Annotated in this window: 58 protein-coding genes, 1 tRNA gene and 1 riboswitch (2 of these 60 cut by a window edge); of the genes, 31 read left to right on the plus strand and 28 right to left on the minus strand. The window is 62.3% G+C overall.

Annotation, left to right across the window (positions count from 1 at the left end; translation table 11 throughout):
- From F1002_RS05560 to F1002_RS05600, 9 genes are all read left to right on the plus strand, one after another.
- Window positions 1-252 carry the 3' portion of a hypothetical protein gene (locus tag F1002_RS05560; RefSeq protein ID WP_150428035.1) on the plus strand. It extends 177 nt beyond the left edge of the window, so the window shows 252 of its 429 coding nt (coding positions 178-429); the start codon falls outside the window, past its left edge; it ends in the stop codon at window positions 250-252.
- Between the two features lie 22 nt (window positions 253-274).
- Window positions 275-1,390 carry an alkene reductase gene (locus F1002_RS05565; protein WP_150428036.1) on the plus strand — a complete coding sequence of 372 codons (1,116 nt, stop codon included), beginning with the start codon at window positions 275-277 and terminating at the stop codon, window positions 1,388-1,390.
- 15 nt (window positions 1,391-1,405) lie between these two features.
- Window positions 1,406-1,693 (plus strand): putative quinol monooxygenase, encoded by a 288-nt coding sequence (locus F1002_RS05570; RefSeq protein WP_150428037.1) that lies wholly within the window; start codon window positions 1,406-1,408, stop codon window positions 1,691-1,693.
- Window positions 1,694-1,714: 21 nt separating this feature from the next.
- Window positions 1,715-2,734, plus strand: coding sequence for a zinc-binding alcohol dehydrogenase family protein (locus tag F1002_RS05575; RefSeq protein WP_150428038.1), 1,020 nt, complete (start codon window positions 1,715-1,717; stop codon window positions 2,732-2,734).
- 41 nt (window positions 2,735-2,775) lie between these two features.
- Window positions 2,776-3,429: an oxygen-insensitive NAD(P)H nitroreductase gene (nfsB, locus tag F1002_RS05580; RefSeq protein ID WP_150428039.1), complete on the plus strand. Its 654-nt coding sequence runs from the start codon at window positions 2,776-2,778 to the stop codon at window positions 3,427-3,429.
- Window positions 3,430-3,488: 59 nt separating this feature from the next.
- Window positions 3,489-4,046 carry a YbhB/YbcL family Raf kinase inhibitor-like protein gene (locus tag F1002_RS05585; protein WP_150428040.1) on the plus strand — a complete coding sequence of 186 codons (558 nt, stop codon included), beginning with the start codon at window positions 3,489-3,491 and terminating at the stop codon, window positions 4,044-4,046.
- Window positions 4,047-4,064: 18 nt separating this feature from the next.
- The gene (locus F1002_RS05590) at window positions 4,065-4,544 is read left to right on the plus strand and encodes a cytochrome c (RefSeq protein ID WP_150428041.1); all 480 of its coding nucleotides are present in this window, start codon (window positions 4,065-4,067) and stop codon (window positions 4,542-4,544) included.
- Between the two features lie 15 nt (window positions 4,545-4,559).
- A complete protein-coding gene (locus F1002_RS05595) occupies window positions 4,560-5,249 on the plus strand; it encodes a cytochrome b/b6 domain-containing protein (protein ID WP_150428042.1) in 690 nt (229 codons plus the stop codon).
- 74 nt (window positions 5,250-5,323) lie between these two features.
- Window positions 5,324-6,307, plus strand: a complete 984-nt coding sequence (locus tag F1002_RS05600) for an MDR family oxidoreductase (RefSeq protein WP_150428043.1) — start codon at window positions 5,324-5,326, stop codon at window positions 6,305-6,307.
- A gap of 42 nt (window positions 6,308-6,349) precedes the next feature.
- On the opposite strand, the gene F1002_RS05605 is transcribed toward F1002_RS05600, so the two are convergent.
- Window positions 6,350-7,273: a LysR family transcriptional regulator gene (locus F1002_RS05605; protein ID WP_223879480.1), complete on the minus strand. Its 924-nt coding sequence runs from the start codon at window positions 7,271-7,273 to the stop codon at window positions 6,350-6,352.
- A gap of 91 nt (window positions 7,274-7,364) precedes the next feature.
- Here F1002_RS05605 and F1002_RS05610 point away from each other — a divergent pair, with 91 nt between their 5' ends.
- The 3 genes from F1002_RS05610 (at window position 7,365) to F1002_RS05620 (ending at window position 9,640) form a co-directional block, all read left to right on the plus strand.
- A complete protein-coding gene (locus F1002_RS05610; RefSeq protein WP_150428044.1) occupies window positions 7,365-8,462 on the plus strand; it encodes an L-dopachrome tautomerase-related protein in 1,098 nt (365 codons plus the stop codon).
- Between the two features lie 16 nt (window positions 8,463-8,478).
- On the plus strand, window positions 8,479-8,574 hold the full coding sequence (locus tag F1002_RS05615; RefSeq protein ID WP_223879481.1) for a VOC family protein: 96 nt from the start codon (window positions 8,479-8,481) through the stop codon (window positions 8,572-8,574).
- Between the two features lie 190 nt (window positions 8,575-8,764).
- Window positions 8,765-9,640 carry a hypothetical protein gene (locus F1002_RS05620; protein WP_150428045.1) on the plus strand — a complete coding sequence of 292 codons (876 nt, stop codon included), beginning with the start codon at window positions 8,765-8,767 and terminating at the stop codon, window positions 9,638-9,640.
- Between the two features lie 28 nt (window positions 9,641-9,668).
- Here the strand turns inward: F1002_RS05620 and F1002_RS05625 are convergent, their stop codons facing one another.
- Window positions 9,669-10,151 (minus strand): Lrp/AsnC family transcriptional regulator, encoded by a 483-nt coding sequence (locus F1002_RS05625; RefSeq protein ID WP_150428046.1) that lies wholly within the window; start codon window positions 10,149-10,151, stop codon window positions 9,669-9,671.
- A 215-nt stretch (window positions 10,152-10,366) separates the two neighbouring features.
- Between F1002_RS05625 and F1002_RS05630 the strand changes: the two genes are divergently transcribed.
- From F1002_RS05630 to F1002_RS05655, 6 genes are all read left to right on the plus strand, one after another.
- Complete coding sequence (locus F1002_RS05630) at window positions 10,367-10,822, plus strand: hypothetical protein (RefSeq protein ID WP_150428047.1); 456 nt, start codon at window positions 10,367-10,369, stop codon at window positions 10,820-10,822.
- A gap of 188 nt (window positions 10,823-11,010) precedes the next feature.
- Complete coding sequence (gene aceE, locus F1002_RS05635) at window positions 11,011-13,710, plus strand: pyruvate dehydrogenase (acetyl-transferring), homodimeric type (protein ID WP_150428048.1); 2,700 nt, start codon at window positions 11,011-11,013, stop codon at window positions 13,708-13,710.
- Between the two features lie 3 nt (window positions 13,711-13,713).
- Window positions 13,714-15,024: a dihydrolipoyllysine-residue acetyltransferase gene (gene aceF / locus F1002_RS05640; protein WP_150428049.1), complete on the plus strand. Its 1,311-nt coding sequence runs from the start codon at window positions 13,714-13,716 to the stop codon at window positions 15,022-15,024.
- A 10-nt stretch (window positions 15,025-15,034) separates the two neighbouring features.
- Window positions 15,035-16,801, plus strand: a complete 1,767-nt coding sequence (gene lpdA / locus F1002_RS05645) for a dihydrolipoyl dehydrogenase (protein WP_150428050.1) — start codon at window positions 15,035-15,037, stop codon at window positions 16,799-16,801.
- A gap of 253 nt (window positions 16,802-17,054) precedes the next feature.
- Entirely contained in the window at window positions 17,055-18,011 is a 957-nt protein-coding gene (locus tag F1002_RS05650; RefSeq protein ID WP_150428051.1) for a D-2-hydroxyacid dehydrogenase, read from the plus strand.
- A gap of 166 nt (window positions 18,012-18,177) precedes the next feature.
- On the plus strand, window positions 18,178-18,666 hold the full coding sequence (locus F1002_RS05655) for a thioesterase family protein (RefSeq protein WP_150428052.1): 489 nt from the start codon (window positions 18,178-18,180) through the stop codon (window positions 18,664-18,666).
- An 87-nt stretch (window positions 18,667-18,753) separates the two neighbouring features.
- On the opposite strand, the gene ppk2 is transcribed toward F1002_RS05655, so the two are convergent.
- The 13 genes from ppk2 to F1002_RS05720 form a co-directional block, all read right to left on the minus strand.
- Window positions 18,754-19,872, minus strand: coding sequence for a polyphosphate kinase 2 (ppk2, locus tag F1002_RS05660; protein WP_150428053.1), 1,119 nt, complete (start codon window positions 19,870-19,872; stop codon window positions 18,754-18,756).
- 57 nt (window positions 19,873-19,929) lie between these two features.
- Window positions 19,930-20,385, minus strand: a complete 456-nt coding sequence (locus F1002_RS05665) for a histidine phosphatase family protein (RefSeq protein WP_150428054.1) — start codon at window positions 20,383-20,385, stop codon at window positions 19,930-19,932.
- A 141-nt stretch (window positions 20,386-20,526) separates the two neighbouring features.
- Window positions 20,527-20,602, minus strand: a tRNA-Phe gene (locus tag F1002_RS05670).
- 81 nt (window positions 20,603-20,683) lie between these two features.
- A complete protein-coding gene (locus F1002_RS05675) occupies window positions 20,684-22,219 on the minus strand; it encodes a sensor histidine kinase N-terminal domain-containing protein (protein ID WP_223879482.1) in 1,536 nt (511 codons plus the stop codon).
- On the minus strand, window positions 22,167-22,838 hold the full coding sequence (locus F1002_RS05680; RefSeq protein WP_150428055.1) for a response regulator transcription factor: 672 nt from the start codon (window positions 22,836-22,838) through the stop codon (window positions 22,167-22,169). The genes F1002_RS05675 and F1002_RS05680 overlap by 53 nt, the downstream gene beginning before the upstream one ends.
- A gap of 321 nt (window positions 22,839-23,159) precedes the next feature.
- Window positions 23,160-24,836, minus strand: coding sequence for a cation acetate symporter (locus F1002_RS05685; protein WP_150428056.1), 1,677 nt, complete (start codon window positions 24,834-24,836; stop codon window positions 23,160-23,162).
- A 1-nt stretch (window position 24,837) separates the two neighbouring features.
- Window positions 24,838-25,143, minus strand: a complete 306-nt coding sequence (locus tag F1002_RS05690) for a DUF485 domain-containing protein (RefSeq protein ID WP_150428057.1) — start codon at window positions 25,141-25,143, stop codon at window positions 24,838-24,840.
- A gap of 214 nt (window positions 25,144-25,357) precedes the next feature.
- Window positions 25,358-27,010: a chaperonin GroEL gene (gene groL, locus F1002_RS05695; RefSeq protein ID WP_150428058.1), complete on the minus strand. Its 1,653-nt coding sequence runs from the start codon at window positions 27,008-27,010 to the stop codon at window positions 25,358-25,360.
- Window positions 27,011-27,054: 44 nt separating this feature from the next.
- Window positions 27,055-27,345 carry a co-chaperone GroES gene (gene groES / locus F1002_RS05700; protein WP_150428059.1) on the minus strand — a complete coding sequence of 97 codons (291 nt, stop codon included), beginning with the start codon at window positions 27,343-27,345 and terminating at the stop codon, window positions 27,055-27,057.
- Between the two features lie 273 nt (window positions 27,346-27,618).
- Window positions 27,619-27,927: a c-type cytochrome gene (locus tag F1002_RS05705; protein WP_150428060.1), complete on the minus strand. Its 309-nt coding sequence runs from the start codon at window positions 27,925-27,927 to the stop codon at window positions 27,619-27,621.
- Window positions 27,928-28,080: 153 nt separating this feature from the next.
- The gene (locus tag F1002_RS05710) at window positions 28,081-29,562 is read right to left on the minus strand and encodes a cyclic nucleotide-binding domain-containing protein (protein WP_223879483.1); all 1,482 of its coding nucleotides are present in this window, start codon (window positions 29,560-29,562) and stop codon (window positions 28,081-28,083) included.
- 98 nt (window positions 29,563-29,660) lie between these two features.
- On the minus strand, window positions 29,661-31,391 hold the full coding sequence (locus F1002_RS05715; RefSeq protein ID WP_150428062.1) for a nitrite reductase: 1,731 nt from the start codon (window positions 31,389-31,391) through the stop codon (window positions 29,661-29,663).
- A gap of 161 nt (window positions 31,392-31,552) precedes the next feature.
- Entirely contained in the window at window positions 31,553-33,757 is a 2,205-nt protein-coding gene (locus tag F1002_RS05720; protein WP_150428063.1) for a diguanylate cyclase domain-containing protein, read from the minus strand.
- Between the two features lie 104 nt (window positions 33,758-33,861).
- Here F1002_RS05720 and dacB point away from each other — a divergent pair, with 104 nt between their 5' ends.
- From dacB to F1002_RS05735, 3 genes are read left to right on the plus strand one after another with little or no spacing between them, the layout of a single operon-like run.
- The gene (dacB, locus tag F1002_RS05725; RefSeq protein ID WP_150428064.1) at window positions 33,862-35,298 is read left to right on the plus strand and encodes a D-alanyl-D-alanine carboxypeptidase/D-alanyl-D-alanine-endopeptidase; all 1,437 of its coding nucleotides are present in this window, start codon (window positions 33,862-33,864) and stop codon (window positions 35,296-35,298) included.
- On the plus strand, window positions 35,291-36,013 hold the full coding sequence (locus F1002_RS05730; RefSeq protein ID WP_150428065.1) for a hypothetical protein: 723 nt from the start codon (window positions 35,291-35,293) through the stop codon (window positions 36,011-36,013). Before dacB ends, F1002_RS05730 begins: the two co-directional genes overlap by 8 nt.
- Window positions 36,010-36,618, plus strand: coding sequence for a YitT family protein (locus tag F1002_RS05735; protein ID WP_150428066.1), 609 nt, complete (start codon window positions 36,010-36,012; stop codon window positions 36,616-36,618). The genes F1002_RS05730 and F1002_RS05735 overlap by 4 nt, the downstream gene beginning before the upstream one ends.
- A gap of 48 nt (window positions 36,619-36,666) precedes the next feature.
- Here F1002_RS05735 and F1002_RS05740 read toward each other — a convergent pair whose 3' ends face one another.
- The 7 genes from F1002_RS05740 to F1002_RS05770 form a co-directional block, all read right to left on the minus strand.
- The gene (locus F1002_RS05740; protein WP_150428067.1) at window positions 36,667-37,071 is read right to left on the minus strand and encodes a hypothetical protein; all 405 of its coding nucleotides are present in this window, start codon (window positions 37,069-37,071) and stop codon (window positions 36,667-36,669) included.
- Window positions 37,068-37,571 (minus strand): N-acetyltransferase, encoded by a 504-nt coding sequence (locus F1002_RS05745; protein ID WP_150428068.1) that lies wholly within the window; start codon window positions 37,569-37,571, stop codon window positions 37,068-37,070. The genes F1002_RS05740 and F1002_RS05745 overlap by 4 nt, the downstream gene beginning before the upstream one ends.
- Window positions 37,572-37,630: 59 nt before the next feature.
- Window positions 37,631-39,001 (minus strand): peptide-modifying radical SAM enzyme CbpB, encoded by a 1,371-nt coding sequence (cbpB, locus tag F1002_RS05750; RefSeq protein ID WP_150428069.1) that lies wholly within the window; start codon window positions 38,999-39,001, stop codon window positions 37,631-37,633.
- Window positions 38,998-39,165, minus strand: coding sequence for a modified peptide precursor CbpA (gene cbpA, locus F1002_RS05755; protein ID WP_150428070.1), 168 nt, complete (start codon window positions 39,163-39,165; stop codon window positions 38,998-39,000). The genes cbpB and cbpA overlap by 4 nt, the downstream gene beginning before the upstream one ends.
- A 107-nt stretch (window positions 39,166-39,272) precedes the next feature.
- Window positions 39,273-39,408, minus strand: a riboswitch (cobalamin riboswitch).
- 62 nt (window positions 39,409-39,470) lie between these two features.
- Window positions 39,471-40,946, minus strand: a complete 1,476-nt coding sequence (gene ubiD / locus F1002_RS05760; protein ID WP_150428071.1) for a 4-hydroxy-3-polyprenylbenzoate decarboxylase — start codon at window positions 40,944-40,946, stop codon at window positions 39,471-39,473.
- Window positions 40,943-41,833: a 4-hydroxybenzoate octaprenyltransferase gene (gene ubiA / locus F1002_RS05765; protein ID WP_150428072.1), complete on the minus strand. Its 891-nt coding sequence runs from the start codon at window positions 41,831-41,833 to the stop codon at window positions 40,943-40,945. The genes ubiD and ubiA overlap by 4 nt, the downstream gene beginning before the upstream one ends.
- Before the next feature lie 37 nt (window positions 41,834-41,870).
- Entirely contained in the window at window positions 41,871-42,614 is a 744-nt protein-coding gene (locus tag F1002_RS05770; protein ID WP_223879484.1) for a hypothetical protein, read from the minus strand.
- Between the two features lie 161 nt (window positions 42,615-42,775).
- Here F1002_RS05770 and F1002_RS05775 point away from each other — a divergent pair, with 161 nt between their 5' ends.
- From F1002_RS05775 to F1002_RS05790, 4 genes are all read left to right on the plus strand, one after another.
- Window positions 42,776-43,330, plus strand: a complete 555-nt coding sequence (locus tag F1002_RS05775) for a glutathione peroxidase (protein WP_150428074.1) — start codon at window positions 42,776-42,778, stop codon at window positions 43,328-43,330.
- Window positions 43,330-44,376, plus strand: coding sequence for a class I SAM-dependent methyltransferase (locus tag F1002_RS05780; protein WP_150428075.1), 1,047 nt, complete (start codon window positions 43,330-43,332; stop codon window positions 44,374-44,376). Before F1002_RS05775 ends, F1002_RS05780 begins: the two co-directional genes overlap by 1 nt.
- 148 nt (window positions 44,377-44,524) lie before the next feature.
- Window positions 44,525-44,866: a hypothetical protein gene (locus F1002_RS05785; protein ID WP_150428076.1), complete on the plus strand. Its 342-nt coding sequence runs from the start codon at window positions 44,525-44,527 to the stop codon at window positions 44,864-44,866.
- 383 nt (window positions 44,867-45,249) lie between these two features.
- Window positions 45,250-45,945 carry a class I SAM-dependent methyltransferase gene (locus tag F1002_RS05790; protein ID WP_150428077.1) on the plus strand — a complete coding sequence of 232 codons (696 nt, stop codon included), beginning with the start codon at window positions 45,250-45,252 and terminating at the stop codon, window positions 45,943-45,945.
- A 173-nt stretch (window positions 45,946-46,118) separates the two neighbouring features.
- Here F1002_RS05790 and F1002_RS05795 read toward each other — a convergent pair whose 3' ends face one another.
- Window positions 46,119-46,574: a PTS sugar transporter subunit IIA gene (locus tag F1002_RS05795; protein WP_150428078.1), complete on the minus strand. Its 456-nt coding sequence runs from the start codon at window positions 46,572-46,574 to the stop codon at window positions 46,119-46,121.
- Between the two features lie 184 nt (window positions 46,575-46,758).
- On the opposite strand from F1002_RS05795, the gene F1002_RS05800 reads away from it, so the two are divergent.
- From F1002_RS05800 to F1002_RS05810, 3 genes are all read left to right on the plus strand, one after another.
- Complete coding sequence (locus F1002_RS05800; protein WP_191090318.1) at window positions 46,759-47,028, plus strand: hypothetical protein; 270 nt, start codon at window positions 46,759-46,761, stop codon at window positions 47,026-47,028.
- Between the two features lie 189 nt (window positions 47,029-47,217).
- On the plus strand, window positions 47,218-47,853 hold the full coding sequence (locus tag F1002_RS05805; protein ID WP_150428080.1) for a GNAT family N-acetyltransferase: 636 nt from the start codon (window positions 47,218-47,220) through the stop codon (window positions 47,851-47,853).
- Window positions 47,850-49,280, plus strand: coding sequence for a glutamine synthetase family protein (locus F1002_RS05810; RefSeq protein WP_223879485.1), 1,431 nt, complete (start codon window positions 47,850-47,852; stop codon window positions 49,278-49,280). The genes F1002_RS05805 and F1002_RS05810 overlap by 4 nt, the downstream gene beginning before the upstream one ends.
- A 239-nt stretch (window positions 49,281-49,519) precedes the next feature.
- On the opposite strand, the gene F1002_RS05815 is transcribed toward F1002_RS05810, so the two are convergent.
- The 3 genes from F1002_RS05815 to F1002_RS05825 all read right to left on the minus strand — a co-directional run bounded on the left by F1002_RS05815 (window position 49,520) and on the right by F1002_RS05825 (window position 51,811).
- Window positions 49,520-49,711, minus strand: a complete 192-nt coding sequence (locus F1002_RS05815; RefSeq protein ID WP_150428081.1) for a hypothetical protein — start codon at window positions 49,709-49,711, stop codon at window positions 49,520-49,522.
- Window positions 49,712-50,167: 456 nt separating this feature from the next.
- Window positions 50,168-50,809 carry an SDR family oxidoreductase gene (locus F1002_RS05820; RefSeq protein ID WP_150428082.1) on the minus strand — a complete coding sequence of 214 codons (642 nt, stop codon included), beginning with the start codon at window positions 50,807-50,809 and terminating at the stop codon, window positions 50,168-50,170.
- 84 nt (window positions 50,810-50,893) lie between these two features.
- On the minus strand, window positions 50,894-51,811 hold the full coding sequence (locus tag F1002_RS05825) for an alpha/beta hydrolase (RefSeq protein ID WP_150428083.1): 918 nt from the start codon (window positions 51,809-51,811) through the stop codon (window positions 50,894-50,896).
- 159 nt (window positions 51,812-51,970) lie between these two features.
- Here F1002_RS05825 and F1002_RS05830 point away from each other — a divergent pair, with 159 nt between their 5' ends.
- A complete protein-coding gene (locus F1002_RS05830; protein ID WP_150428084.1) occupies window positions 51,971-52,912 on the plus strand; it encodes a LysR family transcriptional regulator in 942 nt (313 codons plus the stop codon).
- A 140-nt stretch (window positions 52,913-53,052) separates the two neighbouring features.
- On the plus strand, window positions 53,053-53,340 hold the full coding sequence (locus tag F1002_RS05835) for a hypothetical protein (protein WP_150428085.1): 288 nt from the start codon (window positions 53,053-53,055) through the stop codon (window positions 53,338-53,340).
- 435 nt (window positions 53,341-53,775) lie between these two features.
- Here the strand turns inward: F1002_RS05835 and F1002_RS21480 are convergent, their stop codons facing one another.
- Entirely contained in the window at window positions 53,776-53,946 is a 171-nt protein-coding gene (locus F1002_RS21480; RefSeq protein WP_370452117.1) for a helix-turn-helix domain-containing protein, read from the minus strand.
- 200 nt (window positions 53,947-54,146) lie between these two features.
- Here F1002_RS21480 and rpoH point away from each other — a divergent pair, with 200 nt between their 5' ends.
- Complete coding sequence (rpoH, locus tag F1002_RS05845; protein ID WP_150428086.1) at window positions 54,147-55,007, plus strand: RNA polymerase sigma factor RpoH; 861 nt, start codon at window positions 54,147-54,149, stop codon at window positions 55,005-55,007.
- A gap of 57 nt (window positions 55,008-55,064) precedes the next feature.
- On the opposite strand, the gene F1002_RS05850 is transcribed toward rpoH, so the two are convergent.
- On the minus strand, window positions 55,065-55,377 hold the 3' portion of the coding sequence (locus tag F1002_RS05850; protein ID WP_150428087.1) for a nitrate reductase cytochrome c-type subunit. 179 nt of this gene lie beyond the right edge of the window; 313 of the gene's 492 nt are visible here — the last part of the coding sequence; the start codon falls outside the window, past its right edge — the gene reads right to left on this strand; it ends in the stop codon at window positions 55,065-55,067.

Below are 55,377 nucleotides of genomic sequence, written 5' to 3' on the forward strand. Positions count from 1 at the left end.
CTGCATGTCATCGACGCACCGGCCACGCTCTCGCCTGAAACAACGGCCACCGCCATCAGCCATATCGCCTTCCGCAGCGATGCCTCGCTCAATTCCCTGCTGCCACGCCTGAACGCGACAGGAAAGCCCTATCGCGTCATGCGCATACCGGAACAACAGACCGTCCAGATTTTTGTTCAGATGAACAAGGAGTTGCTCATCGAACTGGATGTTCCGGCAAGCGCCGACGACCCTTCCCCAGCCGACTACTGATCACCTCAGGAGGTGCCCGACCATGAACGACAAGCAGATACCCTCTCCTCTCTTCTTCCCCGAGCAGCTGGGTAGTTTCATGCTGCCCAACCGCGTCGCTCTGGCCCCGATGACCCGTTGCCGGACCACCCAGCCGGGCGACGTGCCCAATGCCTTGATGGCCGAGTATTACGCCCAGCGGGCCGGCGCCGGCCTGATGATCAGCGAGGCCACGCAGATTTCCCGTCAGGGACAGGGCTACAGCTTCACGCCGGGCATCTACTCGGCCGAGCAGGTCGCTGGCTGGCGGCTGGTCACCGATGCCGTGCATGCGGCGGGCGGCCGCATCTTCCTGCAGCTCTGGCATGTCGGCCGCATGTCGCACGCCAGCTTCCACGACGGCCGCGCCCCGGTCGCGCCCTCCGCGCTGTTACCCGATGCCCAGGTCTGGGTCGTGGGTGAGGACGGGATCGGTCGCATGGTCGACTGCCCCTTGCCGCGCGCCCTCGGCATCGATGAAATTGCCGCGATCGTCGGCGACTTCCGGCGCGCTGCCGCCAACGCCATGGTGGCCGGTTTCGACGGGGTCGAAATCCACGGTGCCAACGGCTACCTGATCGACCAGTTCCTGCGCAGCACCTCCAACCAGCGGACCGATGACTACGGCGGCAGCATCTCCAACCGCGTGCGCTTCGCCGACGAAGTCATCTCTGCCGTTGCCGACGAAATCGGCCCGCAGCGCGTCGGCATCCGCCTGTCGCCCTACATTACCGCTCGCGGCATGGCCTGCCCGGAAATCATCTCGACCATCCTCAAGGTGGCGCGCCTGGCCGAGGCCAAGCGCATCGCCTATATCCACCTCTCGGAAGCCGACTGGGACGACGCTCCGCAGATACCGTCGCACTTCCGGCATGAACTGCGCCGCCAATTCGGCGGGGCAATCATCGTCGCCGGGCGCTACGACCAGTCCCGCGCCGAGGAAATCATCGATATCGGCCTGGCCGACATGGTCGCCTTCGGCCGTCCCTTCATCGCCAACCCCGACCTGCCGGCCCGCATGGCCAACGGCTGGCCGCTTGCCGACTTCGATCCCACCACGCTGTTCGGCGGAGACGGGCGCGGCTATGTGGACTACCCGGCCCATGCCGTGAGCCGGTAACAAAGGAAAACCGACATGTCCTTAAGCATTATCGCCACCATCGTCGCCCAGGCCGAGCACCGCGAAACGGTCCTCCAGGCATTGACCGCCATGCTCGCCCCCACCCGTGCCGAAGCCGGCTGCCGACAGTACGACCTGCATGTTGACCAGAGCGACCCGAACCGCCTGGTCATGATCGAACGCTGGAGCGACGACGCCGCACTCGACGCCCATATCGCCACATCGCACATGGCGCAGCTCAAGGCGGTCATTGCCGATAAAACCGCCGGCATCGACATCCAGCGCCTCACCCATGTCGCCTGACATCCAGACCAAGGAATTCCCATGAAAGCCGTTGCCTACCAAAACACGCTGCCCATCGACAATCCGGCCGCCCTGCAGGATATCGAACTGCCCGACCCCGTCGCGACCGGGCGTGACCTGCTGGTCGAAGTCAAAGCGATCTCCGTCAATCCGGTCGACACCAAGATTCGCGCCGGGCGCCAGCCCGCTGCGGGCCAGTGGGGCGTGCTGGGCTGGGATGCCGCCGGTGTCGTCCGCGCCGTCGGCCCCGATGTCACGCTGTTCAAGCCGGGCGACCGCGTCTGGTACGCCGGCGATATCACCCGCCCGGGCAGCAATGCGGAGCTGCAGCTGGTCGATGAACGCATCGTCGGCCGCATGCCGGCCCGGTTGGGTTTTGCCGAAGCCGCAGCCCTGCCGCTGACCGCCATCACCGCCTGGGAACTGCTCTTCGACCGACTCGGCGTCGCCCCAGGCAAGCGCCCGAGCGAGGACTCGCTGCTCATCGTCGGCGCAGCCGGCGGCGTCGGCTCCATCCTCACCCAACTGGCCAGCCGCCTGACTTCGCTGACGGTCATCGGCACCGCCTCCCGCCCCGAGACCCAGGCCTGGGTGCGCGAACTCGGCGCCCACCACGTCATCGACCACAACCAGCCCTTCGCCGCCGAACTGGCGCGTATCGGCCGGAAGAACGTCACCCTGGTGGCCAGCCTCAACAACACGCAAGGGCATTTCGGGCAGATCGTCGACGTCATGGCCCCGCAAGGCCGTTTTGCCTTGATCGACGATCCGTCCGTCCCGCTCGACATCATGAAGCTCAAGGGCAAGAGCATCTCGCTGCACTGGGAGCTGATGTTCACCCGTTCGCTGTTCCAGACCGCCGACATGATCGCCCAGCACCGCCTGCTCAACGAGGTTGCCGCCCTGGTCGACGAAGGGGTCATCCGGACCACCCTCGGCGAGCATTTCGGCGCCATCAACGCAGCCAATCTGAAGCAGGCCCATGCGCATATTGAAAGCGGCAAGGCGCGCGGCAAGATCGTTCTCGAAAACTTCAGCTGACCACATCCGTACCACCCCAATTACCTCAGGGAGACATCTGCATGAACATCGTCCATCACGCCCAGACCCGCTACACCACCAAGTCCTTCGACGCCAGCCGCAAGATTCCGGCCGAGACCTTCGAGGAAATCCGCCAGCTGTTGCGCTTCGCGCCGTCATCGGTGAACTCGCAACCCTGGCACTTCGTCGTCGCCAGCAGCGACGAGGCCAAGGCGCGCATCGCCAAGGCCACCCAGCCCGGTTACGCCTACAACGAAGCCAAGATCAAGAACGCTTCGCACGTCATCGTCTTCTGCGCCCGCGCCGCCTTCGACGACGCCCACCTGGCAAGCCTGCTCGAACAGGAAGACAAGGACGGCCGCTTCGCCTCGCCGGAAGCCAAGGCCGGCCAGAACACCGCGCGCAGCTTCTACGTGAACCTGCACCGCTTCGACACCAAGGACGCCCAGCACTGGATGGAGAAGCAGGTCTACCTTGCCCTGGGCACCGCCCTGCTCGGCGCTTCGACGCTCGGCATCGACGCCTGCCCGATGGAAGGTTTCGACGCCCGCATCCTCGATGAGGAACTGGGGCTGCGCGCCAAGGGCTACACCGGCATCGTCATTCTCTCGCTCGGCTACCGCAGCCCGGAAGACTTCAACGCCAAGCTGCCGAAGTCCCGCCTGCCGGAAACCGCCGTCTTCACCAATCTGTAATCCGGAGGGGGCGACCGCCCCTTTCACCAAGCCTCCCCATCGTTTTTCAAGGAACCGCCATGAAGTCATTCTCCATGCGGGCGACCCCGATCGCCCTGCTGTTTGCCCTTGCCGCTGCCCCGGCCCTCGCTGCCGACTTCTCGCTGACCGTCTCCGGCATCAAGAACGGCCAGGCCGCCGCTGCCGAAAACTACTGGAACAACTTCGGCTGCTCGGGCGGCAACGTCATGCCCAAGCTTGAATGGAAGAACGCCCCGGCCGGCACCAAGAGTTTCGCGCTCACGTTCTACGACAAGGATGCGCCGACCGGTAGCGGCTTCTGGCACTGGGTTGCCTACAACATCCCGGCCGACACGCAGGGCCTGCCCGGCGGCGCCAACGGCGGCAGCCTGCCCGCCGGTGCCGTCGAAGGCAACACCGACCTCGGCAAACCGGGCTTCTTCGGCCCTTGCCCGCCGGTCGGCCGCAAGCATCACTACATATGGACCGTGCATGCATTGAAGACCGATGCCCTGGCGGTCGACAAGAACGCCAGCCCCGCCCTGGTCGGTTTCTACCTCTGGCAGAACCGTCTCGGGGAAGCCTCGGTGACCGTCACCGCCGGCCCACGCAAATAACCGCGAAAGGAAAACACCATGACCCGCAACACCACCCGCGCCCTGACGACGGCCGTACTGCTCCTGCTCTCCGGCAGCGTCCTCGCCCAGCAACTGCCGCAGCTCAAGCCCGACGAAGTGATCCGCTACCGCAAGGCGGGCTATGCCTTCATGAACTGGAACATGACCAAGCTCAAGGCCATGCTCGACGGCAGCGTCCCCTTCAACAAGGATCAGGCGCTGGCCGCCGCCGCCTCGATCAACAGCACCGTCAATTCCGGCATGGGCGCGCTCTACACCCCGGGATCGGACAAGGATTCAGGCAATGAAAAAACGCGCCTGAAATCGGAATTTTTCACCCAGCCCGACAAGGTCAAGGAAGTGGCCGGCGCCTACCGGATTGCCGGCACGAAGCTGGCCGCGGCCGCCGCCACTGGCGATCCGTCCCAGATCAAGCCCGCATTCGACGAAATGGGCAAGGCCTGCAAGGGCTGCCACGAAGCGTTCCGCAAGGACTGAGCCAGGAGGCCCGCCATGACCGCCAGCCGCATTCGCCTGTGGGACCTTCCCCTTCGCCTCTTTCACTGGAGCCTTGTCGCGACGGTGCTGGGCGCCATAAGCACCGGACTGATCGGCGGTGGCTGGATGGTCTGGCACGGGCGGCAGGGACTGGCGGTGGTTGGGCTGCTCGCATTCCGGCTGGTTTGGGGATTTGTCGGCTCCACCCACGCCCGCTTCGCCGCCTTTTTCCCGACACCGGGCAAGATCGCCGCCTACCTGCGCGGCCAATGGCAAGGCGTCGGCCACAACCCGCTGGGCGCGCTTTCCGTCTTCGCCCTGCTGGGCTTGCTGAGCGTCCAGGTCGCCAGCGGCCTGCTCGCCAACGACGACATCGCCTTCAACGGCCCGCTTTATCCGCTGATCGACAAGGCGCTGAGCGATGCCGCCACCGGCTGGCATCGCCTGGTCGTCAATGCCCTCTACCTGCTGCTCGCGCTGCATGTCGCGGCCATTGCGTTCCATGCCCGCATCAAGCGCCAGAATCTCGTCCGGCCCATGATCACCGGTTGGCACGAAGGCCCGGCCGAACAGGAGAGCCGGGGCGGCGGCCTCCCGCTCTTCGTTTGCGCGCTGATCGTTGCGCTCGCCGTGACCTACGCAGCCAGCGGCATGTGGATACCCGCTCCCGCCCCCCTGGCGCCGGCACCGACCATGGACTGGTAGGCCGGCCAGCGTCACCGGCCGGCAAACACTCTTCGCCCCATCACCCGGGCAGCCCAATTGGAAAGGATTTCCGCATGTTCAAAGGCATTTTGATCGAGAAGGACGAGGCCGGCTATCGCGCCGCCATCAAGAGCATCGACGAAGCAGACCTGCCGGATGGCGAGGTCACCGTCCGTGTCAGCCATTCGACGCTCAACTACAAGGACGGGCTGGCGATCACCGGCAAAGGCCCCGTGGTGCGGCGTTTCCCGATGGTGCCGGGCATCGATCTCGTGGGCACCGTGGAATCGAGCGTACATCCGGAATTCGCGGTCGGCGACCCGGTCCTCCTGAATGGTTGGGGCGTTGGCGAAGGCCATTGGGGCGGGCTTGCCCAGAAGGCCCGTCTCAAGGGCGACTGGCTTGTCCCGCTGCCCAAGCAGTTTTCGCCGCAGCAGGCGATGGCAATCGGCACCGCCGGCTATACGGCCATGCTCTGCATACTCGCGCTCGAGCGGCATGGCATCACCCCGGCGCACGGTGAAATTCTCGTTTCCGGCGCGGCAGGCGGGGTCGGCAGCGTGGCGACAGCTGTCCTTGCCAAGCTGGGTTATACCGTGGTCGCCGTCAGCGGCCGCAGCGAAGAGCACGATTACATCAAGCGCCTGGGCGCCAGCGAAGTGCTGCAGCGCTCGGAATTTTCCGCACCGGGCAAACCGCTGGCCAAGGAACGCTGGGCGGGCGCGGTCGATGTCGTCGGCAGCCATACGCTGGCCAACATCTGCGCCGGCACGCGCTATCGCGGCGTGGTGACGGCCTGCGGCCTGGCCGGCGGCATGGATTTCCCCGCCACCGTCGCGCCATTCATCCTGCGCGGCGTCACCCTGGCCGGCATTGACAGCGTGATGTGCCCGCGTGCCGACCGCCTCGAAGCCTGGCGCCGCCTCGGCACCGACCTCGATATCGCCAAGCTGGACATGATCAGTTCGGAAATATCTCTGGAAGAGGCGATTCGAGCCGCCACGAAACTGATCAACGGCGAGATTCGCGGCCGCATCATTGTCGACGTCAATCGCTGAAGCGGAACGGACGCCCCCGGTTTCCGGCCCGGCCGGCTAGCGTCAAACGCCGGCCAGCCGGGCGCTGCAGCACGCTGCGAGATAGTCCGCCAGGCGTCGAATCGGCGGCGTGATCCGACCTCGGCTCACCGCCAGCAAGTTCAACGGGGTCGCCTCGCCGGACCACTCGGGCAACAGTTGCCGCAGCCGGCCGCTGATCAGGTCGTCCGCAACGTCGAGCCGGCTCTTGTAGGCGATCCCCTGTCCGGCCAAAGCCCATTGACGCACCGCGGCGCCATCGTCGGCGATACGGTCGCCGCTGACTTCAATCGCATGCTCGCCTTTTGGCCCGAATCGCCAGCGGCTGTAGGGCAGATCGCCGCGCACGAAGCGCAAGCAGTTATGTTGCCGCAAATCGCCCAGGCTCTCCGGCACGCCGTAGCGTGCCAGGTAACTCGGCGCGGCACACAGGATCCGGGTGTTTTCCGGCGCCACCGGCAAGGCCACCATCCCGGAATCTTCCGGCATGCCATAGCGCAAGGCGAAATCGACCGGTTGCTCGAACATGTCCGCCGGGCGGTCGGTCACGCGCAAATCGAGCAGAAAATCGCCCTCCTTGACCGGATAACCTGCCAGAAAATCCTCGATCCAGGCAATCAGGCAGCTACGCGCCAGGTCGCTTGGCATGCTCAAGCGGATCGGGCCGCTCAAGCCATTCGCCGACTCGTCGCCGATTGCGGCCTCGCCCGCGGCAATCGCGCGAACGACTTCGCGGGCATGCGGCAGCAAGCGTTCGCCGGCCTCGGAAAGACGCACGCGCCTTGTCGACCGCTCGAACAGACGCTGCCCTATCCCCGTCTCCAGGCGCTTGATGACGGCGCTCGCCACCACCGGAGACATCCCCAGCCGACGCGCGGCCACCGAAAAGCTCCCGGCTTCGGCCGCAGCAACGAATACCTGCAGATCGTCGAGGCGATTTATTTTCATCAATTCAATTAAAGTAATTTAAAAAAACCGATATTTATCTTCAATTTCACTTAAGTCAATATCCATCCCTCTTACTACCCAGGAATCCATCATGTCCCGCCTTCTGATCAACCGCCTCCCCGGCGCCCTGCTCTCGATGTTCATTTCCCTGGCCACGATGCCTGTCCTGGCGGCAACACCCGCCGTTGGCACGCTCGAAACGGTGGCCGAATTGCCCATTCGTCCCGGTAACGTCACCGCCACCCGCGACGGGCGCGTCTTTGCGACCGTACACCCGCTGGACAAGCCGTCCGGCGTGCAGCTGATGGAAGTCACCGCCCCCGACCGCTACCGTCCGTGGCCGGATAGCCGCTACCAGAGCGATGCCGCCAACCGCTCCGACGAGCGGATCGACACGCCGCTGGGTATCGCCCAGGACAACAAGGGACGCCTGTGGATCATCGACATGGGCCTCAACCTCGGCAAGACCCGCCTTTGGGCCTTCGACATCGCCAGCGGCCGCCTCGAACACAAGATCGCGCTGCCTGCCGATATCGCGCCGAAGGGTGCCTTTGTCCAGGATCTCGCGGTGGACGCCGAACGCGGCTGGGTCTACCTCGCCGACATCGCGCCACCGGCCCTGATCGCCCTCGAAATCGCCAGCGGCAAGGCGCATCGCTTCGCCGGCCATGCGGCCCTGCAGGCCGACCCCAAGGCGATCATGCAGGTGGACGGCACGCCCACGCAGTTCGGCGGCAAGCCGGCCAGCGTCGGGGTCAACCCGATCACCCTCTCCAAGGACGGTCAAACGCTCTACTTCGGCGCCATGAACGGGCTGACGTGGTATGCCGTACCGACGCGCCACCTGCGGGGCGGCGACGACCGCGCAACCGCCTCCGCCATCCGGGTCGTCGGTAAAAAGCCGGTTTCGGACGGGGTGGCCACCGACGATGCCGGCAATCATTTCTTCACCAACCTCAACGACAACGGTATCGACATCCTCGACCGTCAGGGCCAGCTGCGCCCGCTGGTCCGCGATGCCCGCCTGTCGTGGCCGGACAATGCGCAATTCGGCCCGGGCTCCTGGCTCTACATGTCGGTCAACCAGCTGCACCGGACCAGCGCCTTCACCGGCGGCGAAGACACCGGCAAGCCGCCCTACCGCGTCATGCGCGTGTGGACCGGCACCATCGGCAACCAGCGCCAATAATCATCCGGAGAAGGCCATGAAATACCTGCACACCATGGTGCGCGTCACCGACCTGGCGCATTCCCTGGCCTTCTACCGCGATGCCCTCGGGCGGCAGGAAAGCGCAGATTGAACCGACTCACAGCGCTTCTGGGCAAGAAATATCCTATTTCCCAGAACCGCTTGATTGTTGATCAACGATCGTTGGTTCGCTGCCAGCACCGAGCGCTACGTCAGGGCCGTTCGGCCTCTCGGCAAAACACCTCAAGAATCCCGACGGCATGTCGTTATCGACAGCAGGCGCCATGCGAAAGGGAAAGCCCATGAAACTCCAACCACTGCCGTCGGCAGTCTCCTTTCGGGACGACCGGAAGCGGTCCCTTTCCGGAGAGACGGAAAGTGTCACGGCGCGCATTGCCGATTCCCCGTCCGAGCGGGAAGCCAAACGGCTGGCCGACATGCAGGCCGCGCTCAAGCGCCTGCGCGAACTGCCTTCCGCCAGGGAATCGGCGGCAGCCCAACGCCTGAACAAGGCGCAGCAGCTATTGCAGCAAATTCGCGCGCTCAAGCAGGCTATCGCCCTCGCCACGCCGGAGCATGCCGCGGCGCTGGCCGCGCAACTGCGTCAACTGGCCGGGCAGTTGGCCAGCCTGGGCAAGGGAGGCAACAGCGGACTGTCGCTGCCGAACGCGGGGTCCTCTTCAGGAGGGGACAGCCCGCCTGCCGATGCGGCGACAGTCGGCACAGCGGAAAGCGCAAGTGTCGAAACAGCCATAACCGAAACATCGGCGGTCGTTGAGGCAAACACCCCGGCGGCAGGGGCGGCGAATGTCGCCGGACAAACGAACCCGGCCGCCGTTGACGAAGCGCCCCCGGCATTGGCGAAGGCCAACGACAGTCCACGCGCGGCAACAACCGCCCGGCCGGATGACAACGCCCGGGAAGACGGCCGGTCCTCCGACGAGAGCACGATCGAGGAGGCCCTGCGCAGTGTGCTCAAGGAAGCCTGGGCGGAATTGAAAAGCGCAGTCGCATTGCTCAAGGCAAAAATGCAGCGGCTGCCCCCCGCCGACCATGTCCGCGTCGAAGCGCATCTACGCGCCATCGACACGCTCGCCAGCCAGGCCGGCATTGGCACGACCTACGCCCTGTCCTTCAGCGAACCGTCCGCCCCCCGCTTCATCGACGTAAAAGCCTGAGCCCGGAGGCGGGCGCCGCGAACCGGGTTCACCCGATCGGCAGGCTCGTCTTGTATTTGACTTGCTTGAGGGTGACGCTGGAACGGATGTTGGCCACGTGAGGAATGCGCGCCAGGCGGTCGACGATGAAACTCTGCAATGCCTTGAGATCGGCGATCACGACCCGCAGCAGGTAATCCGAATCCCCGGTCATCAGGTAGCACTCCATGACCTCCGGACAGTTGGCGATGGCCTCTTCGAACAGATGCAGGGCCTGCCCCATCTGCTTTTCCAGACTGACCTGAATGAACACCGAAACCATCAGGCCGACCGCCTCGGGATCCAACAGGGTGACATATTCCCGAATGACACCGGCCGCCTCGAGGTCGCGCACGCGACGCAAACAGGGGGCGGGCGACAAATGGCAACGCTCGGCGAGCGCCACATTGGTGATCCGGGCATCCGCCTGCAAATGCTCCAGCAACCGGATATCCGTCTGATCCAGCCCCGCGCGAATTCGTTCATTGCTCATAAATGTCACTTTGCGAATATTTATTGCTCAACGATATCGAAAAAACAAATAACTCGCAACAACCGAACGTCCCCTGCGGAGTAACGTTTCCATACCGGCAAAGCCGCCGACAGACGCACCCAAGGAAACCTATAACCCGATTGAGGATGACAAAATGAAAAAACCAACCCGGTTTATCCCGCTGCTCGCATTCGCCGTGCTGTGCGAAGCCGCGATTGCCAACAATCACACCCACGTCCATACGCCACCTGTCGCGCATCTATCCCTTCATTGAGTTGCCCGACCTGATGGAGGACTACCCGTCCCGTCTCACCGGCGCCTCCCTGGTCTACCTCAATGTCGTTGCGCGCCTTGGCGTACTGGGCGCACCGCTCGATGTCGCCAGCCTGCCGTCTCCCCTCGATACGCTGGCCGACATGACCGTTCGCCTGGTCGACGCGAACGGCAAGGAACTCGACACCGCGAAAGGAACGGCCATCCTCGGCCATCCGATCGATGCGGTGTTGTGGCTGGTCGAGGATCTCCAGCGCGCCGGCATAACGCTGAAAAAAGGCGACCTGCTCAGCCTGGGCTCTTTTTCCAAACCGCTGGCACCCAAAGCGGGGGACAGCGCCAAGGTCATTTACGAAGGCCTTCCGGGCACGCCGTCGGTCAGCGTTCGCTTCCGATAAGCCGTTTTCCCTGCTGCAACATCCCACCCGCCCTCGTGGCGGGCTTTTTTTGAAAACAAAATTGCCTCAATGGAAAACAAACATTCCATTTATTGCCAAACAACGCCAACCAACAGAACAAATGGCAACTTTTGAACGCCATGCATTGGCTATAGTTTCGTTACACCGACCTTCAAAAGGAACGCAACATGGATCAGAACAACACGAATATCGGCGGCCCCGCTGCGGGCGACGGAGAACCGGAAGAGACCCTGGACTGGCAGGCCAGCCTGCAGGAAGTGATCGAACGCACCGGGGTACCGCGCGCCGAGTTTTTGGTGGGCCGGCTTATCGAGTCGGGTCGCCGGGCGGGTGGCCGATTCCACACCCGCCACACCACGCCCTACCGGAACACCATTCCGGTGGAAGCGCAGCCGCCCTACCCGGGCGATCTTGATCTGGAAGCCCGCATCACCGCCATCCACCGCTGGAATGCGCTGGCCATGGTGATGCGGGCCAACCAGGACAATCCCGAACTGGGCGGCCACATCGCCACCTATGCCTCGATTGCCGATCTCTTCGAGGTCGGTTTCAACCACTTCTTCCGCGCCCCAACCGACGAGCATCCGGGCGACCTGGTGTACTTCCAGGCCCATGCCGCGCCCGGCATCTACGCCCGCGCCTTCCTCGAAGGCCGTCTGAGCCAAGAGAATATGAGCCACTTCCGCCGCGAAGTCTCCGGCGGCATCGGCAAGGGGCTTTCCTCCTACCCGCACCCGACGCTGATGCCCGGCTTCTGGCAATTCCCGACCGGCTCAATGGGCCTCGGCCTGCTCTCCGCCATTTACCAGGCGCGCTTCCAGCGTTACCTGCAACATCGCGAAATCATGCCGGCCAACGACCGCAAGGTGTGGGCCTTCGTCGGCGATGGCGAGATGGATGAGCCGGAATCGCTGGCCGGCATTTCGCTGGCCGCCCGCGAGCAGCTCGACAACATGGTGCTCGTGGTGAACTGCAACCTGCAGCGTCTCGACGGCCCGGTGCGCGGCAACGGCAACATCGTGCAGGAACTGGAAACCCTGTTCGCCGGGGCTGGCTGGAATGTCGTCAAGTGCATGTGGGGCAGCAACTGGGACGTGCTCTTCGCCCGCGACCGTGAGGGCTGGATTCTCAAGCGCATGGCCGAGGCCGTGGACGGCGAATTTCAGAAGCTGTCGGCCACCGACGGCCACTACAACCGCCAGCACTTCTTCTCGCGCTACCCGGAACTGGCGACGCTGGTCGGCAACATGTCGGACAAGGAAATCGACGCCCTGATCCGCGGCGGTCACGACCCGATCAAGATCTACGCCGCCTACGCCGCGGCGATGAACCATCGCGGCCAGCCGACGGTGATCCTGGCGCAGACGACCAAGGGTTACGGCATGGGCGCTTCCGGCCAGGGCGCCAACACCTCGCACCAGACCAAAAAGTTGGCGCACGACGACCTGCGCCACTTCCGCGAGCGTTTCGGCCTGCCGCTCTCCGACGACGATCTCGACAACGCCCGCCTCTACCACCCCGGCGAGAACAGCCCGGAAGTGCGTTACCTGCAACAGCGCCGCAGCGCCCTCGGCGGCTACCTGCCACAGCGCCGGCAGCAGGCAACGCCGCTCGCCCCGGCGACGCCCGATCTGTACACCGCCTTCCACGCCGATTCCGGCGAGCGGACGATTTCGACAACCATGAGCTTCGTTCGCCTGCTCACCAAGCTGATGCGCGACAGCACGCTCGGCGCCCGCGTCGTGCCCATCGTCGCCGATGAAGCGCGCACCTTCGGCATGCAGGACATGTTCCGCCAGTTCGGCATCTACTCGCCCTGGGGCCAGCGTTACACGCCGCAGGATTCCGACCAGCTGGCCTTCTACCGCGAAGACATCAAGGGCCAGATTCTGGAGGAAGGCATTTCCGAAGCCGGCTCGATGGGTTCGTGGATTGCCGCCGGCACCGCCTGGTCGCACAGCAACCAGCCGATGCTGCCGTGCTACATCTTCTACTCGATGTTCGGCTTTCAGCGCATCGCCGACCTGGTGTGGAACGCCGCCGACAGTCAGGCGCGCGGCTTCCTGCTCGGCGCGACGGCCGGCCGCACGACGCTCTCCGGCGAAGGCTTGCAGCACGAAGACGGACAGAGCCAGATTTATGCCGCGACCATTCCGACCTGCCGCGCCTACGACCCGGCCTTCTCCTACGAAATGGCGGTGATCGCCGAGGATGGCGTGCGCCGGATGATGAGCGACAACGAGCACTGTTTCTATTACGTCACGCTCTACAACGAGAACTACGTCCATCCCTCGATGCCGGCCGGCGCCGAAGAAGGCATCCGCCGCGGCATTTACCTGCTGCGCCCCGCGCCGCAGGGCGACAAGCCGCGTGTCCAGCTGATCGGCAGCGGCAGCGCGCTGCGCCTGGTGCTGGCCGCCGCCGACCTGCTCGAACGCCGCTTCGACCTCGCCGTCGACGTGTGGAGCGCGACCAGCTTCGGCGAATTGCGCAAGGATGGCATCGCCTGCGACCGCTGGAACCTGCTGCACCCGGCCGAAACGCCGCGCACGCCCTACGTGACCGAGCAGCTGGCCAGCCGCGAGGGGCCGGTGATCGGCGTCAGCGATTTCATGCGCGCCTACCCGGACCTCATCCGCAACTGGGTGCCGCAGCGCTACACCGTGCTGGGCACCGACGGCTTCGGGCGTTCCGACACCCGCGTCGCGCTGCGCGATTTCTTCGAGATCGACGAACGCTACATTGCGCTCGCCGCGCTGAAGAGCCTGGCCGACGAGGGAACCCTGCCGCGCAGCCTGGTGGTCGAGGCGATGGCGCAATTCGGGATCGATGCCGACAAGCCGACGCCGCTCGGCCACGGGGAGTAAGCCATGACCCAGATAATTGAACTGCGCGTGCCGGACATCGGCGACTACAAGGACGTGCCGGTGATCGAGGTGCTCGTCGCCGTCGGCGACACGATTGCCGCCGAAACGGCGCTGGTGACGCTGGAGTCGGACAAGGCGACGATGGATGTGCCGTCGTCCGCCGCCGGCCGCATCACCGAAATCCTCGTCAAAACCGGCGACCGGGTCGGCGAAGGCAGCCTGATCGCCCGCCTGGAAGTCGCCGGAGCCGCCACCGAAACCGAGCCGCAAACGCCTGCGGTCGACCGGGAAAGCGAAGCCAAAGCTGAAACGCCGACCAGTCCGAGCGCCCCGCCCCCCGCGCCAAGCGCCGCGCCGGCGAATGGCTCTGCACCCGCTCCGAACCTGGCCCCGAGCGGGCCGGCCAACGGCCCTTGCGGCCCGTCGGTCCGCCGCCTGGCCCGCCAGCTCGGCGTCAATCTGGCGCAAGTGGTCGGCAGCGGCGCCAAGGGACGCATCCGGCAGGAGGACGTCATTGCCTACGTCAAGCGGACGATGCAAGCCGCCTCGACCGAAACGCGCCCGGCCGCCGCCGGTGGCGGGCTTGATCTGCTGCCCTGGCCGAAGATCGATTTCGAAAAGTTCGGCCCCATCGAGCGCCGCCCGAGATCGCGCATCCAGAAAATTTCGGCCACCAACCTGCACCGCAACTGGGTGATGATGCCGCACGTCACCAATTTCGACGAAGCCGACATCACCGACCTCGAAGCCTTCCGGCAAAAAATCAATGGCGAACTCGGCAAGGACGCCGCCAAGGTGACGATGCTCGCCTTCCTGATCAAGGCGGCAGTGCATACGCTGCAAACTTGGCCGACCTTCAACTGCTCGCTCGAAGGCGACGAGATCGTCGAAAAGCGTTACTGGCATATCGGCTTCGCCGCCGACACGCCGAACGGCCTGGTCGTGCCGGTGATCCGCGATGCCGACCGGAAGAGCGTGCTGCAAATCGCCGCCGAAAGTTCGGAACTGGCCCGCCTTGCCCGCGAAGGCAAGCTCAAGCCGGAACAGATGCAGGGCGGCTGCTTTACCGTGTCGAGTCTGGGCGGTATCGGCGGCACCGGCTTCACGCCGATCATCAACGCACCGGAAGTCGCCATCCTCGGCGTCACCCGCTCGACCATGAAGCCGGTGTGGGACGGCCAGCAATTCGTGCCACGCCTGACCCTGCCGCTCTGCCTGTCGTGGGACCACCGCGCGGTGGACGGCGCCGCCGCGGCGCGCTTTCTTGTGCATTTGAGCAAGCTGCTGGCGGATTTCCGCCGCGTCATGTTGTAAGGACCGCGCGATGAGCCAGATTTTCGAAGTGAAGGTCCCCGACATCGGCGATTTCTCCGACGTTCCGGTGATCGACCTGTTCGTCAAGGTCGGCGACAGCGTCAAGGTCGACGACGCCATCTGCACCCTGGAATCCGACAAGGCCACGATGGATGTCCCCTCGCCGGTCGAAGGCACGGTCAAGGAAGTGCTGGTCCAGCTCGGCTCCAAGGTCAGCGAAGGTGTCCTGCTGATCAAGGTCGAAGCTGGCGCAGGGGCTGCTGCGGCGGCACCTGCTCCGGCCGCAGCGCCGGCGGCTGCCCCGGTAGCCGCCCCGGCCGCTTCCAGTCACGGCGGCTCGGCCGACATGGAATGCGACATGCTCGTCCTCGGGGCCGGCCCCGGCGGCTATTCCGCCGCCTTCCGCGCCGCCGACCTCGGCCTGAAGACGGTCATCGTCGAGCGCTACGCCACCCTGGGCGGTGTCTGCCTGAACGTCGGTTGCATCCCGTCCAAGGCCCTGCTGCACGTTGCTGCAGTGATGGAAGAGGCCCAGCACGCGGCCGACCTCGGCGTCACCTTCGCCGCCCCGACGGTCGATATCGACAAGCTGCGCGCCCACAAGGACAAGGTCGTCGGCAAGCTGACCGGCGGCCTGGCCGGCATGGCCAAGGGCCGCAAGGTCGACATCGTGCGCGGCTATGGTGCCTTCCTCGATCCGAACCACATCGAGGTCGAAGTCACCGACGGCACGTCGCAAGACAAGACCGGTGCCAAGAAGGTCATCAAGTTCAAGCAGTGCATCATCGCCGCCGGTTCGGCGGCCGTGCATCTGCCCTTCATCCCGCGCGACCCGCGCATCGTCGATTCGACTGGCGCGCTGGAACTGCGCTTCGTGCCGAAGAAGATGCTGGTCATCGGCGGCGGCATCATCGGCCTGGAAATGGCCACTGTCTATTCCACCCTCGGCGCCCGCGTCGATGTCGTGGAGATGATGGACGGCCTGATGCAGGGTCCGGATCGCGATGCCGTCAAGGTCTGGGAGAAGCAGAATGCCAGCCGTTTCGACAAGATCATGCTGAAGACCAAGACGGTCGCTGTCGATGCCAGGGAAGATGGCCTGTACGTCACTTTTGAAGGCGAAGGCGTGTCGCCGGAACCGGTCAAGTACGACATGATCCTGCAAGCCGCCGGCCGGGCGCCGAATGGCAAGAAGATCGCCGCCGAGAAGGCCGGCGTCGTCGTCACCGACCGCGGTTTCATCCCGGTCGATGCGCAGATGCGGACCAACGTGCCGCATATCTTCGCCATTGGCGATGTCGTCGGTCAGCCGATGTTGGCCCACAAGGCGGTGCATGAGGCGCACGTCGCGGCGGAAGTCGCGGCCGGCCACAAGGCGGCTTTCGATGCGCAGGTGATTCCGGGCGTGGCCTATACCCATCCGGAAGTGGCATGGGTCGGCTATACCGAGGAGCAGGCGAAGAAGGAAGGGCGCAAGGTCGAGACGGCCAAGTTCCCGTGGGCGGCTTCCGGCCGCGCCATCGCCAACGGTGCCGACTACGGCTTCACCAAGCTGATCTTCGATGCCGAGACGCATCGCGTCATCGGCGGCGCCATCGTCGGCCCGTCGGCCGGCGACATGATCGGCGAGGTTTGCCTGGCCATCGAGATGGGCTGCGATGCCGTCGATATCGGCAAGACCATTCACCCACACCCAACTCTGGGCGAAACCGTCGGCATGGCTGCCGAAGTCGCCCACGGTTCTTGCACGGATGTCCCGCCCCCGCGCAAGAAGTAAGGATCTCAGAGCCTCTGCGTTACGCTAAGCAATTAGCGTTCGGTTTGGGCGACGGCTAACGCCGTCGCCCCCTTTTTGCCATCGAACGACCTGCCCACCGGGCCCGGACATGCCAATTCCCCCGCCTTCGACTTCTGCGGGAAAAGCCAAAACCCTGCTCTTTCACCCCGTTTCAAGCAGGCGCTCCCAGGCGCCTTGTCCGCGCTGTCATCACCACCCCGTACACGGCGCATAACGCCCGGAAAGCCACCTCATGCACCACATCGTTTATCTCGAGCGCAGCACGATCATCGCCGACATGCGCCGGCCGAACTTCCCCCACCGCTGGTCGGAACACGCCATGAGCAATCCAGAGGACATGCTCGACCGCCTGGGCGATTGCACGATCGCAATCGTCAACAAGTTGCCACTGACGCGCACGGTGATCTCCGCCCTGCCCAGGCTGCAGATGGTCGCCGTACCCGCCACGGGCACCAACCACATCGACCTGGAGGCCTGCCGCGAGCGCGGCATCGTCGTCTCCAATGTGCGCGATTACGCCGGCAGCGCCATTGCCGAACATGTGTTCATGATGATGTTCGCCCTGTCGCGCAACTTGCTCGCCTATCGCCAGACGCTCTCCGAAGGGGGATGGCAGCGCTCCGACCAGTTCTGCCTGTTCGCTCATCCGATCAGCGACCTGGACGGCGCGACGCTCGGCATCGTCGGCCAGGGAAGCCTCGGACGCAGCGTCGCCAAGCTGGCCACGGCCTTCGGCATGCGCGTGCTGTTCGCCGAACGCAAGGGAGCCAGCACCGTTCGTCCTGGCTACACGGCGTTTGACAGCGTGCTGCGCGAAGCCGATGTCGTCACGCTGCACTGCCCACTGAACGACGAAACGCGCGGCCTGATCGGCGAAGCGGAACTCCGTGCCATGCGCCGCTCGGCCCTGCTGATCAACACCGCGCGCGGCGGCCTGGTCGACGAGACGGCCCTGATCCGGGCGCTGGACGAACAGTGGATCGCCGGTGCCGGCTTCGATGTCGTCACCGTCGAGCCGCCGCCGACGGGCCACCCCATGCTCGCCCCCGCTCTCCTCGGCCGACCGGATTTCCTGCTGACACCGCATATCGCCTTTGCCAGCCGCGGTTCGATGCAACGTCTGGCCGATCAACTGATCGACAACATCGAAGCCTTCTTTGCCGGAGAGCCGCGCAACCGGGTTGCCTGACCTGCCGGGTGGGCGGCGACCAATCAGTCGTCGCCTTTTTTCGTTCCGGATCGGACGGCATAAAGCTCCTGACGACGTGTTTGAACGGCGAAATCGCCCCGTTCCCATACTGGTCCGTATGGCCTAGAATCACGCAACCCGTCACCAGAAGCAAACGCCAAACACCATGCCCCAGACCGTGCCACCCCGCCGCTCCGCCAAGGAACAAATCCGCCTCGAAGCCATGCTACGCGACGTGTTCGAACACAAGCTGCGCTTCAACGAAGTGCTCGGGCTGAAGGTCGAATCTTTTGCCCCGGAGGCGGCCCGCCTGAGCTTCGCCATGCGTCCTGAACTGATCGGCCACTACCTGCATGGCCGCCTGCACGGCGGGGTGATCGCCGCCGCGCTCGACACGGTGGGCGGTTTTGCGGTCACCGTCGGTATCGCGGAAAAATTCTGCAACGAGAACGCGGAGCAGGTCGGCCACCGCTTCGGACGTATCGGCACCATCGACCTGCGCACTGATTTCCTGCACCAAGGCATCGGCAAGACATTCACGGCAACCGGCCGGGTTACCCGACTGGGCGGCCGCATCGCCTCGGTCCAGATGTCGCTGGAAAACGAGGGTGGCTTGCTGATCGCAACCGGCAGCGGCGCCTACGTCGTCAGCTGAGTACGACGACAGGGCAGCGGGCCGGCCCGGCAAAAAAAACGCGCTCGAACCGGGGCGCGTTTCCTGAAGCGGGATCTGCCGAAGCGCTCAGAGAATCGGCACCCCCTGATGCTCGCCGCGCTCGTAGACCACGTTGGCGCGACCGACGATGAGCGGATCGAGATTGCCGATACGCTGGGTGTCCTTGTTGGCGTACGGCAGCTTGTGCAGGATGTAGCGCATGGCATTGAGGCGCGCCCGCTTCTTGCAGTTAGACTTGATCACCGTCCACGGCGCATCGGCGGTATCGGTGTGGAAGAACATCGCTTCCTTGGCCTTGGTGTAATCGTCCCACTTGTCCAGCGACGCCATGTCGATCGGCGACAGCTTCCATTGCTTGAGCGGGTGCACCTTGCGCTCGCGGAAACGGCGGCGCTGCTCCTCCCGGCTGACCGAGAACCAGAACTTGATCACATGCGTCCCGTTGCGCACCAGCATGCGCTCGAACTCCGGAGCCTGACGGACAAATTCGGCGTATTCGTGGTCGGTGCAGAAGCCCATAACCCGCTCGACACCGGCACGGTTGTACCAGGAACGGTCGAACAGCACGATTTCGCCATTGGTCGGCAGGTGCTGAACGTAACGCTGGAAATACCACTGCCCGCGTTCGATCTCGCTCGGCTTTTCCAGTGCGACGACGCGTGCGCCGCGGGGATTGAGGTGCTCCATGAAGCGCTTGATGGTTCCTCCCTTGCCCGCCGCATCGCGCCCTTCGAACAGGATGACAACCTTGGCGCCGGTTTCTTTGACCCATGCCTGCAGCTTCAGCAGCTCGACCTGCAGCCGATATTTCTGCTGCTCGTAGTTGCGACGCTGCATCAGGTTCTTGTAGGGATAGCCGCCCTCGCGCCAATCCGCCATCAGTTCGTCATCGGGGTTGGGCGCTGCCTCACCTGCCGCCATCCGCTGCTGCTTGAGAACGCCCTTCAGCAGCGCGACCGACTCCTCGACCGGCATGCCGGCGACGACATCGCGCAAGGCGCCCAGTTTCGATCCCTGAGCGGCGTCGACCGAGGCATGCACGGTAAAGCCTTCAATTGCCTTGGGGGTCAGTACCGGCGGCACATCGCCGGCGGCCACGCTGCGCCGCCGACCTCTTGGCGCTGCCGCGGCAGGCGGCTTGACGGGCTGAGGCTGCGGGGAATTCGCTCTTTTTCTGGTAACCATGCTCTCTCCATCGTCGTACGCGAAAAGAGCTATTTCACGCCTAAGCGAGGAGCTTGTCTAGTCCAGTAATTCCGCCGGAATCACGGCACGCAGGACAGTCTGCGTCTCATTGCGGCGCACGCGGTTGCTCAACCACCACAACGCACCTTTCTTGATGCTCCACTCCGACTCCTGGCCCGCCAGTAGCAGCGACGCCATCCGCCCCAACGACGGCTGGTGCCCGACGATCAGCACGCTGCCCTTGGCATGCGGCCATCCGGATGCCGCAATCAATTCCGAAACGCAGGCTTCGGGTCCGATCTTGCGGATGGTTTCGAAAGGCAGATTCAAGGCTTCGGCTGTCTGCCTGGTACGCACGGCGGGACTGACGATGATCCGCATATCCTTCGGTTGATGCTGGCGAATCCACGCTCCCATCGCCTGCGCCTGCTTTTCGCCACGCTCGGTCAGGCGACGCTTCAGATCATCCTCGCCCTCTTCCGCCTCGGCGTGGCGCCACAGCAACAAATCCATGTTCGCACCCTTTCGAAAGCCGACATGATGAGCGCGCAATATTACCGTAGCGTTGCATGAGTCACGTCCCGGCATGGTGCCGAAGCCGTCGCCCAAAAGCAAAAAGCCCGGTCTTGGGAACCGGGCTTTTTGCTTGAATCTTGGTGGCCTGGGGCGGAATCGAACCACCGACACGCGGATTTTCAATCCGCTGCTCTACCAACTGAGCTACCAGGCCAAGAGAGGGCGCATTATAGCGGGGAGACAGCGCTTCCGCAACACTTCTGCGTATTTTTCAGCATTTGCCCGGCAGCGGCGCTCAGGTGCCGATGGGCGGCGACTGGCGATAAAGTTCGGAAAAATCGTCCGGCAACGGCGGCGGCGCTGCCGGCGGGTGCCAGACGGCGAACGGAACGCGCGCAATGGCGCCCTTTCCGGTCGGATTCGGGCGCAGACTGGCCTTGGTGTCGTGCTGCATGGCGATTTCCTGGACGATAGCCAGACCGAGGCCGCTCCCTTCCGTTCCGGCATCGTCAACCCGGTAGAAACGCTCGAACACCATTTCCGCCTGTTCTTCGCTGATGCCGATACCGTCATCCTCGACCTCAAGCAGCACCATGGTCTGATTGGCGACGATACGGCAGGTGACATGGCCTCCGGCCTGGGTATAACGCAGCGCGTTGTCGATGAGGTTCTTGGCCAGTTCGCGCAGCATGAAGGGATTGCCCATGATCATGGCAGGCCCGGGTGACTCATATCCCAGGTCGATATTCTTGTCGATGGCGATCATCACCCAATCGGCCACCACATCACGGATCAAGGCGGAGAGATCTAGGACTTCGTGCTTGCGCTGCGCCAGTTCCCCGCCTTCCGTTCTCGCCAGCGTCAATAGCTGATTGACCAGCCTGCCGGCACGATCCACGCCGGTGGCGATCTGGCGCAGGGCGTGGCGCAACGCTTCCGGATCGGTCTCGCGTATGGCGAACTGGGCCTGCGTCTTCAGGCCGGTCAACGGGGTGCGCATCTGGTGCGCGGCATCGGCGACGAAACGCTGCTGGGCTTCGACGTTGCGCTGCATGCGGGCCAGCATTTCGTTGAACGCCTCGACCAGGGGCTCCAGCTCTTCCGGCACGCGGCGCGTGGCGATCGGGGAGAGATCGTCCGGCTCGCGGGCGTCGATCGTCTTGCGCAAGCGGGTGAGCGGCCGCAAGCCACGGGAAAGGCCGAACCAGACCAGCATCACGGCCAGCGGAATGATGATGAACTGCGGCAGGATGACACTGGCGACGATCTTGTTGGCCAACTGGCTGCGCTTTTCGGTTGTCTCGCCAACCTCGACCACGACCCACTGCGAGCCCGGCATGCCTGGTTCGCTCAGATAGGTATAAGCCAGGCGCAGATCCTGCCCCTTGTAATCTGCGTCGCGCAGGAATATTTCCCCGTGTGCGGCATCGCCGGAAGGCAGGGGCAGGATGGAGGGCAAATCCTTGTCGCCCGCCAGCAGCTTGCCGTCCATGGTGCTGACCCGGAAATAAACGCTATCGGTCTCGTCCGCTCGCAGTAGCGCACGCGCCGAGGCCGGCAAGGACAATTGTGCCTTGCCGCCGACCAGCTTGACCTGGCGCGCAATTGCCGAAACATGCTCGCGCAAGGCTTGGTCGTACGGATAGTTAGCGACGTTGTTGGCGAAATAATGCGTAAACGCGATGCTCAACGGCCAGACAAAAAGCAGGGGGGCGAGCATCCAGTCGAGAATCTCGCCAAACAGCGAGCGCTCGGTTTCCGACGTGGACGACGAAGGGCTATTCGCCTTGCGGTCGCTCAAGGCAATAACCCAGACCACGAACGGTTGCAATCTTCACGCCGCCGGGTTCGATCTTCTTGCGTAAGCGATGAACGTAGACCTCGATCGCGTTATGGCTGACTTCCTCGCCCCAGCCGCAAAGATGGTCGACCAGCTGGTCCTTGCTGACCAGACGCCCCATCCGGCTGAGCAGGACTTCCAGCAGGCCGACCTCGCGTGCCGAAAGATCGAGCGCCTGGCCCTGGATCTGCGCCACCCGCCCGACCTGATCGTAGGTCAGCGCACCGCACTGGATGGTTGGCGAGGTGCCGGCGGAACGCCGGGTCAGCGCCCTGACCCGCGCCTCCAGTTCCGCCAGTTCAAAGGGCTTGACCATGTAGTCATCGGCCCCGAGGTCGAGTCCCTTGACGCGGTCGCCTGTCCCGTCGAGTGCCGTCAGGATCAACACCGGCACCTGGGAGGTTCGCGACCTCAGGCGCTTGAGGACCTCCAGCCCGGAGAGTTTGGGCAGGCCCAGATCAAGAATCAACAAGTCATAGGACACCGTCACCAAAGCGGTATCGGCATCGACCCCGTTGGCCGCCCAATCGACGGCATAGCCGCCCTGGCGCAGGGAACGAGACAGGCCGTCTGCAATAATCGTGTCATCTTCAGCGATAAGAATGCGCATTGTCGATAGCCGCCCTTGCCGGCGTAAGATTTCTGTAAGGCAGCCCGCCTATCCTGAGCGGGCTGTTCTCCTTTTATGGTCTTCGGAGTATGCGGTTTCGCCGCTGCTCAGGGGGTCGCCCGATCCTGCACTGGGCAACCCCCTACCGTTTTTTTCCCCTGCAAACCCCTACAGTCTAACAAAGAAACTGCCCTCCGATTTCGGCAGCGTACCGGCACGTCCGCAATCTGGCGACCTGCCTATCGGCATCGCCTTGCCGCGCAAACCGTAGACGAAAAAAAGCCCGGGAAACCCCGGGCTTTTGGTTTGTTGCAATCCCGCTTAGTGAGCCGACGCGGCGGCAGCACCCAGACCGGTTTCCGAACGCAGCTGCTGCGACGGATACAGGGCACGTTCCTTCTTGGCCTGTTCGGAGTTGTCCAGGATGGACACCAGCCAGATCGTGAAGAAGGCAGCGGTCATCGAGAAGATGGCGGCGGAGTTGTACGGGAACCAGGCAGAACCCTTCGGGTTGTGCAGCACGGCTTCCCAGACGGAGGCGGAACCGATGGTCAGCACGGCAGCCAGGATCAGGCCGACGAAACCACCGACCACGGCACCACGGGTGGTGCAGTTCTTCCACAACACGGACATGAAGAGAACCGGGAAGTTGGAAGAGCAGGCGATGGTGAAGGCCAGCATGACCATGTAGGCAACGTTTTCCTTCTCGAACATGATGCCGAGAACGATGGCGAGGGCGCCCAGAGCCAGGGTGGCGATCTTGGAGACGCGCAGTTCCTGTTCGGACGAGCAGCCCTTGTTGAACACGGAAGCGTACAGGTCGTGCGACACGGCGGAAGCGCCGGACAGGGTCAGACCGGCAACCACAGCCAGGATGGTAGCGAAGGCCACGGCAGAGATGAAGCCGAGGAACAGGTCACCGCCGACAGCCTTGGACAGATGCACGGCAGCCATGTTACCGCCGCCCTTCAGACCCTTGGCCAGTTCGCCGCCGACGTAGAAGTCGCCCGGATTCTGGATCAGGTTGGTGATGGCGCCGAAACCGATGATGAAGGTCAGGATGTAGAAGTAGCCGATCCAGGTGGTTGCCCAGGCAACCGACTTGCGGGCTTCCTTGGCGTTCGGCACGGTGAAGAAGCGCATCAGGATGTGCGGCAGGCCGGCGGTACCGAACATCAGGGCCATACCGACGGAGATGGCGGAGATCGGATCCTTGATCAGGGCGCCCGGTGCCATGATGGCATCCTTCTTGGAGTGGACCTCAACAGCCTTGGCGAACAGCGCTTCCGGCGAGAAGCCAAACTGCAGCAGAACGGCCACGGCCATGAAGGTAGCACCACCCAGCAGCATGACAGCCTTGATGATCTGCACCCAGGTCGTCGCGGTCATGCCGCCGAACAGCACGTAGGCCAGCATGATGCAGCCGACGAGGATTTCGGCGTAGAGGTATTCGAGACCGAAGAGGATCTTGATCAGCTGACCGGCACCGACCATCTGCGCAATCATGTAGAAGGCAACGATGACCAGGGAAGCGGAAGCGGCGAAGACGCGAACCGGGGTCTGCGAGAAGCGATAGGAGGCCACGTCGGCGAAGGTGAACTTGCCGAGGTTACGCAGGCGCTCGGCCATCAGGAAGGTGATGACCGGCCAGCCGACCAGCCAGCCGATCGAGAAGATCAGGCCGTCGAAGCCGTTGGCGAACACGAGACCGGAAATACCGAGGAAGGACGCGGCGGACATGTAGTCGCCGGCGATCGCCAGACCGTTCTGGAAGCCGGTGATGCCACCGCCACCGGTGTAGAAGTCGGCAGCCGACTTGGTGCGGGCGGCAGCGAGCTTGGTGATGTACAAGGTGAAGCCGACGAACAGGCCGAACATGACGATGGCCGTCCAGTTGGTCGCCTGCTTCTGGGCCTGGCCGAGATCGGCGCCGGCGGCGTAGGCACCACCGGCGAGCGCCAGGGCGGCTACAGCGGAGAGAATGTGCTTGATGGACATATTACTTCTGCGCCTCCTTGATGATGGCTTCGTTGGTCGCGTCGAACTCGGTGTTGGCGCGGCGGACGTAGACCCAGGTCAGGACGATGGTGAAAACGATGACGCCGACGCCCAGCGGAACACCGAGGGTGGTCACGCCAGCACCGGTCTTCTGGGCCAGCAGTTCCTTGTCGAAAGCGACCAGCAGGATGAAGCCATAGTAGGCGGCTGCGCTGATGATGGCCATGATGATCGAGTATCGATTGCGCATGGCAATGAACTCGTGAAACTTCGGATTCTTGGTAATCCGATCAAGTACGTCTTGCATTGATTTGCTCCTCAGATTTTGTTTATAGAGGCATTGCTGCGGAGCGTAATTTAGGCGTGGCGTCTTACAATTAACTTACAGGGCGTAACGCGTTTCCCGAAAGTTAATCCACGACCGAAAAGCCTTGAAGCATCTCGAGATTTGATCGACGCCAAAAGAAAAAGCCCCGCACTGGGCGGGGCTTTCGGCGTGAGCGGAAAGGCTCAGCGAGGCATTACATGCCCATGCCGCCCATACCACCCATACCACCCATGCCGCCCATGTCGGGCATGCCGCCGGCCGGCTTGTCTTCAGCCAGTTCGGCAACCATGCACTCGGTGGTCAGCATCAGGCCGGCCACGGAAGCAGCGTTTTGCAGCGCGGTGCGGGTGACCTTGGTCGGGTCCAGAACGCCCATCTCGACCATATCGCCGTACTCGCCGGTAGCGGCGTTGTAGCCGTAGTTGCCCTTGCCGCGAACGACCTTGTCGACCACGACGGACGGCTCGTCGCCGGCATTGCCGACGATTTCGCGCAGCGGGGCTTCGATGGCCTTCAGGATCAGCTTGATGCCGGCATCCTGATCGTGGTTGTCGCCCTTCAGCTTGGCGATGTTGGCGCGGGCACGCAGCAGGGCGACGCCGCCGCCGGCCACGATGCCTTCTTCAACGGCAGCGCGGGTAGCGTGCAGGGCGTCTTCGACGCGGGCCTTCTTTTCCTTCATTTCGACTTCGGTAGCAGCGCCAACCTTGATGACGGCAACGCCGCCAGCCAGCTTGGCAACACGCTCCTGCAGCTTTTCACGGTCGTAATCGGAGGTGGCTTCCTCGATCTGGATACGGATCTGCTTGACGCGGGCTTCGATGGACACGGCTTCGCCGGCACCGTCGATCAGGGTGGTGTTTTCCTTGCCGATTTCGACGCGCTTGGCTTGACCCAGATCCTTCAGAGTAGCCTTTTCCAGCGACAGGCCGGTCTCTTCGGAGATCACGGTACCGCCGGTCAGGATGGCGATGTCTTCCAGCATGGCCTTGCGACGGTCGCCGAAGCCCGGAGCCTTGACGGCGACGGTCTTCAGGATGCCACGGATGTTGTTGACGACCAGGGTAGCCAGGGCTTCGCCATCGACGTCTTCAGCGATGATCAGCAGCGGACGGCCGGCCTTGGCGACTTGTTCCAGCACCGGCAGCAGGTCGCGGATGTTCGAGATCTTCTTGTCGAAGAGCAGAACGAACGGGTTGTCGAGCAGGGCGATCTGCTTGTCCGGGTTGTTGATGAAGTACGGCGACAGGTAGCCGCGGTCGAACTGCATGCCTTCGACGACGTCCAGTTCGTTGTTCAGGGACTTGCCGTCTTCAACGGTGATGACGCCTTCCTTGCCGACCTTTTCCATCGCGTTGGCGATGATGTCGCCGATGTCGGCGTCGGAGTTGGCGGAGATGGAACCGACCTGGGCGATTTCCTTGGTCGTGGTGCACGGCTTGGAAATGCTCTTCAGTTCGGCGATGGTGGCGGCGACAGCCTTGTCGATGCCGCGCTTCAGATCCATCGGGTTCATGCCGGCGGCAACGTACTTCATGCCTTCGCGGACGATGGCCTGGGCCAGCACGGTGGCGGTGGTGGTGCCGTCGCCAGCGATGTCGGAGGTCTTGGAAGCGACTTCCTTGACCATCTGGGCGCCCATGTTGGCGAATTTGTCCTTCAGTTCGATTTCCTTGGCGACGGAAACGCCGTCCTTGGTGACGGTCGGGCCGCCGAAGGAGCGCTCGAGCACAACGTTGCGGCCCTTGGGACCGAGGGTGACCTTGACGGCATCGGCCAGGATGTTGATGCCTTCAACCATGCGGGCGCGGGCGGAATCGCCGAATTTGACTTCTTTAGCTGCCATTTATTAACTCCTGAATTGATCTGTTCGGAAAGTCTTCCGGCCGCTTAGGCCTGGATGACGCCCATGATGTCTTCTTCACGCATGACCAGGACTTCCTGACCATCGACCTTGACGGCCTGACCGGCGTACTTGCCGAACAGAACGCGATCGCCGACCTTGACGTCGAGGGCGACGTGCTTGCCGTTCTCGTCGCGCTTGCCCGGACCGACGGCCAGGATTTCGCCCTGATCCGGCTTCTCGCCAGCGGAATCCGGCAGAACGATGCCGGAAGCGGTGGTGCGTTCGGCTTCAACGCGCTTGACGATCACACGGTCGTGCAAAGGACGGATATTCATAAAACAGACTCCTCAAAATGAGTTGCAACAAACTTGAAATTGGCCGGACGCGGTTAACACGGTCACGGGACCGGGCGGGCATTTATTAGCACTCGTCACCGGTGAGTGCTAATAATAGGGACGAGGCGGACGGATTTCAAGAGCACCTCCCGAAATAATCTGCGAACGACCATCACCGGACACCGCCCCCACCCCGGCCACCTTGCTCGCCGCCGACACACCGACAAAAAAAGACCGGCAGAGCGCCGGTCTGTGCAGCGAAGCCTGTTTCGCTTACTTCTGGGCGAGAATCCAGGTCGTCAACTTCTTCGCTTCTTCAGGCGTCACATTGTTCGGCGGCATCGGGATTTCGCCCCAGGCGCCCTTGCCGCCGGCCTTGACCTTGGTTGCCAGCTTGTCGAGGGCGCCGGCATCGCCCTTGTACTTGGCGGCGACATCCTTGAATGCCGGACCGACCAGCTTTTTGTCCACCGCATGGCAGGACAGGCAGTTCTTGGCCTTGGCCAGCGCCTCGTCGGCCATAACCTGCCCAGACAGGGCCAGGCTGGCGGCCATCATTGTTGCGACGTAGATTGCTTTCATCGTGAAACCCTCATGGAAATTAACGCGAGGGCGTACTCTCCCGACTGGAGATTTTCCTGCCTTGATGAACATCAAACCGCAGCGGAAAGACGCCCTGTCGGGCCCTGCCGGGATGCGGACAATTGACGACCGTCAAGTCGGGCCACCCTGACGTTATTTGGCCAGACGCTCGAACAGCTTGACGGTGGTATCGACACAGCGCAGCAGGCGCTCCCCCTCGGTCAGCACCAGGCGGGCATGCCTGAGCTTTCCCGCATGCGACAGATCGGGGCAGAGGGCGCGAACGAATCGCTGCCACTGGCTGGCCACGACGTCGAGCTGGGCCGCGAGTTCGGCCTGACTGCCGGCGGCGCGGAGCAACTCCTGCAGATTGCTTTCGAATTCCCGGCAGGTATGTCGCGACAAGTCGCCAATACGGTCGTTCAGGCTCCCCCAGTCGTGGAACAGGAAGAGCTTGCAGATCTGCTGCGACAACATGCGATTGCGCCCGGCCGTGTTGACGTAATGTGCCTCGGGAATCCCCGCCAGTTCGGCCGCACAGACAGTCAGGCCGTTTGCCGCTTCGAGAAGCTCTTCGCTGAGCGCAAAGATGTGCTCGGCATCCGTGATCTCCTCGCTCTCCATGGCCTCGCAGTACGAGGGCCACAGGCGCTTGATCGCCGCCAGCCAGGAATCGGGCTCGCCCCCCAGGCCCAGGTCATCGAGCTTGTCCAGGTTGCGGATGAATTCCTTCTCGTAGAGGCGAAGCTTGGTTCGGGCACGGCCGGGCGCCACTCCGGCGACGGCGCTCCCCCAGGCCACGGCCATGCGTTGCGAGAGAAGGCGCAAACGACCGCACATATTGACCAGAACGCCGGACGAAATCGCCTTGCCGAGAGGCCGCCCGCCTCCTTTGCGCTTGCGGCTGAAACTGAGTCGTTGCCGGGCATCGCCACTGACTGTATCGAGCAGCGCCGCATTCTGGATATGCACGCAGCGCCCCTCAACCACGATGACGCCGTTATCGCTCAGTTCGCGGAGATTGCGGGAAAGCGATTCCGGCGTCATGCCGATGCGAGCGGCGATCACTTTCTTGCTCGCTTTCAGAATCACGGTTGTCTCACCCGCCAAGCCGGCGCGTTCGCCAGCCTGATCCAGCAGGTAATCGAGCAGGCGCTGGGCACCCGTGAAGCCATGGTGAAACCCGGCCGCATCGAATTCGGTGGCGCACTGGCGCCGGGCCATTGCCGCAATGATGCGGCCAGCCAAAGCAGGGTTATGGAAAACCTCCTCGCGCAGCTGGCGGGCATCGACGGCGAGCAACAGCGTCTGGGTGATGGCGACACAACCGGCCGCGTAATGGGTGTTGCCGAACACCTCGCCCAACCCGAGCGCTTGCTCGTTCTGCACGATTTCAATGACCCGGCTGGCACCGCCGGGCACATCGACCACGCGCTTGACGCTCCCGCTGAACAAAATATAGGCCTCGCGGATCGGCTGCCCGGCCTGATAAAGGGTTTGATTGGCCGACAGTTCGACGATGCGGCTGGCGGCGGCAAGCCCGGTGAGCAGCGCAGGCGGCAAGCCCCCCAGCAACAGGCTGGCCGAGAGCAATTCGCGCTGGGCGCGATACGGATCGTTAAACCGGGCATTCAAAGTGGGGGTCCCTGCATGTAGTTGCCAGAACGACATGCTATGAAAAAAGAAGGAGGGGGATAACTCCCCTCTCGGTGGAATCACCCCCTCCTTTCGTCTTAGTAGACGTCGTGCTGCGTGTTGAACACGTTGAACTTGCCGGTCGGCGTGACCAGCCTCTTGTCGCGGATGACGGCCTTCAGCTTGCGCGTCTTGTCGTCGACGACGACGATGGCCGACTCCTGGTCCTTGCCGTTCCACACCGAGAACCAGACTTCATCGCCGGCCTTGTTGTATTCCGGCTGCACGACACGCTTCGGACCTTCCTTGATGCCGGACCATTCGCCGATCGGGATCAGCTCGTAGCCCTTGTCCAGATTGTTGACGTCATAGACGGCGACGGACTGGCTGATATTGGCTTCCGGATTCAGCGTGGTGTCGACCCACAGGTTCTTCGACTTCGGATGGGTCTTCAGGAACAGCGAGCCGCCGCCCAGGCCCTTCAGCGTGCGCACGACCTTCCAGGCATTGTCCGGATGCTTCTTCGGATCGGTGCCGATCAGCGAGATGGTTTCGTCACCGAGGTGGCCGGTGGCCCACACCGGCCCGAACTGCGGATCGACGAAGTTGGCGCCGCGGCCCGGGTGCGGGGTCTTGCCGACCTCGACCAGTTTCTCCAGCTTGCCTTCCTTGGTGTCGATGACCGCGATCTTGTTGGAGGCATTGGCGGCATCCATGAAGTAGCGGTGCGACGACTCGAATCCGCCGTCATGCAGGAAAGGGGCGGCCTCGATCATCTTGATCCGGAGATTCTTCAGGTCGCGATAATCGACCGAATAGACCATGCCGGTTTCCTTGACGTTGAGGAAGAACTCGGGGTTGTAGTGCGAAGCGACGATGGCGGCGACGCGCGGTTCCGGGTGGTATTCCTGGCTATCGACGGTCATGCCGCGGGTCGGCACGATCTTGCGCGGCTTCAGCGTGTCGCCGTCCATGATCACGGCCTGGGGCGGCCAGTAGGTGCCGGCGATGGCGTACTTGTCCTCGTAGCCCTTGGCCTTGGAGCTTTCGACCGAGCGGGCTTCCATGCCGACCTTGATTTCGGCGACGGTATCCGGCTTCTCCATCCACAGGTCGATCAGGTTGATCTTGGCATCGCGGCCGATCACGAACAGGTAGCGGCCGGAAGCCGACATGCGCGAGATATGCACCGCATAGCCGGTGTTCAGGATGCTGACGATCTTCTTGGTGTCGCCGTCGATCAGCGCGATCTCGCCGGCATCGCGCAAGGTGACCGAGAACAGGTTCTCGAGGTTGAGGTTGTTCATCTTCTTGGTCGGGCGCTTGTCGACCGGAACGATGACCTTCCACGAAGCCTCCATGTCCTTCAGGCCGTACTCGGGCGGGGCCGGCGGGGTCTGCTGGACATAGCGGGCCATCAGATCGACCTCGGCATCGTTCAGCACGCCGGAAGTACCCCAGTTCGGCATGCCGCCGGCCGAGCCGTACTTGATGAAGACCTTCAGGTAATCCATACCCTTGTCGAGGGTGATGTCCGGTGTCAGCGGCTTGCCGGTGGCACCCTTGCGCAGCACGCCGTGGCAACCGGCACAGCGTTCGAAATAGATACGCTTGGCCTTCTCGAACTCGGCCTCGGTCATCTTCGGAGCCTTCGGGTTGATATCCTGGTGCATCGGCACAGCGGCCAGCGGCGAACCGCCCCCGGCCTGGTAATCGCGCATGGTGCCGCTACCGTGTTCGGCAGGTGTTTCGGCAAATGCGAGTTGGGTCAGCAGTGCCAGAACCGGCAAGCTGACCAGCGTTCTTACTCCCGTTTTTCTTGAAATCATCGCTCCCTCTTTCTCCACAAAAATGAACAAGGAAGCGCAATGTCTCAAGCACTCTTTTTGCCGCTTTGATGAAAATCAACCCGGCCTAAAAGGCCGAAACCATGCGGCTTTCAGGGATTATCGAACTTGACAAGCGTCAAGCACGCCGCGCCACGGCGACTTTATTCCAGCGGCGGAGGGTTCGCCGTAGCGGAGGATTCAGCCAGCCGATAGCCATTACGACCGGCATCCTTGGCTGCATAGAGGGCGGCATCGGCGCTGGCCCGGATGCTCTCCAGGTCGCTCCCGTGTTCCGGATAAATCGCCGCACCGACACTGGCCGACACCCGGGCGTCTCCGCCGGAGACGCTGAATGGTTCAAGCAGGACGGCAACGATCCGTCGCGCGACCTCCTCTACCTCATCCCGTCCACGCAGTTGCGGCAGGATGACGGCAAATTCGTCGCCCCCCAGGCGAGCCACGGTGTCCGAATCGCGAACGACTTGCCTCATTCGACGCGCGGCTTCAATCAGGAGTTCGTCTCCGGCAGCGTGCCCCATGTTGTCGTTGACCGCCTTGAAGTGGTCAAGGTCGATATAGAGCAAGGCGAACTCGTTGCCGTAGCGTCGCGCTTGCATCAGTGCCATCTGCAAGCGGTCATAGAACACGGTACGGTTGGGCAGATCGGTCAATGGATCGCTCTGCGCCCGGTGACGAAGCAGTTCCTCGACTTCCTTGCGCTGCGTGATGTCGATGAACGTCGCCACATGGCGCCCGCCGCTTTCGACACCTTCCTCGGAGATGGCGGAAATGGACAGCCAGACGACGTAAACCGTGCCGTCCGGGCGGCGATTCCAGACCTCCCCCTCCCAGCGGCCTTTGCTGCCGAGTTGTTGCCACAATGCCTGGAAGAAATCGGGATCATGACGGCCCGAACCCAGGCAGCGCGGGTCCTTGCCCAGCACCTCGCCGGGGCGGTAGCCGGTAATCGCGGTAAAGGCGGGATTGACCTGCATGATGTGATTTTCCGCGTCGGTCACCACGATCCCTTCGGAAGCGCTTTCCATCACCGCCGCCGATATCTGGAGCGCCCTTTCATCGGCCAGACGCTCGGTCACATCCTTGATGCCGAGGACCCACTGCCCTTCCTGGGTCGCCCTGTCGATACGGGCGACATGAACATCGCCAACCCGCAGACGGCTGCCGTCCGGTCGCGCAAAACGTACCCGCAACGTGACCGGGACAGCCCCTCCTTGCAGACGCCGCGCCAGATTGTCCTCGACCATCGAACGCTCCGACGCCACGACAAAGCTCAGCAAAGGCTCGCCAAGAATCCTGGACAACTCCATGCCGAGCAGCACCGCCGTCTGCTCATTGGCATAGGCAATTTTGAAATCCGGTGCCTCGATGATCACAATGGCGTCCTGGCTGCTCTCCAGCACCGAGCGATAGCGCGCCTCGCTCTCCGAAATGAGCACTTCCTTGTGCTTGCGTTCGGCAACCTCTCCCAGCAATTGCGAATTGAGCGCCGACAGATCCGCCGTGCGCGCCTCGATCAGTCGCTCCTGGCCGGCAGAAACTTCCTGCAAGCGCATGAAGTTCTGGCGTGAAACCCAAATGGCGAAATGGATCATCAAGGCAAGGCACAAGGCGCCGGTGCCGAAAAACGCCGTGGCGCGGAAACGCTGCGCTTCGCGAATGGCCATTATTTTTCCAGCCGGCATGGTGACACTGATCCCGCCGCGAATGTCACCAAGCTTGTACCCTTGCTCGGCATGACAACCCAGGCAGGCCTGCTTGATCAGCAACGGCGCCATGTAGCGGTGCTGCGGGCCGCGCTCTGCGAAAACCAGGTCGAGAATTTCCGTCCGGCCCTGTTCGAAACCCTGCAATGCCTCTCTTTCCCAGTCATCGGCCACGTTGGCCGGGCGAATCGGCTTGAGGCTGGTGAGATGGAAGCGCACGCCGTCCGCCTGCTCGGCGATCTCGGCGATCTGCCGGGTCATGAAGGCCGGGTTGATCATGGTCAATCGCGTGCCATCGAGCGTTTGCAGGTCGCGCCGGGGATGCGTCAGGTACGGGTTGGGCTGTGTCGTTTCGGTGACCGGCACGTATACGCCTCCATGCCGGGCATTCCAGTCCCGGGTCAGTTCAACCAGACGAAACAGGACGGCACCGCGCTCGCGAGCGAGTGTATTCATCTGTTCGTCGATCCCCCTGAATTCGATGAACAGCAGGCTGCCGGCCAACAGGGCGACCAGAGCATAGGCCGTAGCGACCCAACCCCGATAGCCGAGATGAACCCGCGAACCGAATCGAGCCTCGTCAAGAGGCGCCTGGAAATGACCCATGAAGGAGGGCTGCACCCCGAAACAAATTAGCAACATTTACAATATCATCAAATTCAGGAACGCAACAGTCCTATTCCCGGCAGCCCGCGCGGGCTATCCGATGGTACGCTTGCCCTCCCGTCGCCTCCCCGTTTCCTTCGATGTTTGCCAAGCTCTACCTTGCGTTCGCACTGATCGGTCTTGCACTCCCCGCCGGCGCCAGCGGCCTGCCGCCCGGCGTGCTGAAATCGCTGAAAGCGGCCCAGATTCCTGCCGCACACGTTGCCGTCGTGGTCCAGCCAGTCGATGGCCCGACGCCCCTGGTCGCCCACAACGCCAGCCAGCCCATGAATCCGGCCTCGGTCATGAAGCTGCTCACCACCTATGCGGCGCTCGATCTGCTGGGCCCGGCCTATACTTGGAAGACCACGGTCTGGACGGAGTTCGCCCCGCAGGACGGCGTGCTCGACGGCAATGTCTACATCCGCGGCAGCGGCGACCCGCGCTTCGCCATCGAACATCTGTGGAGCCTGTTGCGCCAGATGCGCGTGCGCGGCATTCAGCAGATCGCCGGCGACGTCGTGCTCGACCGCAGCGCCTTCAACGTACCGTCCATCGACCCCGGCGCCTTCGACGACAAGCCGATGCGCCCGTACAACGTCGGCCCCGATGGCCTGCTGCTCAACTTCCGGGCCCTGCGCTTCACGCTCCTGCCCGACAACGGCAAACCGCGCGTGCTGATGGAAACGCCCAGCGAAGGACTGCGCGTCGACAACCAGTTGCGCGCCGGCAACGGCGAATGCGGCAGCAACTGGAAAGACCTGATCAGCGTGCGCCTGATTCCCGAAAACAACGGAAACCGCCTGGAATTCACCGGCAGCTACGCCGCGCTGTGCGGGGAAAAATCGCTCAACCTCTCGCCGCTGCCGGCTGACGCCCAGGCCGGCGGCCTGATCCGCGCCCTGTGGAAGGAACTGGGCGGCAGCATCCACGGGCAGGTGCGGGCCGGTACGGTGCCGATCGGCGCAAAACTCCTCACCCAGCATGAATCGGCACCGCTGGCCGATGCCGTGCGCGACATCAACAAGTACAGCAACAACGTCATGGCCCGCCAGGTTTTCCTGAGCCTGAGCAACGATGGCCCGGCCACCGCCGAACGTTCGAAACAGCGGATCGCCGACTGGCTGGCCGGACGCAACCTGCGCTTTGGCGAACTGGTTCTCGACAACGGCTCGGGGCTATCGCGCATCGAGCGCATCAGTGCCGACAGCATGAATCGCCTGCTGCTGGATGCCTGGAAAAACCCCGTCATGCCCGAATTCATCGCCAGCATGCCGATCGTCGGCATCGACGGCACCATGAAGAAGCGGCTGAAGGACGCGACGGCAACCGGCCGGGCGCACATCAAGACCGGCACCCTGGACGGCGTCAAGACGGCTGCCGGCTATGCCCTGGACGCCCAGGGACGACGTTATGCGGTGATTTTTTTCATCAACCACCCCAAGGCCCAGGCAGGCGCTGCGGCAATCGACGCGCTGATCGACTGGGTGGCCCAGCGGCGCCTCGGCGAAAAGGCGCCACTGCTGGAAAATGAGTAAGGAAGCGGCCTTCCCGGGCGGCTTCCTCGACGAGGCGGGACTCAACCGGCAACACGTATTCGATCTCGACAGCCTCCCTGCGGCGGTGCTCGCCGCACTCGACGTCCAGGCCGGCGAACGGCAGCTGATCCTGATCGGCCATGGCGGCCGGCGACTGTGGGAACGCCTCCAGGCAAACGGCATGGCCGGCAGCGACCCGATCGACGACTACAGCACCCGGACTATCCGGCAATGGTTTGCCCGCGAACTGCCGGACCACCGCTTTCGCATCCCGTTTCCCGGCGCGCGCCCGATCGGCCTGCAGGCGCTGGGCGCGCTGGCCGGCTGGCATCAGCCCTCGCCGCTGATGATCGGGGTCGATGCCGAGTGGGGCAGTTGGTATGCCTACCGCGCCGTCGTCATCGCCGATACCGATTTTGCCCCGTCACCCCGCCACGTCGGATACAGCCCGTGCGCGACCTGCCGTCCCGCCCCCTGCATCAGCACCTGCCCGGCCCACGCGCTGGCGGGCGGACAATTCGATCTTGCCGCCTGCAGCCACCACCGCCTGATTCCGGATTCACCCTGTGCCATGGGCTGCCTCGCCCGGCAGGCCTGCCCGGCGGGCAGCGAACACCGCTATGACGACGCCCAGATCCGGCACAGCTATGGGCGCTCGCTGGCCGTCATCCGGCAGTACTACGCTACCGAACCCCGGACTCCCGAACGGCAATGACCCACACCAAACGGCTCAACCACAATTTCTTCGAAGATGCACAAGCCATTCTGGTTGCACCATTGATCTTCGCCTTCGCCGTCATGCTTTTTCGCGAGGCCGGCCTGCTGACCGGCGGCACGGTCGGCATCGCATTTCTGGCCCACTACCTGAGCGGCTGGTCTATCGGCTCGCTGCTCATCGCCATCAACCTGCCTTTCTACGGTCTTGCCCTGCGCGCCATGGGCAAGGCTTTCACGATCAAGACCTTTCTCGCGGTCGGTCTGTTGGCGCTCTATACCGAGCTGTTACCCGGCCTGATTCAGGTGCAGGGCCTCAACCGCCTGTTCGCGGCCGTCATGGGCGGTTTTCTGGCCGGCATCAGCCTGCTCATGCTGATCCGCCACAAGGCCAGCCTGGGCGGCCTCGGCATTCTGGTGATCCATCTGCAGAACACCCGCGGCTGGCGCGCCGGCAAGCTGCAAATGGCCGCCGACTGCATCATCCTGCTTGCCGCCATCTTCATTCGCGACCCGCTCAGCGTCGGGCTGTCGATTGTCGGCGCGCTGGCCCTGAATCTGGTCATTGCCGTCAATCACAAGGCCGGCCGCTACATGGGCACCTGAGCCCCCGGCGGTGCGCCGTCGCGCATCGCCAGGCCGGCGAAACCCCGGTCAAGCGACCGGCCTGACGCCCGTCAGCGCCAGCCAGCCGCGCAGGACGCGGTATCCGACCCACAGGCCGAGCAGGACGATCAGGATCCAGGCGATGGGTATGCCGATGATGGTGACGATCAGCAAGCCATACACCGCCAACCAGAGCAGGGTGAACCAGAAAGTACGGATCTGCCAGACAAAATGGCTTTCCAGCCAGCTTCCGGCCACATCGCCACGCTTCAGGTAATTGAGGAAGACGGCGACCAACGACGGCAGACCGAAGACAAAACCGCCGGCCACGGTGGCCGACGAGGTGACGCCGATGACCACGGCCACGGCATGCAAGCCGTAGATGACGTGCGTCAGTTGCACCAGCGACGGGCGAACGCCTTGCAGGTCGGGCGACGGGACAGGTTCGTTCATGCCGTTTCCTCCGGAAGATATTTCTGCATGAGCAGCGCATGGCCGGCTGCCGGATCGAGTACATAGGGCGCGAAACCGGCCTGCCGATAGGAAGCCATCGCCCGCGTGTTGCTGGAAAGGACTTCCAGCGTCAGTTTGCAACAGCCGAGTTCCCGGGCGCGTACTTCGGCCCAGGCCAGCAGCGCCTGGCCGATGCCGCAGCCGCGATGGGCGGCCAGCACGATCAGGTCGTGAACATTGAGCAGGGGCTTGGCCGCGAAGGTGGAAAAACCGGCGAAACAGTCGATCAGGCCAACCGCCTGGCCGTCGAGCCAGGCCAGCGCGCCATGATAGCCCGGCACCTCTTTCAAGGTGCCGACCAGATGAACCTTGGCATAGTCCGACAAGCCATCGCCGCCACCCATCGGATCACGGGCGTAGTGCTCAAGCAGATCCAGAAAGGCCCCGGCTTGAAGCGGATCGTTCAGATCGACGGCGGTGACGACAAGACGGGATTGCATGCGGGCGATACCTGTGAGCGGCGGGAAGGCACCATATTAAAGCGCCCTCCCGGCACAACTCAACCCATCGCAAAAACGCTTTCTGTTCCCTCGTCCCAGCCGTCCCACAGGTAGTCGTCCGCCTTGCCGTCGGCGATCAGGCGCAGGGCGTAGTTGACCTGCTCCTTGTAAAAATCGCAGAAGGCGCCTACCCGCTCCATGCCGCCGTTCATCTCGAAAGCCTCGGCCGGGCACGGCGAGCCGCAGAAGTGGCGGATCGCGCAATCGCCGCAGGGGCTGAACTTGTCCACGTCGCGCGTCGTCACCGTCCGGAAGGCCGGCGAAGCGAGTGCCGCCTCGACACCATCGAGCAGCAGGTTGCCGCCGTTGAAGCGCGGCAGCCCGATGAATTCGCTGCACGGGTAGAGGCTGCCGTCGGCAGCCAGCGCGAAGAAGGCGCGGCCGCCGCCGCAGGGCGAGATATCGCACATCAGCCGGCGCGCCGTCGGGGCGAGAATACCGATCAGGACATTGGCGAAATTGGCCACCATCAGCTTGCGGCCGGTTTCCCGGTAAAGCGCGTGGGTCCTATCGAGAGCGGCAAGGAAGGCCGTTGCCATGTCGCCGTCGGCCGGCTTGACGCCGCGCGCCCCGGGCAAGGTGCAGCGCACGGTGTTGAGCATGCAGGTCGGCACCTCGTGCGCGTGGAACAGGTCGACCATGTTCGTCAGGTAAGGCAGGTTCTCCGTCGTGCACGTCGTGATGACGCTCCACGAGCCGTAGCCGCGCAGCTTCTCCATGGCCCTCAGCACCTTGTCGTGCACGCTCCTGCCGCCCCAGGTCCGCCGGGTGGCGTCGGTGATGCCCGCCACCGGGCCGTCGAGCGACAAGCCGATGCTGACGTTTCGCGAGGTCAGGAAATCGAGCGCCGCGTCGTCGAGCAGCGTGCCGTTGGTCTGCACGCCAAACACGAACTCGTCGCCAAAGTCCTCGATTGCCGCGAAAACGGCGGCCTGGTTCATCAGCGGCTCGGCACCGTGGAAGATGGCGCGCGGTTTGCGTCCTTCGGGCATCACCGAGCGGAAGTAATCGCGCAGCTTGCCCAGCGAAGTCAGCAACGTACCGGCCGGCATGTGCTTGCCACCGCTGCGCTGGGTATCGGGCAGGTAGCAGTAGGTACAGTCGAGATTGCAGCGTTCGGTCGGGTTCAAATAGACGCCGGAAGGCTTCAGGCCGAAGCGCAGGGTGTGCAGCTCCTGGCGCAACCCGTCGGCCTTGTCGCGATAAGCGTCAAGCGTCGCCGGGTCAAGCCCTTCGCCAAGCTTGCGCTTGTCGACCAGCGCCCAGAAGGCGGCATCCGGGTCGGTCAGCGCTGCATAGGTGTCGTGGCCGATGTCCACCGGCAGGAAATGCGGGGCGTGCTGCGCCCCCAGGGGCAGCGCCGCGGTCATTTGGCCGCTTTCCGGTCCATCAGCACATAGTGCGAGAGGCCGATACCGTCCGGGTTGCAGCGCTTGCGGATGGCGATGGTCGGGGCGGCGGTTTGTACGGGCCGGGCTGCGCCGCCTGGGGCGCCAACGGCGCTGGATGCGACTTGAGAAACGATCTGGGACATTGTCCACTCCTCGGGAAGACAAAAACAAAAAGGGCCCCGGCTGAGTGCACGCTGCTTGCATGCCATCAGCCGGAGCCCTTGCCTTGGCTCCAGTCAGGAATCGAATCGTCTTCTGGCTTCCGGATCAGCCGAAGCGCTGCGCCTTCCCCGCGAGGTGAGCCTCGCAAGTGGCCGGTCTGGCGACCGTGCAGTGTTCGTCCCCGGTTACAGCGGCGGGCCCGCCACGGATTCGCACCGTGTTCCGTATGTCGATTCCAACAGGAGGGCGGATTTTCTCAAACCGCCGCGCCGCGGGTCAATTCGTCCTAAAGACCTAGTTCCTGCCACATCGCATCGACCCGCTTCTTGATGCCGTCGTCCATGACGATGGGCCGCCCCCACTCGCGGTTCGTCTCGCCCGGCCACTTGTTGGTCGCATCCAGCCCCATCTTGGAACCGAGGCCGGCCACCGGCGAGGCGAAGTCGAGGTAGTCGATCGGCGTGTTATCGACCAGCGTCGTGTCGCGCGTCGCATCCATGCGCGTCGTCATCGCCCAGACCACCTCCTTCCAGTCACGGATGTCGATGTCGTCATCGACCACGATAATGGTCTTGGTGTACATGAACTGGCGCAGGAAGCTCCAGATACCGAACATGATGCGCTTGGCGTGGCCAGGGTACTGTTTCTTGATCGACACGATGGCCATGCGGTACGAGCAGCCTTCCGGCGGCAGGTAGAAATCGACGATTTCCGGATACTGCTTCTGCAACAGCGGCACGAACACCTCGTTGAGCGCCACGCCCAGCACGGCGGGTTCGTCGGGCGGCTTGCCGGTGTAGGTGCTGTGGTAGATCGGGTTCTTGCGCAGGGTGATGCGCTCGATGGTGAACACAGGAAACTCGGCCTGCTCGTTGTAGTAACCGGTGTGGTCGCCGTAGGGGCCTTCGAGCGCCATTTCGCCGGGATGGATCACCCCTTCGAGGACGATTTCAGCCGAGGCCGGCACCTGCAGCGTCGAGCCAAGGCATTGCGTGAGTTCCGTCTTGCCACCGCGCAGGAGGCCGGCGAACTGGTATTCGGACAGCGAGTCGGGTACCGGCGTCACGGCGCCAAGGATGGTCGCCGGATCGCAACCGAGCACCACCGCCACCGGGAAGGGTTGCCCGGGATTGGCCAACTGGTGGTCGCGAAAATCGAGCGCGCCACCGCGATGCGCCAGCCAGCGCATGATGACCTTGTTTGGCCCCAACACCTGCTGGCGGTAGATGCCAAGGTTCTGGCGGTTCTTGTTCGGGCCGCGCGTGACGACCAGCCCCCAGGTGATCAGCGGCGCGATGTCGCCCGGCCAGCAGTGCTGGATGGGCAGGCGGCTCAAATCGACGTCCTTGCCCTCCCACACTACTTCCTGACACGGCGCATTCGACACCTTCTTCGGTGCCATGTTGAGCACCTGCTTGAGGATGGGCAGCTTGTCCCAAGCATCCTTCAGGCCCTTGGGCGGCTCCGGCTCCTTGAGGTAGGCCAGCAGCTTGCCGACCTCGCGCAGCGCCAGTACCGATTCCTCGCCCATGCCCAGCGCCACGCGCTGCGGCGTGCCGAACAGGTTGGCGAGCACCGGAATGTCGTGCTTACGGCCACCGGTCGTCGGGTTTTCAAACAGCAGGGCCGGGCCGCCGGCGCGCAGCACACGGTCGCCGATCTCGGTCATTTCCAGATGGGTATCGACCGGGTGAGCAATGCGCTTGAGTTCGCCGGTCTTTTCCAGTTGCGACATGAAGTCGCGCAGATCATGGTATTTCATCCGAAACTCCGTCCGGTCAGCAGGAAATCGACCACGATGCCGGCGAAGATCGCAGCCCCCACCCAGTTGTTGTGCAGGAAAGCCTTGAAGCACGGCATGCGCTCGCGCCCCCTGATCCAGGTGTAGTGCACGCCCATGATCCCGGCCGCGACCAGCAGGCCGGCATGGAAAGCCCAGCCGAGATGCAGGGTGACGCCGATCCAGCCGAGCAGGCCCAGCGTTGCGGCGTAGCACCCCATCACCGCCGCGACATCGAAGCGGCCGAAGGTGATGGCCGACGTCTTGATGCCGATCTTCAGGTCGTCGTCGCGGTCGACCATGGCGTACTCGGTGTCGTAGGCCACCGCCCAGAAGACGTTGGCGAGCAGCAACAGCCAGGCCTCGAGCGGCACGCCGCCGGTATGTGCGGCGTAGGCCATCGGGATGCCGAAGCCGAAGGCAATGCCGAGATAAGCCTGGGGAATGGCGAAGAAACGCTTGGTAAAGGGATAGCTGGCGGCAAGAAAAACCGCCGGTACCGACAGGGCGATGACCAGAGGCTTGCCAAGCAGCAGCACGAGCCCGAAGGCGATCAGCGACAAGGCGGCGAACAGGATCAAGGCCTCCTTCGTCGTCACCTTGCCGGCCGTCAGCGGGCGCTCCTTCGTGCGCTCCACGTGCTTGTCGAAATCGCGATCGGCGTAGTCGTTGATGACGCATCCCGCCGAACGCATCAGCACGGTGCCGAGCACGAACACCCAGACCACGACCCAGTCCGGCCGTCCGTGCGAGGACAGCCACAGCGCCCACAACGTGGGCCACAGCAACAGCATGATGCCGATCGGCTTGTCGAGCCGCATTAGACGCTCGTATAGATCGAGCTTTTCCTTCAGCGCGTTCCAGTTCATCGATGGATTCTACCTTGGCAACAGGCGAGCCGCCGGCTCACTGGACCGTCTGGCGCCGTGCCTGCTGCCAGGCCACGACAGCCTGCCCCGAGTGGGCGAGGATGGCCTGGTAGCGCTCCGCCGGCAGCGCATGGCGCAGCGAGGCGAACAGCTGTTGCGTGCCGTCCTGGGCCAGGGGCGAGGCGGGGGCCTGCTCGGACAGCAGGCAGATCTGGATATTGGCCAGCGCATCGGCCACCAGCCGCCAGCCCAGCGCCGGCATTTTCCGGTCGAGCGCCACCATCAGGCTGCCCAGCGTCTGCACAATGGCCTCGACCTGCGTTGCCGACTCGCAAGCCGCCATCGCGTGCCAAAGGGCCATGTGGATGCTGCGCCGCAATTCGACCTTGAAATCGACGCCATCGCCTTCGACCGCATCGATCTGCTCGAAGTATTTCTGGAAACGGCTTTCCTCACGCGCATCGAGACGGGTGCGCAGGCCACCGATCAGCGCCGTCAGCGGGTGAATCGCAGTCAGTCCGAAAGCCTGCGTATAGGCCAGCCCCCACTGGTCGAGACCGCCGACCAGCAGCGCCAGTCGCAAGGCACGGGCATCGTCGCTGCCGCCGGCCCGGCACCAGTTGGCGCATTGCGATGCCACCTCGCCGAGCACCCCGGCGTCTGGCGCCCCGTCGTTGGCAACGGCCTGCCTGAAAACCCCGGCAAAAACATCCTGCGCCATGCGTGCAGCCAGACGCTGGGTATCGGAGTTGGCCAGTGCGGCCAGTTGATCGGCAGGCATTTGAGCGGCAGTCGTCATGTCGAAGGCAGGCGAGTGTAAAAAACCGGCATTTTACCGGGCCACCGGACGGTCTGCTGCCAAAGCCGGCTCGCATCGCAGGTATCATCCACAAAAAAACACCCCGCCAAGGGGACAGATCAACCCATACAGAGACCTCATCCATGAACGCACCGCTATACGCCATCCCGCTCAGGACCTTGAGCGGACAAGCCGCCGACCTCGGCCAATACAAGGGCCAGGTCCTGCTGATCGTCAACGTCGCCTCGAAATGTGGCCTGACGCCTCAATACGCCGGGCTGGAAACGCTGTTCCAGACTTACCGCGGCCGCGGCCTGCAGGTACTCGGCTTTCCGTGCAACGACTTCGCCGGCCAGGAGCCGGGCAGTGCCGACGACATCGCTGCTTTCTGCTCCGCCAACTACGGCGTGACATTTCCGATGTTCGAGAAGATCGCCATCAACAGCGCACCACGCCACCCGCTGTACGACCACCTGATCGCCGCCCGGCCAGAGATCAGCTTCCCAGCCGGCAGCGATTTCGTCGAAAAACTCGGCCAGTACAAGATGCTGCCCGAACAGCCGGACGACGTGCTGTGGAATTTCGAGAAATTCCTCGTCGGCCGCGACGGCACGGTGCTGCAACGTTTCTCCCCCGACACCCAGCCGGACGATGCCGCCCTGCTCGCCGCCCTCGACACCGCCCTCGCCCAAGCCTGATGAACACGCGACACATTCCGCCAGCCCCCACCACCAGGCCCGACGTCTGCCGACCCACCGGCACGGCCGAACTGGCCATGCTCGATGTCTATATGCCGATGATGAAATCGGCCGCCATCCTCTCCGCCGGGAAACTCGGCCTGTTCGAAGCCCTCGCCAACGGCCCGCGCGACATCGCCGGCCTGGCCGATACGCTGCACGCCAGCCAGCGGGGCACCCGCGACCTGGCCGACTTCCTGGTCACCATCGGTTATCTGGAAAGGCACGGCGAACTCGTTGCCAACACCGCCAGTACGCAGCGCTGGTTCACCTCGGCGGGCCGCGTCGACTACACCCCCGGCCTGCGCTGGACCCTCGAAGCCTGGCCGATGATGGGCGACCTGACGGCTGCCGTCCGCCGGGGCGGACCGGAAACGACGCTCTGGCAAGCGATGGAAGACAAGCCGCAACTCGGCGCGACCTTCTCCGCCTACATGGATGCCTTTGCCGGCGACCTCGGCCCCGACCTGCTTGCCCATGTCCCCGTTTTGCCCGAGCAACGCCGACTGCTCGATCTTGGCGGCTCGCACGGCATGCACTCGATCCGCTTCTGCCAACGCCACCCGCAGCTGCATGCCCTGATCGTCGACCTGCCCAGTGCCCTCAGCGAAACCGACGCCACCATCGCCCGTCACGGGCTGTCGGAGCGCATCCACGTCGGCCCCGGCGAACTCTTGGTACACGACTGGCACGGCCAGCACGACGTAGTGTTCTATCTGTCGGTCGCCCACAACCACACGGCCGATGAAAACCGCCTGGCTATCCAGCAGATCCACGACGCGCTCAATCCCGGCGGCCTGCTGGTCATCCACGAATACCTCGCCGACACACCCGGCAACGCCTTCATGGCCGCCTTCCGCCTGACCCTGCTCTACGAAACCGGCACCCAGACCTATCGCCACGAGCACTATCGCGCATGGCTGGAAACCGCCGGTTTCGCAGCGATCGAGCGTATCGACCTGGATCCGCTGGAAAAGGGGTCGCTGATACTGGCCAGGAAAGCCTGACCGTGCGCCCTTTGCCGCATCGTCGAATCCAATCCCGAACCCATGCAAGGCATAACCCGCACCATCACGCAAAAAAGTAAAACCAGGAAATCTCCACCCTAAGCTTGGCTCGTACTTTTATCGTTATGCCTCTGCTACCATTGCTCGGATGCAGCACCTGATCGCCGTTTTCCTGTTGGTTTTTCTGTCATTCCAGCCTACCTGGACGCTGGCAGAGTCCTGCTGCCAGCATGAAACGGGAATGCCCGCTCAACATGTCGAACACCATGAGCACCAGGCGAACGACAATCCTGATCATGCCAGAGCTCCGCTTTCCAGCATCGATGGCGATTGCGCGAACTGTTATGCCGGCGACGTCGAGGCCTTGGTCGGTTTGCTGACAAACCTGAAAATTGCACGGGAGGCTTTTGATCACTCATGGCCTCCCCATTACCTGACATCGCCGCCGAGCGACAAACCCGAACGCCCTGACTGGGCTGCCTCCGCCTAACAGGCGGGGCTGGGCTTTTCCCCTCTCCCATACCACGGCTTGAGCTGAGAGCCGCGCCATACCGCTTGCGGCATGGCGCCCCGCCGATTCCCCGATGTGTTTTTCATCTAGCGAGAATCGGATGTACCACCCAAAACCATTTGTTGCTTCACTGACTCGTAGCCAGCCTGGATTCACGGTGCTTGCCGGCAGCAAGCTCTGCGCCCAGAGACAAAGCACTCCGGTACATGCCGGGATACAACCACGCCAATCTCTCTTGCGGAATGCGCATCGGGGAAACACAGAGGCAGGCCAATGCAACGTCATTCTGGCAGCTTAATTTTCAAATTGCAGGGGAATAACAATTGAATTCCGTGCAATGGATTGATACAAACAAAACAAAAATGAACAACAACGTAAAAGCATATAGGAAGGCAGTGCTTGAAATACTTGGCATCAGGCAGCCATCCAGCATTCTTGACGTCGCATGCGGTAGCGGCTGGCTTCGAAACGAACTGGACTTTAGCTCCAGGCTGGATGGTGTGGATGCTTTTTCTGAACACCCATTCGGGTATGAAAATTTCTACAAGCACGATATCAATGGCGGACTGCCGCAAAATGCCGGCACTTATGACGCAGTCGTTGTTTGCGAAGCAATGGCATACATTCAAAACCCCGGGGATTTGATTAGCTCGGTTAGAAGCCACCTAAATACCGGCGGGGTATTTATTATTACCGACCCCAATCCGTTATATGTTGGAGCACGAATAAATTACCTTTTCCAAGGCTTTCCGAGAAGCCACTCTGATTTCGTCGATAATGAAATATTGAAACCCCATATGCCGTGGATGAATCTTGGGCTATTTCAATATTGGCTCCTGCTCGGACTGAATGGATTCACGAATATCAAATTGCACGATGTCAACGAAACCAAGCCGAAACATCGCTGGGAGCTTATGCTGGGTCCCTTGATAATGGGCTATTACAATAATCGATTAAAAAAATCAAAAACCGAAAACGAACAGTCTCTATGGAGATATGCGGCCTCCAGACAACATATTTATGGAAGACGACTGGTCATATCTGCTGAAGCCGGGTAACTGAGACAGAGAGCGCTGCCGCACTGGCGGCAGCCGACCCTTTGTTGTTTATTGACGATTTGAAAGGAATACATTTAGAACGCGCAGCTCCAACTTGGGTACACAAATGGTTTTTGAAAGAATCGCCACGAGAAATGGTTGATTTGGCAAGAAGATGATGAGCACGCCTGTGGTTATTCCTGCCAGGCGTCAAACTTGGCCTTGAACTGCTGCGGCGTCGCACAGTTGTGGAGTTGCTGCCTGAACCGATCGGAGGAAAACATCTGCATCGCTTCTGCCAGAAGGCCCAGATGTTCCTCGGTCGCCTGTTTGGGAACGAGCAGCACCAGCAGATCGGAAACCGGTTTGCTGTCGGGTGCGTCGAAGGGAATCGGCGTTCCCAACCCGACATAGCTGACGATGATGCGGTCGAGACCCTTGACTCGCGCATGCGGGATGGCGACCCCCTTACCCAGGGCGGTCGAGCCGATCGCTTCGCGCCGTTGCAGCCCGGCTGCGACCAGCCGCTGCGGAAGTCGATGCATGCTTTCAAGCACTTGTCCAATCCGGTCGAGAAACTCGTTCTTGCTCGTTACTTGCAGTTCGAGATGGATGTCCTCGACCCGCAGCAGATTGGCGATCGTGTTCAACTTTTCCTCCTTTCGTCGAATGACTTCGGCATATCTGACTACCAGGGCGTTTTGCGGCGGCGCAGCTTTTGCCAAACTGCCATCGCCGCATAGGGAGCGATAGAAATCGCCGCCGAGGCCAGGAATAGTTCAGGCAAATCGAATCCCATGATCGTTTTCCGGTTCAGCGCCAGGAACGACTGACTTGGGCGGCGTGGCTGACGCCGACCGCAGCGCGCCGATCAACGGATTTATGAAGTTGGGAACGAACCTGATCCACACTCCAGCCCAGGCGCCAGTAGCTGGGCTGGTCGTCATTGCGGGAATATTGCTGCGCGGTGTTCTTGGTCACGAAGATCATCCTGGATTCCTCCTGTCATTCGCAGCCGATGGCTGCATGCAAATACAAGCCAATGCTAGGAATCCGGAAGTAAAAATGCTGTTAAAAAACACGGCGTCGACAATAAAAAAATGAATAAATCGGCGCCGTCCGAGGCGAGAGTCGGAGGCACCCGGATTTACGAATTTTTATCCAATACGCCATCAATCTTTACCGTATTTTTATATTGGCCGGGATTTAATCCGATTGCCGTCTTCTGTGACTGCGCTCCGGGATGCCGGACGATTTCCGGGCGGCACTTGTTCCTTGTTCAAAGGTTGGTGAATGCAAGCCATCACGTTGCGTCCCTTGTCAGCCGAGGATTCGCTCCTCGAATTGACCGCCATGCTGCACAGCGCTTTCTCGCGACTAGGTCGCATGGGAATTTTCTGCAGTTGTGTCGACCAGTCGGTCGCCAGAACCCGGCAACGGGTCGGACTCGGCGAATGTTTCGTTGCCGAATGCGAGGGGCGAGTGGTCGGCACGTTGACGCTGCATCGCCACGAACGAGGTTCGGAGAGCGATGTCTATCGAAGTCGGCGCGTGGCGAGCCTGCATCAGTTCGCGGTCGATCCCGAATACCAGGGGCGCGGCGTCGGCGGCAAATTGCTCGAACTGGCCGAAACATGGGCGGCTCGCCACGGTTATGACGAACTGGCGCTCGATACGCCCACAGCGGCCGCCCATCTGATCGCTTTCTATCGTCACCAGGGATTTCGCCTTGCCGAAATTCTCCGTTTCTCCGGCCGGGATTACGCCAGCGCCGTTCTCGCCAAGAACGTGCTGCGCGCCGCTGCAACCTCCCACGTTTTGCGTTTCAGACGGCCTGCCATGACGCTCTGCGGCGTCAATCCGGATACCTTCGCCGGCCATAGCCATCCCGGCCGCACCGTTCGCGCTCCCTCCCCGAGAATTCGATGAAACGCAACCATCCCTACCATCCCCGCCGGCAACTCCGCCAGGACCGCGAACCTTTCCTGATCGAAAACCGTGAGCAATTCGGATTCGCCGAAATGGAACGCTGGCTCGACGCCAACCGGATCGTCGAGATCGAATGCCTGGTTCCCGACCTGACCGGAGTGGCGCGCGGCAAGATTCTGCCGCGGGAGCGCTTCACCGAGGATCGCGGTATGCGCCTGCCTGAATCCACCGTCGCCATGGGCGTAACGGGAGAATTACCGGCCGATGGCCCTTACTATGAGGCGATCCAATCCACCGACCGGGACATGCATCTGCGTCCCGATCCCAGCACGGTCCGCATCGTCCCTTGGGCCAGCGAACCGACGGCGCAGGTGTTGCACGACTGCTTCGATCCGCACGGTAATCTGGTGCCTTTCGCGCCGCGTTCGGTCTTGCGCCGTGTCTGCCGGTTGTTTGCCGACGAGGGCTGGACGCCCATCGTCGCGCCTGAGGTCGAGTTCTATCTGGTCGCCCGCAATACCGATCCAGACATGCCTTTGCGCCCGCCGGTCGGGCGCAGCGGTCGCGCGGAAAATTCGCGCCAGGCTTATTCGATCGACGCGGTCAATGAATTCGACCCGCTCTTCGAGGAGGTCTACGACTTCTGCGAGCAGATGCAGTTGAACGCCGATACGCTGATCCATGAAATCGGCGCCGGGCAGATGGAAATCAATTTCTGCCATGCCCACCCGCTACAGCTTGCCGATGAGGTTTTTCTCTTCAAGCGTACGGTGCGCGAGGTCGCGCTGCGGCACGACATGTTCGCCACCTTCATGGCCAAGCCGATCGCCGGCGAACCCGGCAGCGCGATGCATGTCCACCAGAGCATCGTCGACAACGGCAGCGGGCGAAATCTCTTCAGCAATCCGGACGGGACGCCAAGCCGGGAATTCTTCTGGTTCATCGGCGGACTGCAGCGCTATATCCCGGCGGCGCTCGCCCTGTTCGCGCCCTACGTCAATTCCTATCGCCGGTTGGAGCGCTTCACCGCCGCGCCGATCAATATCCAGTGGGGTATCGACAACCGTACGGTCGGAATCCGCGTGCCGCTGGCGACGCCGCAAGCGCGCCGCATCGAAAACCGGGTCATCGGCGCCGACGCCAATCCCTATGTCGCCTTGTCGGCGAGTCTGGCGTGTGGCTACCTCGGTATCAAGAAACGCATCGATCCGCGCCCGGAATGCCGGGGTGACGCCTACCTGGGTGAACACGAGCTTCCCCGCAGCCTGGGCGAAGCCCTGGAACAGTTGCGGGCGGAAAGCGATCTGGCTGAGGTGCTGGGCGAGTCGTTCATCACGGTCTATTCGGCGATAAAGGAAATCGAATACGCCGAATATATGAAAGTGATTTCGCCTTGGGAAAGGGAGCATCTCTTGCTACACGTCTGAGTTCGTCACGCTTGTAGCGGTTGGAATAACCGATTACCGAAATGCGATATTTGGTTTGTTAAAGCAATCCTTATCGATCCGACCAAGACCCTGTCCAAGCTGGCCAAGCACTGCGCCGAGAAAAAGCTGGCTGGCGAGAATGGCGTGCGCGACTTCGGAGCCGGACTTCGTCCATGGGCAGGTACGGGCTCGGCGCATGTGCAAAGGAAACGAAGACGCCGGCCAAGCCGGACAGACTGTCAGGCATGGACAAACAACGCTTCCGGGAAATGCTCGGCCAAGGAGTGTGTCTCGCTCGCAGACTCCGACTCAGAAACCAGAACGGCGGCGCATTCCGGACATATGAGACTCAGATGCCCATTAATGTTGGCCTGCTCGAGCTCTGTCATGGACAGCGGGGCGTGGCAGTGCGGGCAGACGATGCGGATCATGGGGGACTCCTTGCTTTTGATTACTGTATTTTTATACAGCAATCGTGATTGCGCAATCACTGCATGCAAATAACATAATTTTCTCACCCTTCACCCAGCCCTTCAATCTCGATGCAGAGGGTGAGTGAAAGCAAGCTAGATAGGAAATCAGAGGATTTCCTTAGTCTGCAGAAAATCTGTGACCGGCTCGCAGCACCTCTCCAATACGCGGACGGTATTCGCGTCCATCACTTCATGCACCAGGCCACGCATGCCCAGTTGTTAGTCAGACGCTTCCTGCGCAAATAGTTGGGCATCGAGCCGCCGAGCCACGCGGCGTGCGGCCAGCGCGGTGTTCCCTGAGCGCGAGAAATACACAACCGCTGCGCGTGAGTTGGGCGAGGTGCTTACCATGCCAGTGCCACTGCGGATAGAATCCAGCGCAAGGTGGTCATGGGTTTTCTCATCCGACGATCATCAAACGAACGCGGGCTTGTCGCCGTCGGTATTGGGCTTGTTCACACCCACATTGGCGCGCACCAGGCGGTCGGGGTGTTCAATCAACGCTACCGCTAGCGCGGCCACACTCTTGCGCGAGACTTCTGTACCCTTAAAGGGTTCATCGCGGCTGGTGATCACGTAATCCACCTCATCCTCGTCCTGCAACCAGGCCGCACGCAGGATGGTGTAATCGATATCGGATGCCTCGATCAGATCCGCGGAGGCTCGGTAAGGCGGCAGGTACTGGCCAATCTCGTTGCGGTTCCACTCGCCGAATTTTCCAGGAACTTCGTCGTATATGCCCAGCGAGTTCACGAAAATCAGACGCTTGACGCCTTTGGATTTCATCGCCGCCAGAATGTGCGCAGTCTGCTTGTCCACATCGCCCGCCAGGTTGGCATAGACCACATCCTGCCCTTCCATGAGCTGGGGTAGCAGCTTCTTGTCCATCACATCGCCGATGGCGATTTTCGCGTTGGCGGGTTCGGTGCTGGTCAGTTTCTTGGGATCACGCACGAGCAAGGTTTGCTCGACATCCTTGCGCCCACCCAGCATCTGAACGGCATGTCGGGCGATCTGGCCGCTGGCGCCCAAGATCAATACTTTGGTTTTGGTCATGATGTAGTTCTTCAAATGGATCGGCCCTGCCGTTTGCGGCAGGGCCGATGGCTGCTTGGTGCTCCAAAAGCTCAGAGCCAGGCCTTACAGGTTTTGCTGGTAGAAGGGGATCAGCTTGGCCAGTGCCTGGCCAACAGGACCCGGCTGGTCGTACAACTCGTAGTGCGAAGCACCCTCGACAACGACCAGTTCCTTGACCTTCGACGCGGCGCGCGCATAAATCTCCAGCCCATCGCGATAGGCACCAAAGCCACCTGGCTTGTCGCCGACCACCACCATCAGCGGCGTCGTCAGCAGCGTCTCGGCCAAATGGAAGGCATCCCAGGCGGCTGAGGCAGCGCGGCGCGAGAACAGCCCACGCGTACCGGCGTTGTCATTGATGCAGCGGTTGCGGTAGTAGTCTGTGGCACCGAGCACGTCGATGTCCGCGATGCCTGCCTTGGCGACCGCATCCATGGAGGGCGGAACGAACAGGTCAACCTTGAGCGCCTCGCCCCGGGCCTCGGCGGTGCGTTGCTTCGCCACTGCCTCCATCTGGCCAATCGGGTCGAAGCCGCTAAAGCCTTCGCGGCACAGGCGGCCGTAGTTGACACCGGTGATGCTGACCAGGGCCTTGATACGGCGTTCAATCATGGTCGCATTGATGGCATAGCCACCGCCGCCGCAGATGCCCAGCACCCCGATGCGGTCCGCATCCACGTAAGGCAAGGTGACAAGGTAGTCCGTAACCCGGCTGAAGTCTTCCACGGCCATGGCCGGATCTTCAACGTAGCGGGGCTCGCCACCGCTCTGGCCTTGCGTGCTGCGGTCGAAGGCGATCACGACAAAGCCGGCTTCTGCCAAGGCCTTGCCATAGACATTTCCAGCGGTCTGCTCCTTGCAACTGCCGATGGGGTGGGCGCTGATGATTGCAGGGTATTTTTTGCTTTCATCGAAGCCGGGCGGAAAGTACAGGTCGGCAGCGATGTCCCAGTAGGTGTGTTTGATCTTGACGCTTTGCATGATGAGCTCCTTGTGACCGTCGAGTGAAAATTGCCTGGTCACTGTCATCTGAAGTCGTTCAACCAAGCACCGATGAACGAACTGTAGGCCGAATACTTGACTCGTCATAGCCATCAATTCGCACTACAGTTGTATCTTCAAATTAACAATGAGAACCACATGGACCCCTCACTGCTCCCATCCCTGGCGTGGTTCGCGCACGTGGCACATCACCGCAGCTTCACCAAGGCCGCTGCTGAAATGGGCGTCTCACGCGCCAATTTGTCCCAGAACGTGAAGGCGCTGGAGCGGCGCTTGAACGTCAAGCTGCTGTACCGGACGACGCGCGATATGTCACTCACCGAAGAAGGTCAGCGTCTCTACGACGTGTGGTATCCCGCATTGGTGGCGGTAGAACGCACGGTGCGCTCCATGCATGACATGCGCGATGAACCCTCGGGGCTGGTGCGTCTTAATACTTCGCGAGTAGCAGCCAAGACCCTGCTGGAGCCCCATCTGCAGGAATTTTGTGCACGCTATCCCAAGCTCCAGTTGGAACTGGTCATGGACGATGCACTGGCGAACATCGTGGCCGACGGCTGCGATGCAGGGATTCGGATTGGCGAGAGTTTGGCCGAGCATATGGTGGCGGTACCGATCACACCACCCCTGGAAATGGCGGTGGTCGCTACACCTGCGTATTTCGAGCAGCATGGGGTTCCTGCCACACCCACTGATTTAGCCCAGCACAATTGCCTGCGCTTCAGACAAACCAGCGGTGCGCTCCATGCGTGGGAGTTCACGTCGCTCGATGAGGGTGGTCACAGCTTCACTGTGGAGCCCCAGGGGCGCATCATTACCAATGACGATGATGGGATGATCCGCGCGGCCCTCCAGGGTGCCGGACTCATGCAACACATCGACATTGCTGTACAGCAGCACCTCGATTCCGGCGCACTGGTGCGTGTGCTGCAAGCTTGGTGCAAACCCTTTGCGGGCTTTTACATCTATGCACCGACCCGAGCACAAATGCCCGTCAAGGTGCGCGCGTTGATTGATTTTCTGGTCGAAAAACGCGAAGGCATGGCTCCGCTTCAGCACCCATCCATCAGAAAAAAGTAAGCGACGTGAGCAAGCTTCTCATGCGCCATTGTCAATTTGTACTGAATACTGTTGTGTAGTTTGGAAATCTTGCCGTACACGCTCTCTGGCCTCAGATTCAAGGTCTTGCAACTTTGACTTCCAAGCGCCGGGCTTTCGACATGACTTCTAAATACGCCACCCTGTTTCAACCCTTTGCCTTCGACAACGGTCTAGCGCTACGCAACCGCGTGGTGATGGCCCCCATGACCACCTGGTCTGCCAATCCAAATGGCTCCATCTCGGAGGTAGAGCTGGACTACTACCGACGCCGTGTTCAGGGTGTGGGCATGGTCATTACAGGTTGCACGCACGTGACGGAGAACAGCATAGGCTTCTCCGACGAGTTTGCCGCCTACGACTACTCCTTCATCCCGAGCTTGCGCCGTGAATCGACCGGTTTTTCCTAGATTGCGAAGCCTCAAGGACTATCAAGTTCTGCGTATGACCGCTATGCAGCAATGGCTGGTCAGTCGTGAGATGGGCATGGCGGGCTGCAACCACTGCACACCAGTCATTGGTCGTCAAAGCTCGGATGGCCGCAATGGGTCGAGTCCGGCATCTCATTAGTTCCCGTAAGCAGTCATTCGTTCAACACACCGCCACCGCGTCCGCTATCTGAACTATTCCGGTCGTCCGCCTGAAGTGATCTGACCGTCGGCTTTGGCCGAACTGCCGCCGGAGATACCCCCTTATCGCAACATCCTTAACGAACGGATCGCGACCGCAAGTGCTTTCGCGTAGCCAGCGCTGCCATCCCAAGTTTCAGTCAAGGCACTAATCAACTCTTGGTTTGAACAAACGGCCTCCGCGGTTACCCCTTCTTCAAGCTTTTCGGCATAGAGTCACACCTCCTCGGCCAGTTTGGTTGCCCTAATTCCCTCTCCTTTGAGAATTCGGCTAATTTGAGGTTGGCTCGCTCCAACGAATTCAGCCATCTCCGCCTGGCTAATCCCGTGCGCCCGAAAGATTCTGGCCGCACGCATCACGTGGGCCTTTTTCACCATCCCGATCATTTGAAAGGTTCCTTTGTCATAGCAGTTCTCTATTGGGAAACCAACAGCCTCTTGAGGTGCACAGTTTTCGACTCTATTGGAGAGTTTTCGACTTTAATTGCCAGGAACAAGCAACCTGCGTTGAAACTTTTTCAGGAACTTAGCACTCCTAGACTGCGAGTGCTAAAATGAGTATGACCCTTGAAGGAGGACTTAACGCTATGACCCACGCCTTGGCTCTTCCCATCCCCTCGACAGTCGGGAACATCGACGCCTACATTCAGGCGGCGAACCGTTATCCGATGCTGTCCGAAGCGGAGGAAATCCAGCTGGCCGAGCGTTTCCACAACGAAGGCGATGTGGAGGCGGCGCGTCAGCTCGTTCTGTCACATCTGCGCCTCGTGATCTCCATTGCCCGGGGCTATCTCGGTTACGGCCTGCCACATGCCGACCTGATCCAGGAAGGAAATATCGGCCTGATGAAGGCCGTCAAGCGCTACGACCCGTCACGCGGCGTGCGTCTGGTGTCGTTCGCCATGCACTGGATCAAAGCCGAGATTCACGAATACATCCTCAAGAACTGGCGCCTGGTCAAGGTCGCCACGACCAAGGCACAGCGCAAGCTGTTCTTCAACCTGCGTAGCCTGAAGAACGACTACGAGGGCGTCGACACCCTGTCCGGCACGCAAGCCGCCGAGGTTGCTGCTCGTCTGGGCGTCAAGCAGGAAGAAGTCGTCGAGATGGAAACCCGGCTGTCCGGACGCGATCTGGCGCTGGAAGGGAATCCGGACGATGGCGACGAAGCCTTCGCGCCCATCGACTATCTGGCCGACTCACGCTACGAACCGACCCGGGTTCTGGAAAACAAGGCGCTGGCCTATCAACAGAATGAAGGCCTGCATGCCGCACTGGACGGGCTGGATTCGCGCAGCCGCCGCATTGTCGAGGCGCGCTGGCTGAATGAAGACGAGGCGGCAACGCTGCACGAACTGGCCGCCGAATTCAACGTATCCGCCGAGCGCATCCGCCAGATTGAGGTCAAGGCGCTGCAGAAGATGCGCAGCTTGCTGGCTGCCGCCTGAGAAGCCGAACCGGAAAACAGAAAGGGAGCCGCGGCTCCCTTTTTTTACGTCGCTTGATCAGTTCTTTTTCTTGGCTGCCTTGCCCTTGCTTTCGGCGAGGTTGCCCTTGAAATCGTTGTCGACCAGCGGCGGTGCATCGACTTGCGGCACGTGGCACTGGACGCAGTTGTGGCGGGCGGCCGAGGCTTCCGGCAGGACCTTGCCCTCACGGTCGCGGAAATGGCTGTCGCCGATCTTCGGCGCCTTCTTCTTCTGGTAATTGGCTGCGCTGTGGCAGGTCATGCACTGGTTTTCCTCAAGCGTGATCTCGTCGAAATTTTCGACTGCGTGGGGAATAACCGGGGGCTGCTCCTTGAAGGTCCGCGCCACC

The sequence above is a fragment of the Dechloromonas sp. CZR5 genome (assembly GCF_008711155.1).
Taxonomy (GTDB): domain Bacteria; phylum Pseudomonadota; class Gammaproteobacteria; order Burkholderiales; family Rhodocyclaceae; genus Azonexus.

Excerpts from the sequence above, each read along its gene's own strand:
- F1002_RS05565 (WP_150428036.1), top strand. The coding sequence starts at position 275 with ATGAACGACAAGCAGATACCCTCTCCTCTCTTCTTCCCCGAGCAGCTG.
- F1002_RS05570 (WP_150428037.1), top strand. The coding sequence starts at position 1,406 with ATGTCCTTAAGCATTATCGCCACCATCGTCGCCCAGGCCGAGCACCGC.
- F1002_RS05575 (WP_150428038.1), top strand. The coding sequence starts at position 1,715 with ATGAAAGCCGTTGCCTACCAAAACACGCTGCCCATCGACAATCCGGCC.
- nfsB (WP_150428039.1), top strand. The coding sequence starts at position 2,776 with ATGAACATCGTCCATCACGCCCAGACCCGCTACACCACCAAGTCCTTC.
- F1002_RS05585 (WP_150428040.1), top strand. The coding sequence starts at position 3,489 with ATGAAGTCATTCTCCATGCGGGCGACCCCGATCGCCCTGCTGTTTGCC.
- F1002_RS05590 (WP_150428041.1), top strand. The coding sequence starts at position 4,065 with ATGACCCGCAACACCACCCGCGCCCTGACGACGGCCGTACTGCTCCTG.
- F1002_RS05595 (WP_150428042.1), top strand. The coding sequence starts at position 4,560 with ATGACCGCCAGCCGCATTCGCCTGTGGGACCTTCCCCTTCGCCTCTTT.
- F1002_RS05600 (WP_150428043.1), top strand. The coding sequence starts at position 5,324 with ATGTTCAAAGGCATTTTGATCGAGAAGGACGAGGCCGGCTATCGCGCC.
- F1002_RS05605 (WP_223879480.1), bottom strand. The coding sequence starts at position 7,273 with ATGAAAATAAATCGCCTCGACGATCTGCAGGTATTCGTTGCTGCGGCC.
- F1002_RS05610 (WP_150428044.1), top strand. The coding sequence starts at position 7,365 with ATGTCCCGCCTTCTGATCAACCGCCTCCCCGGCGCCCTGCTCTCGATG.
- F1002_RS05615 (WP_223879481.1), top strand. The coding sequence starts at position 8,479 with ATGAAATACCTGCACACCATGGTGCGCGTCACCGACCTGGCGCATTCC.
- F1002_RS05620 (WP_150428045.1), top strand. The coding sequence starts at position 8,765 with ATGAAACTCCAACCACTGCCGTCGGCAGTCTCCTTTCGGGACGACCGG.
- F1002_RS05625 (WP_150428046.1), bottom strand. The coding sequence starts at position 10,151 with ATGAGCAATGAACGAATTCGCGCGGGGCTGGATCAGACGGATATCCGG.
- aceE (WP_150428048.1), top strand. The coding sequence starts at position 11,011 with ATGGATCAGAACAACACGAATATCGGCGGCCCCGCTGCGGGCGACGGA.
- aceF (WP_150428049.1), top strand. The coding sequence starts at position 13,714 with ATGACCCAGATAATTGAACTGCGCGTGCCGGACATCGGCGACTACAAG.
- lpdA (WP_150428050.1), top strand. The coding sequence starts at position 15,035 with ATGAGCCAGATTTTCGAAGTGAAGGTCCCCGACATCGGCGATTTCTCC.
- F1002_RS05650 (WP_150428051.1), top strand. The coding sequence starts at position 17,055 with ATGCACCACATCGTTTATCTCGAGCGCAGCACGATCATCGCCGACATG.
- F1002_RS05655 (WP_150428052.1), top strand. The coding sequence starts at position 18,178 with ATGCCCCAGACCGTGCCACCCCGCCGCTCCGCCAAGGAACAAATCCGC.
- ppk2 (WP_150428053.1), bottom strand. The coding sequence starts at position 19,872 with ATGGTTACCAGAAAAAGAGCGAATTCCCCGCAGCCTCAGCCCGTCAAG.
- F1002_RS05665 (WP_150428054.1), bottom strand. The coding sequence starts at position 20,385 with ATGGATTTGTTGCTGTGGCGCCACGCCGAGGCGGAAGAGGGCGAGGAT.
- F1002_RS05680 (WP_150428055.1), bottom strand. The coding sequence starts at position 22,838 with ATGCGCATTCTTATCGCTGAAGATGACACGATTATTGCAGACGGCCTG.
- F1002_RS05685 (WP_150428056.1), bottom strand. The coding sequence starts at position 24,836 with ATGTCCATCAAGCACATTCTCTCCGCTGTAGCCGCCCTGGCGCTCGCC.
- F1002_RS05690 (WP_150428057.1), bottom strand. The coding sequence starts at position 25,143 with ATGCAAGACGTACTTGATCGGATTACCAAGAATCCGAAGTTTCACGAG.
- groL (WP_150428058.1), bottom strand. The coding sequence starts at position 27,010 with ATGGCAGCTAAAGAAGTCAAATTCGGCGATTCCGCCCGCGCCCGCATG.
- groES (WP_150428059.1), bottom strand. The coding sequence starts at position 27,345 with ATGAATATCCGTCCTTTGCACGACCGTGTGATCGTCAAGCGCGTTGAA.
- F1002_RS05705 (WP_150428060.1), bottom strand. The coding sequence starts at position 27,927 with ATGAAAGCAATCTACGTCGCAACAATGATGGCCGCCAGCCTGGCCCTG.
- F1002_RS05715 (WP_150428062.1), bottom strand. The coding sequence starts at position 31,391 with ATGATTTCAAGAAAAACGGGAGTAAGAACGCTGGTCAGCTTGCCGGTT.
- F1002_RS05720 (WP_150428063.1), bottom strand. The coding sequence starts at position 33,757 with ATGTTGCTAATTTGTTTCGGGGTGCAGCCCTCCTTCATGGGTCATTTC.
- dacB (WP_150428064.1), top strand. The coding sequence starts at position 33,862 with ATGTTTGCCAAGCTCTACCTTGCGTTCGCACTGATCGGTCTTGCACTC.
- F1002_RS05730 (WP_150428065.1), top strand. The coding sequence starts at position 35,291 with ATGAGTAAGGAAGCGGCCTTCCCGGGCGGCTTCCTCGACGAGGCGGGA.
- F1002_RS05735 (WP_150428066.1), top strand. The coding sequence starts at position 36,010 with ATGACCCACACCAAACGGCTCAACCACAATTTCTTCGAAGATGCACAA.
- F1002_RS05740 (WP_150428067.1), bottom strand. The coding sequence starts at position 37,071 with ATGAACGAACCTGTCCCGTCGCCCGACCTGCAAGGCGTTCGCCCGTCG.
- F1002_RS05745 (WP_150428068.1), bottom strand. The coding sequence starts at position 37,571 with ATGCAATCCCGTCTTGTCGTCACCGCCGTCGATCTGAACGATCCGCTT.
- cbpB (WP_150428069.1), bottom strand. The coding sequence starts at position 39,001 with ATGACCGCGGCGCTGCCCCTGGGGGCGCAGCACGCCCCGCATTTCCTG.
- cbpA (WP_150428070.1), bottom strand. The coding sequence starts at position 39,165 with ATGTCCCAGATCGTTTCTCAAGTCGCATCCAGCGCCGTTGGCGCCCCA.
- ubiD (WP_150428071.1), bottom strand. The coding sequence starts at position 40,946 with ATGAAATACCATGATCTGCGCGACTTCATGTCGCAACTGGAAAAGACC.
- ubiA (WP_150428072.1), bottom strand. The coding sequence starts at position 41,833 with ATGAACTGGAACGCGCTGAAGGAAAAGCTCGATCTATACGAGCGTCTA.
- F1002_RS05770 (WP_223879484.1), bottom strand. The coding sequence starts at position 42,614 with ATGCCTGCCGATCAACTGGCCGCACTGGCCAACTCCGATACCCAGCGT.
- F1002_RS05775 (WP_150428074.1), top strand. The coding sequence starts at position 42,776 with ATGAACGCACCGCTATACGCCATCCCGCTCAGGACCTTGAGCGGACAA.
- F1002_RS05780 (WP_150428075.1), top strand. The coding sequence starts at position 43,330 with ATGAACACGCGACACATTCCGCCAGCCCCCACCACCAGGCCCGACGTC.
- F1002_RS05785 (WP_150428076.1), top strand. The coding sequence starts at position 44,525 with ATGCAGCACCTGATCGCCGTTTTCCTGTTGGTTTTTCTGTCATTCCAG.
- F1002_RS05790 (WP_150428077.1), top strand. The coding sequence starts at position 45,250 with ATGAACAACAACGTAAAAGCATATAGGAAGGCAGTGCTTGAAATACTT.
- F1002_RS05805 (WP_150428080.1), top strand. The coding sequence starts at position 47,218 with ATGCAAGCCATCACGTTGCGTCCCTTGTCAGCCGAGGATTCGCTCCTC.
- F1002_RS05810 (WP_223879485.1), top strand. The coding sequence starts at position 47,850 with ATGAAACGCAACCATCCCTACCATCCCCGCCGGCAACTCCGCCAGGAC.
- F1002_RS05815 (WP_150428081.1), bottom strand. The coding sequence starts at position 49,711 with ATGATCCGCATCGTCTGCCCGCACTGCCACGCCCCGCTGTCCATGACA.
- F1002_RS05820 (WP_150428082.1), bottom strand. The coding sequence starts at position 50,809 with ATGACCAAAACCAAAGTATTGATCTTGGGCGCCAGCGGCCAGATCGCC.
- F1002_RS05825 (WP_150428083.1), bottom strand. The coding sequence starts at position 51,811 with ATGCAAAGCGTCAAGATCAAACACACCTACTGGGACATCGCTGCCGAC.
- F1002_RS05830 (WP_150428084.1), top strand. The coding sequence starts at position 51,971 with ATGGACCCCTCACTGCTCCCATCCCTGGCGTGGTTCGCGCACGTGGCA.
- F1002_RS05835 (WP_150428085.1), top strand. The coding sequence starts at position 53,053 with ATGACTTCTAAATACGCCACCCTGTTTCAACCCTTTGCCTTCGACAAC.
- F1002_RS21480 (WP_370452117.1), bottom strand. The coding sequence starts at position 53,946 with ATGATCGGGATGGTGAAAAAGGCCCACGTGATGCGTGCGGCCAGAATC.
- rpoH (WP_150428086.1), top strand. The coding sequence starts at position 54,147 with ATGACCCACGCCTTGGCTCTTCCCATCCCCTCGACAGTCGGGAACATC.